The 57671-nt window shown below is 67.3% G+C and carries 49 protein-coding genes and 5 pseudogenes (1 of these 54 running past the window's edge); 15 read left to right on the forward strand and 39 right to left on the reverse strand.

The window, feature by feature from the left end; all coding sequences use genetic code 11:
* Positions 1 to 716, forward strand: a 716-nt coding sequence (locus tag AC3ETA_RS19765) for a DUF2889 domain-containing protein (RefSeq protein WP_432194226.1), incomplete at its 5' end; no start/stop codon positions are given.
* A gap of 74 nt (positions 717 to 790) precedes the next feature.
* On the opposite strand, the gene AC3ETA_RS19770 is transcribed toward AC3ETA_RS19765, so the two are convergent.
* The 9 genes and pseudogenes from AC3ETA_RS19770 to AC3ETA_RS19810 form a co-directional block, all read right to left on the reverse strand.
* Complete coding sequence (locus AC3ETA_RS19770) at positions 791 to 2245, reverse strand: MFS transporter (RefSeq protein ID WP_432194227.1); 1455 nt, start codon at positions 2243 to 2245, stop codon at positions 791 to 793.
* A gap of 45 nt (positions 2246 to 2290) precedes the next feature.
* On the reverse strand, positions 2291 to 3370 hold the full coding sequence (locus tag AC3ETA_RS19775; protein WP_432194228.1) for an acyl-CoA dehydrogenase family protein: 1080 nt from the start codon (positions 3368 to 3370) through the stop codon (positions 2291 to 2293).
* Complete coding sequence (locus AC3ETA_RS19780; protein WP_432194229.1) at positions 3367 to 4539, reverse strand: acyl-CoA dehydrogenase family protein; 1173 nt, start codon at positions 4537 to 4539, stop codon at positions 3367 to 3369. Before AC3ETA_RS19780 ends, AC3ETA_RS19775 begins: the two co-directional genes overlap by 4 nt.
* Positions 4539 to 5729 (reverse strand): thiolase family protein, encoded by a 1191-nt coding sequence (locus AC3ETA_RS19785; protein WP_432194230.1) that lies wholly within the window; start codon positions 5727 to 5729, stop codon positions 4539 to 4541. The genes AC3ETA_RS19780 and AC3ETA_RS19785 overlap by 1 nt, the downstream gene beginning before the upstream one ends.
* 13 nt (positions 5730 to 5742) lie before the next feature.
* The gene (locus tag AC3ETA_RS19790; protein WP_432194231.1) at positions 5743 to 7224 is read right to left on the reverse strand and encodes a class I adenylate-forming enzyme family protein; all 1482 of its coding nucleotides are present in this window, start codon (positions 7222 to 7224) and stop codon (positions 5743 to 5745) included.
* A gap of 64 nt (positions 7225 to 7288) precedes the next feature.
* Positions 7289 to 8071, reverse strand: coding sequence for an enoyl-CoA hydratase/isomerase family protein (locus tag AC3ETA_RS19795; protein ID WP_432194232.1), 783 nt, complete (start codon positions 8069 to 8071; stop codon positions 7289 to 7291).
* A gap of 53 nt (positions 8072 to 8124) precedes the next feature.
* Positions 8125 to 8427: an SDR family oxidoreductase gene (locus AC3ETA_RS19800; RefSeq protein ID WP_432194233.1), complete on the reverse strand. Its 303-nt coding sequence runs from the start codon at positions 8425 to 8427 to the stop codon at positions 8125 to 8127.
* 34 nt (positions 8428 to 8461) lie between these two features.
* A pseudogene (locus tag AC3ETA_RS19805) lies at positions 8462 to 8914 on the reverse strand (SDR family NAD(P)-dependent oxidoreductase); the annotation flags it as partial.
* Between the two features lie 10 nt (positions 8915 to 8924).
* Positions 8925 to 9923, reverse strand: a complete 999-nt coding sequence (locus AC3ETA_RS19810; RefSeq protein ID WP_432194234.1) for an LLM class flavin-dependent oxidoreductase — start codon at positions 9921 to 9923, stop codon at positions 8925 to 8927.
* Positions 9924 to 10049: 126 nt separating this feature from the next.
* Between AC3ETA_RS19810 and AC3ETA_RS19815 the strand changes: the two genes are divergently transcribed.
* Positions 10050 to 10970, forward strand: a complete 921-nt coding sequence (locus tag AC3ETA_RS19815; protein ID WP_432194235.1) for a VOC family protein — start codon at positions 10050 to 10052, stop codon at positions 10968 to 10970.
* Positions 10971 to 10982: 12 nt separating this feature from the next.
* Here the strand turns inward: AC3ETA_RS19815 and AC3ETA_RS19820 are convergent, their stop codons facing one another.
* Genes AC3ETA_RS19820 through AC3ETA_RS19840 form a run of 5 tightly spaced genes read right to left on the reverse strand, consistent with a single transcriptional unit; the run spans position 10983 to position 16424 of the window.
* Complete coding sequence (locus AC3ETA_RS19820) at positions 10983 to 12125, reverse strand: acyl-CoA dehydrogenase family protein (RefSeq protein ID WP_432194236.1); 1143 nt, start codon at positions 12123 to 12125, stop codon at positions 10983 to 10985.
* A gap of 10 nt (positions 12126 to 12135) precedes the next feature.
* A complete protein-coding gene (locus tag AC3ETA_RS19825) occupies positions 12136 to 12363 on the reverse strand; it encodes a hypothetical protein (RefSeq protein ID WP_432194237.1) in 228 nt (75 codons plus the stop codon).
* Positions 12363 to 13493: an amidohydrolase family protein gene (locus tag AC3ETA_RS19830; RefSeq protein ID WP_432194238.1), complete on the reverse strand. Its 1131-nt coding sequence runs from the start codon at positions 13491 to 13493 to the stop codon at positions 12363 to 12365. Before AC3ETA_RS19830 ends, AC3ETA_RS19825 begins: the two co-directional genes overlap by 1 nt.
* Before the next feature lie 34 nt (positions 13494 to 13527).
* Positions 13528 to 14553, reverse strand: coding sequence for a 2-oxoacid:ferredoxin oxidoreductase subunit beta (locus AC3ETA_RS19835; protein ID WP_432194239.1), 1026 nt, complete (start codon positions 14551 to 14553; stop codon positions 13528 to 13530).
* Positions 14550 to 16424, reverse strand: coding sequence for a 2-oxoacid:acceptor oxidoreductase subunit alpha (locus tag AC3ETA_RS19840; protein ID WP_432194240.1), 1875 nt, complete (start codon positions 16422 to 16424; stop codon positions 14550 to 14552). The genes AC3ETA_RS19835 and AC3ETA_RS19840 overlap by 4 nt, the downstream gene beginning before the upstream one ends.
* A gap of 146 nt (positions 16425 to 16570) precedes the next feature.
* On the opposite strand from AC3ETA_RS19840, the gene AC3ETA_RS19845 reads away from it, so the two are divergent.
* Complete coding sequence (locus AC3ETA_RS19845; protein WP_432194241.1) at positions 16571 to 17173, forward strand: TetR/AcrR family transcriptional regulator; 603 nt, start codon at positions 16571 to 16573, stop codon at positions 17171 to 17173.
* Between the two features lie 172 nt (positions 17174 to 17345).
* On the opposite strand, the gene AC3ETA_RS19850 is transcribed toward AC3ETA_RS19845, so the two are convergent.
* The 4 genes from AC3ETA_RS19850 to AC3ETA_RS19865 form a co-directional block, all read right to left on the reverse strand.
* Positions 17346 to 18116, reverse strand: coding sequence for a dienelactone hydrolase family protein (locus AC3ETA_RS19850; protein WP_432194356.1), 771 nt, complete (start codon positions 18114 to 18116; stop codon positions 17346 to 17348).
* 367 nt (positions 18117 to 18483) lie between these two features.
* Entirely contained in the window at positions 18484 to 19080 is a 597-nt protein-coding gene (locus tag AC3ETA_RS19855) for a TetR/AcrR family transcriptional regulator (protein ID WP_432194242.1), read from the reverse strand.
* A gap of 38 nt (positions 19081 to 19118) precedes the next feature.
* The gene (locus AC3ETA_RS19860) at positions 19119 to 20084 is read right to left on the reverse strand and encodes an amidohydrolase family protein (RefSeq protein ID WP_432194243.1); all 966 of its coding nucleotides are present in this window, start codon (positions 20082 to 20084) and stop codon (positions 19119 to 19121) included.
* Positions 20085 to 20086: 2 nt separating this feature from the next.
* On the reverse strand, positions 20087 to 20923 hold the full coding sequence (locus AC3ETA_RS19865) for a fumarylacetoacetate hydrolase family protein (protein ID WP_432194244.1): 837 nt from the start codon (positions 20921 to 20923) through the stop codon (positions 20087 to 20089).
* Positions 20924 to 21551: 628 nt separating this feature from the next.
* Here AC3ETA_RS19865 and AC3ETA_RS19870 point away from each other — a divergent pair.
* From AC3ETA_RS19870 to AC3ETA_RS19885, 4 genes are all read left to right on the forward strand, one after another.
* Positions 21552 to 23831, forward strand: coding sequence for a sensor histidine kinase (locus AC3ETA_RS19870; RefSeq protein ID WP_432194245.1), 2280 nt, complete (start codon positions 21552 to 21554; stop codon positions 23829 to 23831).
* Positions 23832 to 23833: 2 nt separating this feature from the next.
* On the forward strand, positions 23834 to 24268 hold the full coding sequence (locus tag AC3ETA_RS19875) for a roadblock/LC7 domain-containing protein (RefSeq protein ID WP_432194246.1): 435 nt from the start codon (positions 23834 to 23836) through the stop codon (positions 24266 to 24268).
* Positions 24269 to 24354: 86 nt separating this feature from the next.
* A complete protein-coding gene (locus AC3ETA_RS19880) occupies positions 24355 to 24654 on the forward strand; it encodes a DUF742 domain-containing protein (protein WP_432194247.1) in 300 nt (99 codons plus the stop codon).
* Positions 24635 to 25276 carry a GTP-binding protein gene (locus AC3ETA_RS19885; protein WP_432194248.1) on the forward strand — a complete coding sequence of 214 codons (642 nt, stop codon included), beginning with the start codon at positions 24635 to 24637 and terminating at the stop codon, positions 25274 to 25276. The genes AC3ETA_RS19880 and AC3ETA_RS19885 overlap by 20 nt, the downstream gene beginning before the upstream one ends.
* Positions 25277 to 25297: 21 nt before the next feature.
* On the opposite strand, the gene AC3ETA_RS19890 is transcribed toward AC3ETA_RS19885, so the two are convergent.
* Complete coding sequence (locus tag AC3ETA_RS19890; protein ID WP_432194249.1) at positions 25298 to 25954, reverse strand: transposase; 657 nt, start codon at positions 25952 to 25954, stop codon at positions 25298 to 25300.
* A 424-nt stretch (positions 25955 to 26378) separates the two neighbouring features.
* Here AC3ETA_RS19890 and AC3ETA_RS19895 point away from each other — a divergent pair, with 424 nt between their 5' ends.
* The gene (locus AC3ETA_RS19895; RefSeq protein ID WP_432194250.1) at positions 26379 to 26852 is read left to right on the forward strand and encodes a hypothetical protein; all 474 of its coding nucleotides are present in this window, start codon (positions 26379 to 26381) and stop codon (positions 26850 to 26852) included.
* Between the two features lie 171 nt (positions 26853 to 27023).
* Here AC3ETA_RS19895 and AC3ETA_RS19900 read toward each other — a convergent pair.
* From AC3ETA_RS19900 to AC3ETA_RS19915, 4 genes and pseudogenes are all read right to left on the reverse strand, one after another.
* Positions 27024 to 28568 (reverse strand): annotated as a pseudogene (locus tag AC3ETA_RS19900) (ISL3 family transposase).
* 122 nt (positions 28569 to 28690) lie between these two features.
* Complete coding sequence (locus tag AC3ETA_RS19905; protein WP_432194251.1) at positions 28691 to 29077, reverse strand: nuclear transport factor 2 family protein; 387 nt, start codon at positions 29075 to 29077, stop codon at positions 28691 to 28693.
* Between the two features lie 51 nt (positions 29078 to 29128).
* On the reverse strand, positions 29129 to 30160 hold the full coding sequence (locus tag AC3ETA_RS19910; protein ID WP_432194252.1) for an aldo/keto reductase: 1032 nt from the start codon (positions 30158 to 30160) through the stop codon (positions 29129 to 29131).
* 32 nt (positions 30161 to 30192) lie between these two features.
* Entirely contained in the window at positions 30193 to 31164 is a 972-nt protein-coding gene (locus AC3ETA_RS19915; RefSeq protein WP_432194253.1) for an aldo/keto reductase, read from the reverse strand.
* A gap of 224 nt (positions 31165 to 31388) precedes the next feature.
* Between AC3ETA_RS19915 and AC3ETA_RS19920 the strand changes: the two genes are divergently transcribed.
* The gene (locus tag AC3ETA_RS19920) at positions 31389 to 31925 is read left to right on the forward strand and encodes a TetR/AcrR family transcriptional regulator (protein WP_432194254.1); all 537 of its coding nucleotides are present in this window, start codon (positions 31389 to 31391) and stop codon (positions 31923 to 31925) included.
* A gap of 519 nt (positions 31926 to 32444) precedes the next feature.
* Here AC3ETA_RS19920 and AC3ETA_RS19925 read toward each other — a convergent pair.
* Positions 32445 to 33338 (reverse strand): helix-turn-helix transcriptional regulator, encoded by an 894-nt coding sequence (locus AC3ETA_RS19925; protein WP_432194255.1) that lies wholly within the window; start codon positions 33336 to 33338, stop codon positions 32445 to 32447.
* A gap of 164 nt (positions 33339 to 33502) precedes the next feature.
* On the opposite strand from AC3ETA_RS19925, the gene AC3ETA_RS19930 reads away from it, so the two are divergent.
* The 3 genes from AC3ETA_RS19930 (at position 33503) to AC3ETA_RS19940 (ending at position 36952) form a co-directional block, all read left to right on the forward strand.
* Positions 33503 to 34525 carry a zinc-dependent alcohol dehydrogenase family protein gene (locus tag AC3ETA_RS19930; RefSeq protein WP_432194256.1) on the forward strand — a complete coding sequence of 341 codons (1023 nt, stop codon included), beginning with the start codon at positions 33503 to 33505 and terminating at the stop codon, positions 34523 to 34525.
* 144 nt (positions 34526 to 34669) lie between these two features.
* The gene (locus tag AC3ETA_RS19935; RefSeq protein ID WP_432194257.1) at positions 34670 to 35539 is read left to right on the forward strand and encodes an aldo/keto reductase; all 870 of its coding nucleotides are present in this window, start codon (positions 34670 to 34672) and stop codon (positions 35537 to 35539) included.
* A 171-nt stretch (positions 35540 to 35710) separates the two neighbouring features.
* Positions 35711 to 36952, forward strand: coding sequence for an MFS transporter (locus tag AC3ETA_RS19940; RefSeq protein ID WP_432194258.1), 1242 nt, complete (start codon positions 35711 to 35713; stop codon positions 36950 to 36952).
* Between the two features lie 372 nt (positions 36953 to 37324).
* Here AC3ETA_RS19940 and AC3ETA_RS19945 read toward each other — a convergent pair whose 3' ends face one another.
* The 3 genes and pseudogenes from AC3ETA_RS19945 to AC3ETA_RS19955 form a co-directional block, all read right to left on the reverse strand.
* Positions 37325 to 37726, reverse strand: coding sequence for an ATP-binding cassette domain-containing protein (locus AC3ETA_RS19945; RefSeq protein ID WP_432194259.1), 402 nt, complete (start codon positions 37724 to 37726; stop codon positions 37325 to 37327).
* Positions 37727 to 37779: 53 nt separating this feature from the next.
* Positions 37780 to 37908, reverse strand: a pseudogene (locus tag AC3ETA_RS19950) (hypothetical protein); the annotation flags it as partial.
* 195 nt (positions 37909 to 38103) lie between these two features.
* The gene (locus AC3ETA_RS19955) at positions 38104 to 39411 is read right to left on the reverse strand and encodes an MFS transporter (protein WP_432194260.1); all 1308 of its coding nucleotides are present in this window, start codon (positions 39409 to 39411) and stop codon (positions 38104 to 38106) included.
* A 135-nt stretch (positions 39412 to 39546) separates the two neighbouring features.
* Here AC3ETA_RS19955 and AC3ETA_RS19960 point away from each other — a divergent pair, with 135 nt between their 5' ends.
* The gene (locus AC3ETA_RS19960) at positions 39547 to 40461 is read left to right on the forward strand and encodes a helix-turn-helix transcriptional regulator (protein ID WP_432194261.1); all 915 of its coding nucleotides are present in this window, start codon (positions 39547 to 39549) and stop codon (positions 40459 to 40461) included.
* 326 nt (positions 40462 to 40787) lie between these two features.
* Here AC3ETA_RS19960 and AC3ETA_RS19965 read toward each other — a convergent pair whose 3' ends face one another.
* From AC3ETA_RS19965 to AC3ETA_RS20020, 12 genes and pseudogenes are all read right to left on the reverse strand, one after another.
* On the reverse strand, positions 40788 to 42908 hold the full coding sequence (locus tag AC3ETA_RS19965) for a PQQ-dependent sugar dehydrogenase (protein ID WP_432194262.1): 2121 nt from the start codon (positions 42906 to 42908) through the stop codon (positions 40788 to 40790).
* A gap of 204 nt (positions 42909 to 43112) precedes the next feature.
* Positions 43113 to 44276, reverse strand: coding sequence for a sugar phosphate isomerase/epimerase family protein (locus AC3ETA_RS19970; RefSeq protein WP_432194263.1), 1164 nt, complete (start codon positions 44274 to 44276; stop codon positions 43113 to 43115).
* Positions 44277 to 44332: 56 nt separating this feature from the next.
* Positions 44333 to 44999, reverse strand: a pseudogene (locus tag AC3ETA_RS19975) (alkaline phosphatase family protein); the annotation flags it as partial.
* Positions 44959 to 45552, reverse strand: a pseudogene (locus tag AC3ETA_RS19980) (inositol-3-phosphate synthase); the annotation flags it as partial. The pseudogenes AC3ETA_RS19975 and AC3ETA_RS19980, both read right to left, overlap by 41 nt.
* 484 nt (positions 45553 to 46036) lie before the next feature.
* Positions 46037 to 47044 (reverse strand): sugar phosphate isomerase/epimerase family protein, encoded by a 1008-nt coding sequence (locus tag AC3ETA_RS19985; protein WP_432194264.1) that lies wholly within the window; start codon positions 47042 to 47044, stop codon positions 46037 to 46039.
* 31 nt (positions 47045 to 47075) lie between these two features.
* The gene (locus AC3ETA_RS19990; protein ID WP_432194265.1) at positions 47076 to 48293 is read right to left on the reverse strand and encodes a Gfo/Idh/MocA family protein; all 1218 of its coding nucleotides are present in this window, start codon (positions 48291 to 48293) and stop codon (positions 47076 to 47078) included.
* 89 nt (positions 48294 to 48382) lie between these two features.
* On the reverse strand, positions 48383 to 49432 hold the full coding sequence (locus tag AC3ETA_RS19995; protein WP_432194266.1) for a substrate-binding domain-containing protein: 1050 nt from the start codon (positions 49430 to 49432) through the stop codon (positions 48383 to 48385).
* A gap of 102 nt (positions 49433 to 49534) precedes the next feature.
* On the reverse strand, positions 49535 to 50566 hold the full coding sequence (locus AC3ETA_RS20000) for an ABC transporter permease (protein WP_432194267.1): 1032 nt from the start codon (positions 50564 to 50566) through the stop codon (positions 49535 to 49537).
* Positions 50563 to 52086 (reverse strand): sugar ABC transporter ATP-binding protein, encoded by a 1524-nt coding sequence (locus tag AC3ETA_RS20005; protein WP_432194268.1) that lies wholly within the window; start codon positions 52084 to 52086, stop codon positions 50563 to 50565. The genes AC3ETA_RS20000 and AC3ETA_RS20005 overlap by 4 nt, the downstream gene beginning before the upstream one ends.
* A 290-nt stretch (positions 52087 to 52376) precedes the next feature.
* Complete coding sequence (locus AC3ETA_RS20010) at positions 52377 to 53558, reverse strand: ROK family transcriptional regulator (RefSeq protein ID WP_432194269.1); 1182 nt, start codon at positions 53556 to 53558, stop codon at positions 52377 to 52379.
* An 820-nt stretch (positions 53559 to 54378) separates the two neighbouring features.
* Positions 54379 to 55692, reverse strand: coding sequence for a nucleotide-binding domain-containing protein (locus tag AC3ETA_RS20015; RefSeq protein ID WP_432194271.1), 1314 nt, complete (start codon positions 55690 to 55692; stop codon positions 54379 to 54381).
* Between the two features lie 2 nt (positions 55693 to 55694).
* Complete coding sequence (locus AC3ETA_RS20020) at positions 55695 to 56237, reverse strand: SLATT domain-containing protein (protein ID WP_432194272.1); 543 nt, start codon at positions 56235 to 56237, stop codon at positions 55695 to 55697.
* Positions 56238 to 56838: 601 nt separating this feature from the next.
* Here AC3ETA_RS20020 and AC3ETA_RS20025 point away from each other — a divergent pair.
* Together AC3ETA_RS20025 and AC3ETA_RS20030 are read left to right on the forward strand one after the other, a co-directional pair.
* Positions 56839 to 57171, forward strand: a complete 333-nt coding sequence (locus AC3ETA_RS20025; RefSeq protein ID WP_432194273.1) for a hypothetical protein — start codon at positions 56839 to 56841, stop codon at positions 57169 to 57171.
* 132 nt (positions 57172 to 57303) lie between these two features.
* A protein-coding gene (locus AC3ETA_RS20030; RefSeq protein WP_432194274.1) for a hypothetical protein crosses the window boundary here: on the forward strand, positions 57304 to 57671 show its beginning. 433 nt of this gene lie beyond the right edge of the window; the window shows 368 of its 801 coding nt (coding positions 1-368); its start codon is at positions 57304 to 57306; the stop codon falls past the right edge of the window.

Genomic DNA, 57671 nt, shown 5'->3' on the forward strand with positions numbered 1-57671 from the left:
TACACCAGAGTCGGACCGCCGGGCTGGTCGGCACCCATCTGACACGAGGCTTCCGCAGGCTGGCAGCGGAACTGCTGCCCGATGAGGGCCGGTCCGCCTCGCCCCTGTGGACCCTGCTCGACGACCTGCCTCCCGTGATGCTCGTGCGCAACTACGCCCGACTACGGGGTGGTTACCAGCCTCCATGGGTGGCCGAAGGGGCCGCCCCGAAGGCCGATGTGTGCGCAGGATGGCGCAGCGACGGCACACTCGTCCAGGGATCGCTGCGCGCCGGGCGCCAGTTGGTGACGATCGGCCCGCCCGCCCCTCACTTGGCCGATGTGGACGTCTCGTCGCTACCGCCAGGCGGTGTGCGACGGCATCGCAGGCTTGACGTCGCTCCGGGCCCCGAACTACTGGTCCTCAACGCCTTCTTCCGCGACACGCACACGGAGGCCGACGGCCGTGAGACCGTGATCCACGAGTACGCCGCCCGCGCCCACGTCGACGCGCGAACGCTGAGAGTCCTGGACGCCACGGCCGACCCACACGTCCTGCCCTACGTGGAGTGCCCGACGGCCGCCGCTAGCGCCGGACGCATCGCGGGCCGTCACCTGACCGCACTCCGTGACGAGGTCCGCGCCGAGTTCACCGGCATCGGCACCTGCACCCACCTCAACGATCTGTTGCGCAGCTTCGCCGACGCAATAGGACTCCTGGGTCGTCGTCATCCCTGAATCGCAGATCCACGAAACCGCGGCGGGACATCCGCCCCTACTCCGCAGTCGGATGTCCCGCGAACTCGGCCGCCTCAAGCCCGCTGGGCTGTTTCCCCCTTTGGGATCAGCATCGTCGACAGTCCTCCGATGAGGACCAGACCGGCACAAGTGAACACCGCCGCCTCGAAGGCCCCCTCGGTCGCCGCGCCACCGTGCGCGGTCGCACTCGCGGTCAGGATCGCCGCGAGTACCTGGGTGAGGACCGATCCGCCGATGAGTCGCAGGGTGTAGTTCGCGGACATGGCGACAGCGGTCAAGGACGGCTCAACGCCTCGTATCACGAGGTTGGCCACGGACGCGCTGCACATCCCGAACCCCACCCCACCGAGGAACAGCGCCATCGGTACGACCGCGTGCGTTCCGTGGAACAGGGCGATCGCCAGATACTCCACCAGGAAGAGGCCGAAGCTGGCCGCGAGGAGGGTCCGAGGGTCGGCCACGTTCTTGAGCAAGGTGGTCAACGGCCCCCCGATCAGGATGCCTATGCTGCACGCGAGCAGCAGACGTCCGGCGTCGGTGGCCGTCTCTCCCCAGTTCCAGGAGGTCTTCACAGCACCGAGGACCACGAGCTGGGGAATCAGGAAGTTGGCCCCGAGACTGCCCACGCTGTCGGCAAGCGCGGGAATGTTCAGTGACCACACGGACCGCCGGGACAGCGCCCGCAGGTCCACCATCGGATCCCGCACGGTCAGCTCCGCCTTTGCGAAGGCAGCCGCCGCGACCACGCTCAGCGCCATGCACAGGAGCCCTTTCGTCGAGAACCAGCCCCATTCGGAACCCTTGCTGATGTAAAGCAGCAGCGGCACCAGAGCTGTGGCGAGCAGGAGCGCGCCCAGGAGGTCGATTCTCTTGCGGTCCACCGTGGTCGTCGGCCGCAGGCCGAGGACGGTCACGGAGAGCAGGACGATGGCGGTTCCCGCGACCACGGCCACGGACCATGCCAGCCAGTCCAGTCCGAGGTGGTCGACGATCGGTCCCGAGAACAGGAAGCCGAACCCCGCTCCCACCCCGAAGACCGCACTCAGCAGGCCGACGCCGAGGCCGACCCGTTCCGGCCGCAGCGCGTCCCGGGCCACGCTCAGGGACAATGGAACAGCGGCGACCGTGGCGCCCTGCAGAACACGGCCGGCGATCAGCACGGGGAGATTGGACGCCAGGCCCGCGATGACGGCCCCCACACCGGTAACCCCGAGCACCACGACGAGCAGTCGGCCCCGACCGTACACGTCTGCCATCCGGCCGGCGATCGGCGTCAGCACCGCCGCGAACAGGAGATGTCCGGTGAGCAGCCAGCTCACGTCGGCCAGTGGCTTCCCGTACTCCGCCGCAACGGCGGGCAGGGCGGGCGAGTAGAGCGTCTCGGCCAGCAGGAAGGGCATCGCGGCGAACATAAGGGCCGCGATGACGGCGAACTCACGGAAACCGGAGGCACCTTGGGCCTCAGGGGAACGCTCACTGACATCAACAGGCGGTTCCTGCAAGTCCATGCGTGCGGCTCCTCGTGCGTGGGCGGTGGTGCGTCGGTGGGTGTGTCAATCCGCTTCGGTGATGAGCTCCCAGATGCCCGGTGTGCCCGCGGCCAGCGCCCTCCCACCGATCCCGGTGGCCCATTGCGCTTCATCACCGGCTTCGTCACGCCAGGCCCACAGGCGGGTGGTGGCCAGCCGCAGTGGATGCTCGTCGGTGAATCCGATCGCTCCATGGACCTGGTGAGCGATGCGGGCAACCAGTCCCGCACCTCGCCCTGCCTGGACCTTGGCGGCCGCGACGGCGAACCCGGCCCGCTCGTTCGCGACACCCACGGCTTCGCACAGGGCGACGGCGGCGTCGGCCGCCACACGGATCGCCGCGGCCTCGGCTGCCAGCTCGGCGACCTGCTGCTGCACGGCCTGGAAGCTGCCCAGTGCTCTGCCGAACTGCTCGCGTTCGGCCGTGTACCGCAGGGTGAGGACCAAGGCACGCTCGGCAGCCCCGGCGATCAATACCGTACGCAGGAGAGCTTGGCGCAGACGTAGCTGGTCGGCGGTGCCGGAGGGCACGGCTGCCACGTGATCCGGTTCCGGCCGGGTGTCGACGCTCAGGTCGTCACGCGGCTCTCCGGCCGAGTTGAGGCCCGGTCGGAAGACGAAGTCCTGTGGGTTGAGCAACGCCACGGCCTCTTCACCATCCTCCGACAGGACCGCGACGGCCAACCCGGCCGCTTGCCGGCCCCATGCCACCCGGGACAACCGTCCGCGCAGCTCCCATCGATCGCCGCTACGCCGGGCGGTGAGCGCGCCGGTCCCGTCCGCCGCTGTCAACGGGCCCGCAGGCAGTGGCAGTCCGGCCTCGGCCAGGAGCCAGGCACCGAGCAGCGCCGTCTCACCCAGAGGTGCGCAGACGGCATGCTCGCCGGCCGCGCCGATGACCGCGGCCGCCTCATGGAGAGTTCCACCGCTGCCGCCGGCCTTCTCCGACACGGATACCAGCGTGAGCCCGGATTCCTCCAGCGTCTTCCACAGCTCCGGGTCCCATGCGCCCGCCGGGGGCCGCCCGTCCTCGTGTGCGTCGAAGATCTCGGCGCAGGTCGCGGCCAGCAGTCTCAGTTCGTCTTCGGACACCGTGCTCGTCACTGCATCCCCATCGCCCGCGCGACGACGCCACGCAGAATCTCGTTGGTGCCACCGCGCAGTGTGAAGCCCGGGGCGTGCAGCACGGCGTCGGCGAGCAGCCGGGGCAGGCCGGTGACCGCGGACGGATCGGGTTCGGTACGGGTCAGCAGCCGCGCGGTGTCGGTGATCTCGTTCTCCAGCCGGGTCCCCAGGTCCTTCACCAGCGCGGCGGCGACGTCCGGCACCTCTCCCCGATCGAGGGCAGCCGCGACGGACAGCGACAGCCGACGCAGCGTCCACACTCTGGAGACGAGCCGGCCGAGTTCGCGCTGACCCGTGCCGCCCTCGCCGCCCTCGACGAGCTCGTCGACGAGGGCGGCGAGCAGCGGGAAGGTGGACAGAAAGCGCTCGGAGCCGCTGCGTTCGAAGGCGAGTTCGGAGGTGACCTGGCGCCAGCCCTCGCCGATGGTGCCCAGCACCATGTCGTCCGGGACGAAGACGCCGTCCAACACGACTTCGTTGAAGTGATGCTCACCGGAGATCAGCCGGATCGGTCTGATCGTGACACCGGGGGCGGACAGTTCGACGACGAACTGGGACAGCCCGGCGTGCCGGTTGCGTCCCTCCGGCGGTGAGCTGCGGGCCAGGACGAAGAAGGCGTGGGCGTGATGGGCGCCGCTCGTCCATACCTTTGTCCCGGTGATCTTCCAGCCACCATCGACCGGTTCGGCCCGGGTTCGTACGGCCGCGAGGTCCGAACCGGCGTCCGGCTCGCTCAGACCGATGGCGAAGTAGCACTCGCCACGGGCGATGCCGGGCAGGTACCGCTCACACAGTTCGAGGGTTCCATAACGGAGCAGGGCGGGTGCAGTCTGTCGGTCGGCGACCCAGTGGGCCGCTACGGGAGCGCCCGCGGCGAGCAGTTCCTCGGTGACGACGTAGCGTTCCAGGGCGGTACGGCCGTGGCCGCCGTACTCCTGGGGAATCGTCATGCCGAGCCAGCCACGCGCGCCGAGGCGGCGGCTGAAGTCCTCGTCCCAGCCGGAGAGCCAACTGTCACAACGCGGCTCAAAGGTCCTGGCGGCCAGCTCGCTGGTGACGAACTCCCGTACCTTCCTGCGCAGTTCTGCGGCCCGAGCGCCGAGCCGGGCGGGGGCCGGGACGAGGGCCGGACTGGTGACGGCGGCCATCAGGCTCCTCCCAGCCGTTCGATCACCGTGGCGTTGGCCATGCCGCCGGCCTCGCACATGGTCTGCAGGCCATAGCGCCCGCCGGTGGCTTCCAGCGCGTGCACCATGGTGGTCATCAGCCGAGCCCCCGACGCGCCGAGCGGGTGGCCGAGGGCGATGGCGCCACCCCGCGGGTTGAGCCGCTCGGGATCGGCCTTGGTCTCCGCCAACCAGGCGAGCGGTACCGGGGCGAACGCCTCGTTGACCTCGAAGTGGTCGATGTCCTGCATGGTCAGACCGGCTCGCGCGAGAACCTTCTCGGTGGCGGGGATCGGTCCGGTGAGCATGGTGATCGGATCGTCTGAGACGACAGCGAAGGCGTGAAAGCGGGCAAGCGGACGCAGACCCAGCTGCTCGGCCCGCCGCTCGCTCATGACGAGGAGGGCGCTGGCCCCGTCGGCCAGCGAAGAGGAGTTCCCCGCCGTTACGGACCAGTCGATCTCCGGGAAACGTGCCTCCATGTCCTCGCTGCGGAACGACGGTGCGAGCCGGGAGAGGGCCTCAGCGGATGTGCCGGGCCGGATCGTCTCGTCGGCGACGACCACGGTCCCGTCAGGGGTGGTGATCGGGACGATCTCGGCGTCGTAGGCTCCGGACTCCGCGGCCTGCGCGGCGCGCTGCTGGGACCCGAGCGCGTACGCGTCGACCTGATCCCGCGTCAGCTTCCACCTGGCGGCCACGAGTTCGGCCGATATGCCCTGCGGAACCGGACCGGGCGCGTACCGGGCGCTCGCCGTCGGGCCGAAGGGGTCACCCCCCATCCGGGCGGACCCCATGGGTACCCGGCTCATCGACTCGATGCCGCCGACCACGGCGATGTCGTAGGCGCCGGCCATGACGCCCTGCGCGGCGAAGTGCGCGGCCTGCTGGCTCGAGCCGCACCGGCGGTCGATCGTGACGGCAGGGACGTGTTCGGGCAGACCGGCGGCCAGCCAGGCCCAGCGGCCCGGCGTTCCTGACTGGTCCGCCGCCTGACTGACGCAGCCGACTAGCACGTCATCGACCTCGGCCGGATCGACGTCGTTGCGGGCGATCAAGGCTTTGAAGACCTGGGCCAGCAAATCGACGGCGTGCAGCGACGAGAGCGCGCCGCCGGTCTTGCCGCGGCCGCTCGGTGAGCGCACGGCGTCCACGATCACAGCGGTTTGCATGATGTGCCTTCCGTCAGGCGTGAGAGATCCTCAGGGCCGTGCGTATCGTGTCGGCGAGCTGCCGACGGGCGAGTTTGCCGAGGTCGCTGTACGGCAGGTCGGGGACCAGGACGACGATGTCGGGAGTCTTGGAGCTACGCAGTACGTCTCGTACGTGGTCCCGCAGCTCATCAGGAGTGGGGCGGGCCGCCTCCGCCCTGGGCACGATCGCGGCAGCGATGCGCTCGCCCCACTCCTCGTCGGGCATGCCGGTCACGGCGGCATCGGCGACTGCCGGGTGAGCGCGCAGCACCTCTTCGATCTCGGCGGGGGCGATGTTCTCGCCTCCGCGGATGATCGTGTCGTCCGCGCGCCCCAGGACGAACAGATAACCGTCCGCGTCCAGGTACGCGCGGTCCCGGGTATGGAACCATCCTCCGGGATCCCGGTCTCCCGAGAAACCGAGGTATTCGCCGGAGACCTGGTCTCCGCGCACCCAGAGGGTGCCGGGTTCACCGGGGGGCAGTGGTTCGCCGTTCTCGTCGCGGACCTGGGCCTCGACGCCGGGTACGATCCGCCCCGCCGATCCGAGCCGGGCCGGGTCCCGGTGGTCCTCGGGGCCGAGCAGGGCGATCGTCGAACTGGTCTCGGTGAGTCCGTACGCGTTGACGAAACCGGTGTCGGGAAAGAGCCGTAGCGCACGCTCGATCACGGGGGCGGGCATCGGTGCACCCCCGTACGCGAGCGACGTGAGCGCCGGCACGCCCGCAGGATCGTCGCCGAGGTGCTCGACGATCCGGGCGAGCATGGTCGGCACGACGAGCGCGTGGGTAATGCCCTCGTCACGGGCGACGGACAGCCAGCGGCCGGGGTCGAAGGAGGGCAGGTGGACCACCCGACGGCCCGCGTAGAGGTTGCTGACCGTATTGGAGACTCCCGCCACGTGGTAGGGCGGCACGCTGACGAGCGCGGCCTCGGCCTCGTGCGCCCCCGCAAACTCCACGGTGGACAGGACGTACGAGGACACATGACTGTGCCTGAGGACAGCCGCCTTGGGGGCCGCCGTGGTGCCGCTGGTGTAGAGCAGCAGCGCGATGGGGTCGTTCTCGGTCACAGGCGCCGTCTCGGGCGCCTCCTCGGCCGTACGGTCCATCCAATCCTCGGGCGTCAATCGAGCCGACAGGTCATTCAGCCGAGCGGCGCTCTCGTCGTCGGCGATGATCAGCGCCGGCTCGTGCGCGGCGACCAGTTCGCGCAGGCGGTCCGTACCGAGCCGGTAGTTGAGTGGGACCACCGGCACGCCTGCGGCGGCTCCGGAGAAGAGAGCCACGGCGAAGACCGCCCCGTTCCCAGCGAGGTACACCACGGACCGGGCTCCGGATCGCCTGATCAGTGCGGCGCCGGACAGCGCGCGCGTATGCAGATCCGCAGCTGTGACGCCGTCACGCGGACTTCCCAGCACGACACGGTCACCGAAGCCCGAGGCCGCCATCTCCAACAGCAGGAGCAGGTTCATGTGAACAGAATAATCAGTTTCTGTTATTTACGTCTAGCGCTACTTGGCGCTGGACGCTCGTCACTCAGCGGCCCTCGAAGATCGGATCGCGCTTCTCCCGGAACGCTGTGTACGCCTCCCGAGAATCGCGCGTGGACTGAACGATGGCCTGGTGAGAGGAGATCAGGTCCAGAGCGGAGCGCAGATCCGACCCCTGCCCCTGGCGGACCGCCCGCTTGATGAGCCGGATGGCCACCGGCGGGCCGGCCGCCAGCCTGCGGGCGAAGGCATAAACCTCACTCAGGAGATCCGCATCCGCATGTACGTGACTGACGATGCCGATCCGCAGCGCTTCTTCGGCATCCACGAAGTCACCGGTCCACAGCAGTTCCAGCGCCTTGGCCGTACCCACGAGCCGTGGAAGGTAGTAGCATCCGCCGTCTCCGGGTACGAGTCCAACGCGTACATAACCCTCAGAAAATCGCGCCGACCGCGCGGCGAACCGGATGTCGCACATGAGTGCCATATCCATCCCGGCTCCGACCGCCACCCCGTTCACGGCCGCCAGGACCGGCTTGTCCAAGTCCTCCAGAACCAGCGCGACCCGGTGCACCCGATCTGTGAGCACCTCCTTGTCTGCCAGCACAGACGTCCGAGCACCGTTGAAGTCATCCAGATCCACACCGGCGCAGAAGGCGTCGCCTGCCCCGGTCAGTACCACGACCCGTACGTCGGTGTCCGAACGGGCTTCGGCAAGCGCCCCTGCCCAGGCATCCACCATGTCCAAAGTGAACGCGTTCTTTCGCTTGGGTCGGTTCAGCCGGATCGTCGCGATGCCGTCAGTCACCTGGTATTCCAAATCGGCCATGGCACAACTCCTAGTGAAATTCGCGGACAGCAGACAGCGGCCAGCATCTGCCGTCAGCGGCCTCGGGGACGACTCTGGTAACGCGGCAGATGCTGGCCCCCGTCGACGTGGATGGTCTCTCCTGTCACCCAGCGCGAGTCCTCCGTGGCGAGGAACACCGCGACGGGCGCGACATCCGTCTCCGGGTCACCGACCCGGCCGAGCGGATTGATGGAGGCGGCCGTCTCCGCGAAACCCGGATCCGCCGCGACGAGGTCCTCGAAGACGCTGCCGGCGGCGGTGGGCGCGATCAGGTTGACCAGGATCCCGTAGCGGCCCCACTCGGCCGCAGCTGTCCTGGTTCCTGGTAAGGCCACGCACGGCATCTTTGGTCGCGTTGTAGTCGGCATGCAGCCAGGCGCCCGCTTCGGCATCGATCGAGTAGAGATTGATGACACGCCCGCCGCCCTGGTCCCGCATCACAGGGAAAGCCGCCTGCATGGCCCACCATGTGCCCCACAGGCCAGTGCGCAGCACGCCGTCGAGCATGTCGTCAGTCTTCTGCTCCAACAGGACGTTCGGGGACAGGGCTATCGCGTTGTTGACCAACACGTCCAGGCGGCCGAACCGCTCGATCGTCCAACGGATCGCGGAGAGGACGTCCGCCTTGCGCCCGACATCGGCGCGAACAAGGGCCGCCGCGCCGAAAGCCTGTATCTCCTGAAGCGTCCGGGCGCCCGCCTCCTCGTCGACCTCGACGATCACGACGGCCGCGCCCTCGCGCGCGTATGCCCGAGCGATCCCTCGCCCGATCCCCTTGCCACCGCCCGTGATCAGGGCCGCCTTGCCGTCAAGTCTTCCCACCGGACGCTACTCAGTCCCGCAGAGCCGCGCTGACACGGGCGAGCATGCCCTCGGGATCGACGTTGCCGGGCATCGGGGCGAGGAGGCAGGAAACGCCCAGCTTGGCCAGCTCATCGGTGTAGGCACGCACCTCCTGCGGGTTCCCCGTCACTCCCCGCAGGCCCACGAGGAAGTCAGTGAGCCCCAGCTCCTCCACCATGCGCGCCTGAGCACTGCCGACCACCACGTGCTTGGTGGGGTCGTACCGTCGCTCCAGCTCCATCACCGCGCCCAGAAGCTCGGGCGGAATGATCGCCCGCATATGCGGGGCCTTCAGGCCCATGCCGCCGACCGACGCGAGGAAGGCACTGATGTCGTGGTCGGCTTCGGCGCGGCTTTCACGTACGGACGCGAAGCCCATGCCCCAGAAGTCGATCGCGTCCGGATCCCGCCCCGCGTCACGCGCCGCTGCCCGGACCACGTCGATCTTCTGGGCCACGAGATCGAGCGACAGTCCGACGCCGATGACGACTCCGTCGGCGAGCTCACCGGCCAGCCGTAGCGTACGGGGGCCGTCCGCCGCGAGATAGAGCGGCAGGGCGCGGGCACGCCTCAACGGCGCCGTCGTGAAGCCATCGACCTCCGCTCGACCCCCGTTCAGCAGTTCACGGAGGGCACCCATGTAATCGCCCACCTCTGCAACCTTTGCCTTCGATCGCCCCAAGGAGGCCAGAGCGCTGCCGCCCACTCCCATCGTCAACAGGAACCGCCCGCCCGTGAGTTCATGAAGCGCAGAGGCGGCACCTGCGGTGACAGCGGGATGCCGCAGGAAGGGCGTGGTGACCATGGTGGCGAGCGTGGCGGTCCTGGTCTCCTGCGCCGCCACCGTCAGCGACACATACATGTCATGCCAGGCCGCAGGCGAGTCCCCGACGCCGATGACCTCGTAACCCAAATCCTCCGCCAGGCGTACTTGGCGACGAAAATCCGCGATGTCGTCGCCCCACAGCACGACCGTCCCGAGCCGCATACCGGTTCCTCCCAGGTGTCCCGTCTCCCGCGTCGACTTGACGCAGGCCGCGAGCGGGACGCACTATACTGAAACTGTATCATCCGTTCAATCGGTGGATCCGACTGTGAGAGGAAGAGAAGCGCGATGGACATCTTGGGTATCGGCTATGTCGGGGTGGAGTCACCCAACTACCGTGACTGGCGCACTTTCGGCCCTGAGGTCCTCGGGTTCGGACTCGCGGCCCCTCCGGAGGGGGATGAGACCGTGTACCTGAGGATGGACGACCGCCGCTACCGCATCGCGGTCCATCCGGGAGAATCGGAGCAGGTGGCCTACATCGGCTGGGAGATTCCCAACCGGCCCGCGTACGACGCGGCGGTCGCCAAGCTCCGCAAGGCCGGTGTCGAGGTCACCGTCGGTGACGCGGAACTGGCCGAGCGGCGTGGGGTGACGGAGCTCGTCCGGTTCAACGACCCGGTCGGCTACCAGCACGAGCTGTTCTACGGCCAGAAGTTCGACCAGCGCTCCTTCGTCCCTGGCCGACGGCACGCCGGTTTCGTCGCCGACGAGCTGGGAGTCGGGCACATGGTGCTGATCGTCCCCGAGTACCCGCCGGAGCTCGACGACTTCCTGGCGAACGTCATGGGCTTCCGCTGGTTCGGCCACGGCGCGAACGGCCATCGAGGACAGATCGGCTTCTGGGCCACCAACCTCACCACGCTCAGCCACAACATCGCCTACGGCATGATCCCCGGCCACCGGGGTCTGCACCACATCGGCATCGGCGTCAACGACCTGGACGACGTCGGCATCGCCCACGACCTGGTCCAGGAGCGCGGCACCGGCATGGTGTACTCACTGGGCAAGCACACCCAGGACCCGGTGATCTCCTTCTACCCGATCACCCCGAGCGGCTTTGCCTTCGAGTACCTCAACGGCGGCATGACCAGCCCTGACTGGGGGCTGATCAGCGAGCGCAACCCGGAGACGCTGAGCGTCTGGGGTCACAAGCCGGTCTCGCCCGGCCTGCCCAAGAGCGTCACGCAGGTCGCCAAGACCGACTGACCCAGTCATGCCTCACAGCCCGAGCGACCGCGAGATGATCACTTTCATGACCTCGCTGGACCCGGCCAGAATCCGGGAGACCCTCGCATCCGCGTACGCCCGGGCGATCGGGTACTCCCACATGTAGCCGTAACCGCCGTGCAGCTGCAGACAACGGTCCACCACACGCCCCTGCATCTCGGTGCAGAAGAGCTTCACCACGGCCGCGTCTTCCGGGCTCAACTCATCCTTCTCATGGGCGAGCAGCGCGCTGTCCACCAGCGCCTGGCCGGCCGCTATGTCGGTCGCGCAGGCCGCCAGCTCGAAGCGGGTGTTCTGGAACGAGCCGACAGCAACCCCGGAAACCCTGCGGCCCCCGACGTATTCCACGGTGTGCCCGAGTGCGGCACCGGCCGCGGCCTGCGAGGCGACCGCGATGGACAGTCGCTCCTGAGCGAGGTTGGCGATGAGGTACTCGAAGCCCCGGTTCTCCTCGCCCAGCAGATGGTCCACCGGCACACGCACATCGGCGAAGGACAGTTCCGCCAGCTCCTGTGCTTTCAGGCCCACCTTCTTGAAGTTCCGGCCACTCTCGAACCCCGGCATCCCTCGCTCCACCACCAGCAGGCTGATACCGCGGCGTCCGGCCTCCGGGTCGGTCTTCACGGCGACGATCACCAGGTCGGCACTGATCGCGTTGGAGATGAAGGTCTTGGTTCCGTTGACGACATAGTGATCGCCGTCCCGGACCGCCGTGGTGGCGATCGCCTTCAGGTCCGATCCGGCACCCGGCTCGGACATGGCGATCGCGGCGACCGCCTCGCCCGATACCAACCGCGGCAGCCACCGTGCACGCTGCTCGGACGTGCAGTACCGCAGGTAGTAGGGCATGCAGATGTCCGTATGCACCCGGAGCCCCCCGAGCCCTACCCCCGCCGCCTGCGCCTCCTCCGTGATCACGGCGTTGAACAGGTAACTGTCCGCCCCTCCGCCACCGTAGTCCTCGGGAACCTGCACGCCCAGCAGCCCGAGCTCGCCGGCCCGGGTCCAGAAACTCCGGGGCGGCCCGCCCGCCTCCTCCCAGGCCTCGTACTCAGGAGCCACCTCGGATTCGAAGAAGGCCCTGACGACTTTGCGGAACTCCTCGTGGTCGTCGCCGTACACCGTGCGCAGCACCGGTTCCTCCTCACACCCGGCCGAGGCCGAGCCGTTCCGCCGCCTCCATCAGATGGTCGAGGCGGCCACGTACGGCCTCCAGCTCGATGGAGCCTGCTCCGCCGTGCTGGAGTGTCTCCAGTTCCTGCCTCAGGTCGCGGATGCGCTCGGCGACACGGGCCTGCGCCTCACGGATCGTCAGCAGATCCGCTTCTTCCGAAAGCTGATCATGCTCGACCGGCTGCTGATCGGTCGTCATCAGCCATCCAGCTTGAAGAGCTTGCGGGCGTTGAGCTCCACCATGGCGTGAACCTCCTCGTCCGGGACGTCCGTCACGGCATCGTGCAGGACCTTGCGGCTGTTGGGCCACATGGAGTCGGAGTGCGGGAAGTCGCACTCCCACATGATGCGGTCGAGGCCGATGTCGTGGCGCAGACCGATGCCGGTGTGATCCGTGATGAAGCAGCCCCAGATGTGCTTGCTGAACAAGTCCGAGGGACGGACCTCCTGGTTGATGTCCTGCCAGAACCGCTGCCGCTCCCAGGTGGTGTCCGCCCGCTCCAGCACGTACGGGATCCAGCCGATGCCGCCCTCAGCGAGGGAGATCTTCAGGTTCGGGTGTCGGTGGAAGACCGGCGAGAAGCACAGGTCGACCAGAGCCTTCATGGAGTTCAGGCCCATCAGCGCGATGAACGTTGCCTCCGGTGCGTCCGGCGCGGTGAAGGGACGGGTACCTGAAGTGCCGAAGTGCATGCTCAGCGGCACGTCCACCTCCTCGACCGCGCTGAACAGCGGATCCCAGTGGTCGGTATGGAAGGACGGCAGGTCGAGCGGGGACGGGCTCTCGATGAAGGAGACGGCCTTGGCACCCTTGGCCACCGTGCGCCGCAGTTCGGCGATGCTGGCCTGGACGTCCCACATCGGAAGGATCACCACGGACAGCAGCCGGTTCGGGTCGGTGGCCGACCACTCGTCCAGCACGAAGTCGTTGTACGCCCGGACGCACCGCAGCGCGAGATCCTTGTCATCGGCCCGGAGGAAGACGGTGCCGGCGAATCCCGGGAACGAGGGGAACGCCATGCCGGCGTATACGCCGTCGACGTCCATGTCCTTCAGGCGTTCGACCGGGTTGTAGCACCCCGGCAGCATGTCGTCGTAGCGGACCGGGTCCCAGCCCCATTCGCTCGGGTCCTTGCCGACGACAGCGTTGAGGCCGATGTTCGGGTAGATCCGGCCCTCGTAGGTCCATACCTGACGGCCGTCGCCGTTCTCGATGATGCGCGGGCCCGTCTCCCGGTCCTTCGCCGAAAGGCGGTCGAACCAGACCTTCGGATGCTCGATGAGGTGGTCGTCAACAGAGATGAGCTTCATGTGGTCGCGAAGCGGCATCGAGATCTCCCAGATCGAATGCTTGATGGTTGATTCACACGGACCAGGTGTCGGCACCGTGCAGCAGGTCCCGCAGCGGCGTGCGCGGGCCGGCCAGCTTGAGCTGGTCTCGTACGAGGTCGTCATATGCGGGCCGGGTCACCGAGCGGAACACACCGGTGACTGTGCATCCGATGCCCTCGTCGCGCTTCCCGTCGAGCCGGGACAGAGCGAATGCCTGCGCCGGATCGGAAGCGGCGGAGTCGTGGACCAAGACGTCCCGCTCATTGTGTGGACCGACCTCTTCGACTCGCAGCGCGCCTCCCGGGGCACGTACCACCCCGTACGCGCCACCTGGACCGAAGCGCAGTGGTTCACCGTGCCGAAGTCGGAGGATGCGTCGGTCCTGCGCGCCAGGTTCCTTGAGCGCGTCGAAGGCACCGTCATTGAAAATGGGACAGTTCTGGTAGATCTCGACCAGAGCGGTGCCCTGATGCTCGGCGGCCGCTCGCAAAACCTCCGTGAGCTGCTTGCGGTCGGAATCGAGTGCCCGGGCGACGAACGTCGCCTCAGCACCCAGCGCGAGCGAGACCGGGTTGAAGGGATGGTCCAGCGAACCCATTGGCGTCGACTTGGTGACCTTGCCGACTTCGGATGTGGGACTGTACTGGCCCTTCGTCAGACCGTAGATCCTGTTGTTGAACAGCAGGATCTTCAGATTCACATTCCGCCGTAGGGCGTGGATCAAGTGATTGCCGCCGATCGACAGCGCGTCGCCGTCGCCGGTGACGACCCACACCGACAGGTCGGAGCGGCTTACAACCAGCCCGGTGGCGATCGCAGGGGCCCGTCCGTGAATGGAGTGCATCCCGTACGTGTTCATGTAGTACGGGAAGCGGGACGAGCACCCGATACCGGACAGGAAGACGACGTCCTCCCGGGCCAGTCCGAGTTCGGGCATGAATCCCTGTACGGCAGCGAGGATCGCGTAGTCGCCGCACCCCGGGCACCAGCGCACTTCCTGGTCGGTCTTGAAGTCCTTGGCGGTCAGAACGGGCAGACCCAGATCGACAGTGGTCATTCGGGTTCCTTCTCGAGGTCCTCGATCGCGGCGAGGAAGAGCTCCTGTAGTTCCTCGGCTTTGAAGGGAAGCCCGGAAACCCTGTTGATACCGGCCACATCGACCAGAAATCGGGCACGCAACAGTAGGGCCAGCTGCCCAAGGTTCAGCTCGGGCACCACAACCTTGCTGTAGCGGGCAAGAATCTCGCCCAGGTTGGCGGGCAGGGGATTGAGATGACACAGATGCACGTGAGCGATCTCCTCTCCCCGGTGCCGCACGCGGCGGCACGCGGCACCGATCGGTCCGTAGGACGAGCCCCAACCGACCACCAGCACCCGCGCCGCGCCCGACGGGTCGTCGACCTCGATGTCGGGAACAGCGATGCCGTCGATCTTCGCGGCCCGAAGCCCAACCATGCGGTCGTGGTTGTCCGGGTCGTACGAGATCTCACCGGTGCCGTCGGCCTTCTCCAGACCGCCGATGCGGTGCTGCAGCCCCGTAGTACCGGGGACCGCCCAGGGCCGCGCCAGCGTCTCGGGGTCACGCAGGTACGGCCAGAAGGCATCACTTCCGTCGGGCGCGTTGAATTCGGTCGCGAAGTCGACACGAAGGTCAGGCAGGTCTTCCGGTTCGGGGATCCGCCAGGGCTCGGAGCCGTTGGCCAATGAGCCGTCGGACAGCAGCAGAACGGGGGTGCGGTAGGCGAGTGCGATCCGGGTCGCCTCCAGAACGCTGTCGAAGCAGTCGGCGGGCGAGCGCGGGGCTATCACCGGAAGCGGGGACTCGCCGTTGCGTCCGAACATCGCCATCAGCAGGTCGGCCTGCTCCGTCTTGGTCGGCAGCCCGGTCGACGGGCCGCCGCGCTGGACATCGAGGATCACCAGAGGCAATTCGAGGGAGACCGCGAGTCCGACCGTCTCCGCCTTCAGCGCCACGCCTGGCCCAGAGGTCGAGGTCACGGCGAGCGCACCGCCGAACGCCGCGCCCAGGGCCGCGCCGACCCCAGCGATCTCGTCCTCTGCCTGGAATGTCGTCACGCCGAGGTTCTTGTGCCGCGCCAACTCGTGCAGGATGTCGGAGGCCGGGGTGATGGGATAGGAACCGAGGAAGACCGGCAGTCCCGAGCGTTCCCCGGCGGCCACGATCCCGTACGCGAGTGCGGTGTTGCCGGTTATCTGACGGTAGGTGCCGCGTGGAAGACTCGCGGCTGCGACCTCGTATCTGAAGGCGAAGGACTCGGTGGTCTCGCCGTAGTTCCAGCCGGCTCGGAATGCCAGCACGTTCGCCTCGGCCACCTCCGGACGACCGGCGAACTTGGTGCGAAGGAAGTGCTCGGTGCCGGCCGTCGGACGCTGATACATCCAGGACAACAGCCCCAGAGAGAACATGTTCTTGGCACGTTCCGCATCCTTCTTCGCCAGTCCGGTGCCGGACAGCGCCTCGCGGGTCAGCGCGGCCATGGGAACCGAGTGCACCTGGTAGTCATCCAGCGATCCATCTGCCAACGGATCGGCCGGGTACCCCGCCTTGGCCAGCGCCCGCTTACCGAACTCGTCGGTGTTGACGATGACGATGCCGCCGCGCGCCAGATCCTTGAGGTTTGCCCGTAGAGCCGCGGGATTCATCGCCACAAGAACGTCCGGCCGGTCGCCGGGGGTCAGGATGTCGTGGTCCGCGAAGTGCAACTGGAAGCTTGACACTCCCGGCAGCGTGCCGGCAGGAGCCCGGATCTCCGCAGGGAAGTCCGGCAGCGTCGCCAGATCATTCCCGAAGGCGGCCGCCTGCGCGGTGAACCGGTCACCGGTCAGCTGCATGCCGTCGCCGGAGTCTCCGGCGAACCGGATGACCACCCTGTCCAGCTGGCGCGCCTGCCTCGCCAGATCGTTCACGCACGCCTCCATTCATCAGCCACTCAACCACATCCCTGAACAGAGTATACAAATTTCGTGCTTACTGTCACCCCTGTGGAGGTCTCGGATCCTCTCAGCTGGCCCTATCGAACAGGAGGTGACTTATCTGGTGGTATCGTCAACAGGTGGCTCCGACCTCCAAGACCATTGAGAAAATCGTCGAGGGCGCTATCCGCGCCGTCGGCCGCTACGGCGTGCGCAAGTTCTCGATGAGCGACGTCTATACGGAGGCAGGGGTCTCGCGCGGGACGCTGTATCGGTACTTCAAGAGCAAGGACCAGGTCCTGGAGGCGATCGGCGAGTACGTCGAGCGCACTCTGCACACGACCCTCGAAAATGCAGTTTCAGCTCACCCCGAGCCCGAGGAGCGCCTTGAAGTCGTCCTCCAGGCTCTGCTCGACTACCGCACGACGCATCCGGAGATCATGCGGATCGTGGAGTCGGAGACTGGATTCGTACTTGACCTGCTGTCCCGTGAGTTCACCCGGCTACTAGCGGTCGTATCCGACGCCTTGGACCCAGTACTCCGCGACGCCCCGCCAGTACGCGACGGCACGCTGACCAAGCGGCAGTTGGCGGAGATGTTCATTCGACTGGCACTGTCCGTTTACCTCATCCCCTCTGCGGGCTCCGACGCGACGGCTGAACGTGCAGCCGCTCTATGGAAGTCCATGACAGCCGCACCTGCGAGCGGCACTGGCCGCTCCAGGCCCCGGGCGGCCGGCTGAAGTCGGTTTCAGTACCTTTCCACGCATGAAACTTCCCACGCATGAACTTCGCCAGTTGACGGTCGGGGGTCCAGACGCGAGCGGACCACTAGACGCACGGTGATGCGGCCGGCTGCGCTCCGACCTTTGCATCACAGCCCTCAGGCTGCTTGCCATCGGGCGGCGGGCCCCGCTACCGGTGGGACGGTGTGAGACGATCGACAGCGAAGGTCACCGCCTCGCTCCAGGCCCGGTCATATGCGGCAGGATCATGGCGGCCGGGGATAGGGGCTCCGAAGGAGTGACCGCAGCCAGGCGCGATATGCATGGCGTGCTCGATCCCCCATCGCTCGAAACGCTCCCGCACCACCGACAGCCGCTCCGGCGGCATCAACGGATCCTTCTCTCCATAGACGAGCAGCACAGGGCAGTTGAGGTTCCACAGCAGATCGATGGGATGCGCGGGACGGGCGGCGGTCAGCTCCGTGAACACAGGCTGACTCGGATAGAACAGCACAGCCGCAGCGACGTCCCGGCGCAAACAGGCGGTGAGCCAGGCCAGCGTTCCGCCCGTGCAGTAGCCCCACACACCGATCCTCTGCGGATCGACCGCCGGGTCGGCCTTGAGGTGGTCGAGTGTGGCCATGAGGTCATGCGTGGCGCGGCGGAAGTCGAGCTCATCGACGTGCCGCATGATCGTGTCGATGTCGTCATAGTCCTCGGGGTTGCGAGGACCCTTACCTCGGTAGTAGTCGGGGATCGCAACAACGAAGCCGATCGCGGCAAGCGCTGCGGCAGTCTCGTGGACGAATCGGTTCACGCCTGTTGCCTCGGCACCCATGACCAGCCCCGGCATCGGCCCGTCGGTCGGAGACTCGGAGCGATAGAGCCAGCTGTGAACCACCTCGCCACCCACTGGCAGGGACACATTTGCTACTCGCACTCCCCCCACGTCCGCATTCATCACGCAGCCTCTCCTTCGAAAGGTCTAGACCACTATCCAAGCCCGGCGATACATTCTAGACAGATTAAGTACACAATGACTAATTCATCAAAATCGCTGGAGAAATAGTCATGGCCGTGCTGCTCTCTCGACCGCCTTGGGTGCCAAGGCGGGAGGGAGACCAGAGGTTGAACGTCTCGGCCTCCAGCTCTCCGTCCCGAAAGGCCTCGGTGACGACGACGGCCCGGGCACCAACTCTGCGGCGCCGGCTTTCCAAGCGCACTGTGACCAGCTTCCAGGTCGGCATCGACCAGGCAGTACGACTTGAGTCGACATCGGCCGGTGTCGACATCGCACGAGGGCAGGCGCTCCAGACGCTGCCGCGGACTCAGGAGCTGAGGCCGAGAGCAGGCAGCACCATCGCGTCCACAAACTGCGCCAGATAGGCCGCGTCGGCAGGTCGGTCCTCCAGCAGCGGACGGGCGATGACAGCGCCGAGCATCACCTGTGGCAGAAAAGCCGTCGCCGGTCGGTCCTCGTCGAGTTCTCCGCGAGCCAAGGCACGGGCGAGCATCAGGCGCAGAGCTCCGACCTCAGGCTCGATCAGTGATTCGCGCAGCGCACTGCCGAGCGCGGGATCGCGCTGGGCGGCCAGACCAAGACCGCGCAGGACGGAAGCATCCTGAGCACTGTGGTCACTGATCCTTCGGACGATCTCGTGCAGATCTCCCGAAAGGGAGCCGGTATCCACCTCACCTACCCGCACCGCCTTGTTCTCCCGCAAGGCCGACGCCACCAATTCAGGCTTGCCGCTCCATAGGCGGTAGATGGTGGCCTTGCTGAGCTGTGCACGGGCCGCCACAGCGTCCATCGTCAGCGCGTCGTAGCCCACCTCGCGCACCAGGCCCATGACTGTCTCGTACAGCTCCCGTTTCCGCTCGAGCGTCATGCGCAAGCGGCGTACCGGACGGGAAAGGTCGGACATTGAGCGCATCTCCTCTGCAAGAAACGATTCGTGCACAATCACCGGTCAGCCATGGACGAGGGGCCATGGCCGCTCGCGAAGAGAATTGACGCATTCGTCTTCAGGATGGCCTCGCGCTCGGCTGTGACGAGATCTGCGCTCGTGATGTCGTTTACGCAACGCGTCACCGGTCCACGGAACGGATAGTCAGATCCGAGGAGGAGCCGTTCGGCCCCAACCGTGTCGAGGGCGCACCGTAGTGCAGGCTCGTGGAACGAGCAGGTGTCCAGGTACACGCGATGCCGCAAGTAATGCAAGACATCGTGATCGCCGTCGCCAGCCCCACTCAGATCCACCAGACGCTGGGTGAGATAGGGCAGGACGCCCCCCAGGTGTGGAATGATCAAATTCAGCAACGGTACACGATCGAGCACACCCGACAGCATCATCCTTGCCGCCTGCAGACTCGTGGAGACGGGTGGAGCGAGACTGTCGCCCAGGCGCCAGCCCTCGAACTGCGGAAGGGGGTCGGCTTCGGGATGAAGGAAGAGCGGAAGGCCGAGCTCGGCCACAGCCGCCCAAACCGGTTTGAAGCAAGGATCATCCAGCGGTGGGCGTGCCGGTGTCGTGTAGACCATGACTCCGCTGACAGCCGGATGGGAGCCGATGCGGCCCAGTTCCGTCAATGCCTGTTCGACGTCGGGTAGAGGCAAAGCCACCATCGCCGAAACAAGTGAAGCGCCGCTGCCGACAGCATCGATCAACTCGTCATTGCAGGACCGGAGAAGGGCTCCCGCGTCTGGGCGACCGTCGACGGCGGGACCGATCGGTGGCAGCGACAGCACCGCCCCACCCTGTGCCGCGGTGAGTTCGTCCTGCTGCGCCGCCAGGTCCGTGAGGGACGGGAAGGCCCGGGACGCGGCCCGCACGACAGCCACCGCTCGCCCGTCCGTGTCGGACCTCGCAGCGAGGGCGCGCTCCAAACTGGGTGGGATCCAGTGATGATGGACATCCGTCCAGAACATCGTCACCCCCGTGGCCCGACGACGTTCGTGAGCGAGCCGATTCCCTCCACGCTGGCGACCACCGTTTGGCCAGGCTGAAGATAGCGGCCGTCTTCGTGGCCCACTCCCGCAGGTGTGCCGGTAAAGAGAATGTCGCCAGGGCCCAGGCTGGTGCGGGCGTCGGCATAGTCCAGCAGTTCAGCCACATCCCGCGCCATAGAACTGGTGCGATCACGCTGACGCACCTCGCCGTCGACGGTCAAGGTCAGTTCTAGATCAGGCTGCCTGTCGCCGAACTCATCGCGGGTGACGATCCAGGGACCGAGACCGGTGGCATGGTCGAGGACCTTGGCAGAGAACATGTCCACTCCCAGAACTCCGCCGCGGGCCAGATCGCGGGCAGTGACGTCATTGCCGACCGTGTAACCCAGGATGCGCTCCCAGGCGGATGTGTTCGGCCCTGACGGACTGGGACGGGCCGCGCCGATCACGGCCACCAGTTCGACTTCGTAGTCCAGCTGCTCGGTCAGAGCGGAGAATGCGATCTCCTGATCAGTGCCGATGATCGCGTTGCGTGGTTTGAGCAGCATGGCTGGGCGATCGGAGAGCGCGGAACCCAGCGCGGCAAGATGCGAACCGTAGTTGGCGCCGGCAACGACTACGGTGCTGCCATGTTCGAGCGGTGGGAGAAGGGTCAGGTCGGACAACCGGTGGGTGGACACGGTGGTCGGGACCGCTCCGCCCAGCACCGTAGGCGCCCAGGAGGTCACGGGGCCTGACAGCGACGTCGCAGAGTCTGCCTCCGGATCGATGACGGCCCAGAACACCGCATCACCGTCCGCACAGCGTCCGATTTTCACTACTTCGACTCCTCTTTCATGGTCATCCGTAACCGTCACCACAAGCGAAGACCGTGGGAGGAACGGGGTCGTCCGAACGCGAGCGCACCTCGCCGGGGACACCCTCTCCGCAGCAACGATGGCTTCCGTCGGGCCGGCTCTTAACCCCTTCACCGTTGAGAACAGATTAGACAGCATCGAAACTATTCGTCTACCTCGAGGGGTGCAGTGGAGTAGGAACCACCTCCGAGGTCAGCAGAGGCACTCAGCCGTCGAGCGTGCCTGCCGTGACGCTTCCACCAGCTGAATCTCTCACTGGTGGCTCGTCGCTGAACACTGATCGAGGGCACTGTGCATACAACCGCGACCGCTGCACCCTCCCGTCGGGGATACGCAGGCGCGGTCGCCCTGCGTAGACTGCGATACGCAATCAACAGACTGTGCCCATTCCCGCCCTCGACGAGTAGGCTCCCCCCGACATGGCGCGGGCCCCGTACGGAGCAGTCCGCCACCGCCAACATGCCCGGGGAACCAAGTGGCAGTGCACGCACGTCCGACAAAACGGCAGGACAGCAGTGCAGCAAGTCCGAAGCGGCAACTATCCCTTCGGAGAGTCCTGCTTGTCCTGGCTCTTGTACCCAGCGTCGCCGTGGTCGCCCTGTGGGCGACCAACTCATCCCAGCTTTACAGTAATTGGCACAGCGTCAACAACCGTCAGAACGCGGCAACACGGGTCGCAGTGCCGGTAGTCGCAATCTTCTACAACTTGCAGGCGGAGCGGCAGCTGAGCGCGGCCGCCCTGGCCGATCCCGACTCAGACCGGACGAAGCTCGCGAGTCAGCGGTTGATCACCGATGCATCCATCAAGGGCTTGAAAGGTCCACCCGACTCGGCCCCCACCGATATCGTCACGCACTACCGGCAGGTGAGTCGGGAGCTCACACGGCTGCCCGGATACAGGGAAGCGGTGGACCGGGGGACCATCACCCAGCTACAGATGAACAAGGCCTACAGCACTGCCATCGCCTCGGACCTGCAGATGTTCAAGGACTTCATAGATGTGGGCATCGCCGAACTGAATGTCCTGGGGCAGTCGGCGCTCGACGCACTGTGGGGGCAGGAGTCACTCGCACGCGAGGACGCGATATTCACGGCCGCCGTGGTGAGCGGGCATTTCTCGAGCTCGCAGCGGGCGCAGATCGCCGAATTGATCGGTGCTCAGCAACACATCTACAACAACGAGGTCATACCGCTTCTGCCACGAGAGCACGCTCAAGCCTACCGAGCCATAGTGTCTGGCACCGCCTGGAAGCAGAAGACCGAGGCCGAGCAGACCGTTCTGAGCGGACGGGGCACCGGGGACAGCGGCCAGGAGGTCTCTGCCCAGGTCGCCAGTCAGTGGCGGCAGAGCGTCGGTGAGATCACGCGCCAGCTCCAGCAGGCAAACAAGTCGTACTTCGGCCAGATCATCAGGACCACCGACCATGAACTCCATGGCCTTATGGTCATCTTGATCGTCAACAGCTCTGTCGGCGCGCTGGCCGTGCTGCTGGTGGTGCTGATCTCGCTGTGGTTCACCGGACTCCTACGTCGCCGGATCTTCGCCCTCCGTTCCTCGGCCCTTGAGCTGCAAACCCGGTTGCCTGATGTGATCGAGAGGCTGCGGCGCGGCGAGGTGATCGACCCTGACACCGAACTGCCGTCGATCCCCTACGGCCGTGACGAACTCGGGATGCTCGGCCGCGCTCTCAACTTGGCTCGAAGTACTTCCCTGGAGACCGCGGTACAACAGGTCGAGCAGCATCGCGGCTTCGAACGGCTGCTGCAACGCATTGCCAGGCGCACCCAGTTGTTGATCGGCATGCAAATGAACCGGCTCATTGAGATGGAGCGACAACACGAGGACCCCGAAGTCCTAGAAGGTCTTTTCGACCTCGACCATTTGACGGCCCGCCTGCGCCGCTACGAGGAGAACCTGGTGATCCTCGGCGGCGGACAGCCGCAGCGGCGTTGGCGCAAGCCGGTGCTCATGCTGGACGTCATCCGTTCCGCGCAGAGCGAGGTGCAGGACTACCGGCGTATCCGGATCGAGGCCTCTGGTCAGATCTGGCTGTCCGAGCGCGCCGTCGGGTCCATGGTGCACGTACTGGCCGAGCTGATGGAGAACGCTGTGACGTTCTCCAAACCTCCTAGTCCCGTGGAGGTGTCCGCCGCGCGCGTGGGGCGTGGTCTCGCCATCGAAATCGAGGACCGCGGTTTGGGCATGGACCCGGGGCAGTACGCCGAGGCGAACGAGATGATGGCTAACCCGCCCAAGATGGACGTGATGTCCCGCGCCGATGATGCACGACTGGGCCTGTACGTGGTCGCCAGGCTGGCTGCCGGCCTGGGTCTGAAGGTGGAGCTCCGACCGTCATCCTTCGGGGGCACCCGAGTGGTCGTCCTGGTGCCGGGAGAGCTGGTGTCCGAGGAGCAGCAACCGTCCTCGGAGTCGTCTTCGAGGTCCGCCCCGCCCCAGCTATCGGTCGTCGGCACCTCCTGGCCCGAGGAAGAAGACCGCTTCCCCGACTTCGAGACTCACGGCTCCGACGGACAGGATCTCTTCACCCGCCCACTCATCGGCCGCTGGAGCCAACCGCCGGCTTCCGCCCCTGCCCGCGAGTCGCCAGTGGCCCCGCTGCCAAAACGCGTGCGGCAGGCCAGCCTCGCCACCGAGCTTCGCCGGCCTCCCCCTAACCACGACGACGAGGGGCGCACCGCGCCATCCGAGCCGCAGCCACTACTCAGGCAGGAAACTGAGCCGCGTCGCTCCGCTGCCACCGTTGGCGCGTTCCAACGCCAGTCCCGGATGGCCCGGAACACCCCCGACTCCGACCACCAATCCACCCGCACTTCACCGGGCCGAGCCTGGGCTCGGAAGGAAGATTGACGATGACACTGCACACCACCGGCACCAATCAGGATCTGGACTGGTTGCTCGACGGACTGGTCGACCAGATCCCGGGCACCAGGGCCGCCATCGTACTGTCCGATGACGGCCTGGTCGTCAGCCAGTCCCGCAGCATCACCAGGGTCGACGCCGAGCGGCTGGCCGCTATCGCCACCGGTCAGCAGAGCCTGGCGCGCGGCGTCGGCGAGGTCTTCGACGGTGGCATGGTCCACCAGGTGATCGTCGAACTCACGGATCTTTGGGTCTTCATCAGCTCCGCCGGCCAAGGCACTCACTTGGCGGTCGTTGCGGAGCAGGAGGTGGACGCGGAACTGATGGCGGTGGCAATGCACACCCTGGTGCAGCAGGTCGGCCAGCAGCTGGGTACCGAGGTACGGGTCGCGCGAAACCCCGCGGAGGGCGGTGGACTTGGGTGAAACATTGGACGGATACGTCGGACGACGGGGATGCGGAGCAGGGCTTTGTCAGGCCGTACACGATCACTCAGGGCCGAACGGCCTCCGTGCGCGACGACCTCACCCTCATCACCGTGATCACCACTGTCGCCCAGCCCCCAGATCAGCTCATCACCCGTAGTCTCCAGCCCGAGCACAGGGTGATCCTTCGGCGGTGCCACAGGCCAGCGGCCCTCGCCGAGGTCGCTGCCGAGCTCAATCTGCCAGTCGTGGTTACGAAGATCCTCATCGCCGACCTGATCACACTCGGTGGGGTAACGGTGCGACCGCCTCTGGCAGTCGCAGTCGGACAAGGACCGGATATGACACTTCTTCAGGCGGTGAGAGATGGCCTTCTCAGACTCTGACGAACACGTCGGGGCCCAAGCAGGTGCGGCACTCGCAGCTGTGAAAATCCTGATCGCGGGCGGGTTCGGCGTAGGCAAGACCACCATGGTCGGCTCAGTGAGCGAGGTGGCACCTCTGCACACCGAAGAGCAGCTGAGCATGGCCGGCGTGGACGTGGACGACGTCGGCGGGGTGGAGCATAAGACCACTACGACGGTGGCCCTTGACTTCGGACGCATCACCGTGAGTTCCCAATTCGTGGTGTATCTGTTCGGTACGCCGGGACAAGACCGTTTCTGGTTCATGTGGAATGACCTGGTGCATGGGGCTCTCGGGGCCGTGGTCATCGTGGACACCCGGCGGTTGGAGAGCAGTTTTGCAGCCATCGACTTCTTCGAGAACCGGGGCATCCCCTTCGTCGTCGGCGTCAACTGCTTCGGCGGGCGTCAGGAGCGCACCCTTGCCGAGATTCGCGAGGCGCTGGATCTCGACCCTCACGTACCCATGGCAATGGGCGACCTTCGGCAGCGCTCGGCAAGCCGCGATCTGCTGCTGACCTTGGTGGACCATCTGATGTCCGAACGCAGGGTTGTTCCAGTTCGACGACCGGTTGACACCCGGCCTGTCAGGGGCCGGTCCTGACAGCATCTGGTCATGGTGGGCTCACGCATAGCCACGTTGATGCCGTCCGCCGGGGACGGACCCCTTCGCCCTAACCGGGCCCTTGTACGGATGAGGGCGTCGAAGCGGAGTTGGGAGCTGGGCTGGGAGTCGGCAGACCTGGCCGTCGTCTGCGACTGGAACGCCCGATGGGCCCTGGAACTCACCCGGAATCGAGGCGGTCCGGGTAGAAACCTCACGGCGCTGACGCGTCAAACTGCGGCAGCGAGTCCGGTGGAAGGCGGTCTGTTGACCGGACAGTTCGCGCTCTTGAACGCAGGGGTAGAGCTGGCCGGTCATGCGGTTTGAAGAGGTTGCGCTGGGCGGCTGCGCGCCAGTCTCCGTATTCGTAGCGGCAGCGCCGGTAGTGGGCCTTCGCTCCAGGTGAGTCGGTGATCGCAGAGAACGTCCAGAGGTAGTCGGCGTAGGTGAGGCTGTCGTTCTTGATCCAGAGGCGGGTGATGCTCGACTTCTCGCCAATGCCCTGGTGATGGGCGAGGAGCCTGTGTATGCCTTCAGGCTGCGGGCGTTGGCGAAACGTGTGTGATCGTCCTCGATCTCGGCGCGGCCCCCCGGCGCCCGTTGGACACCCAGTCCGGGGAAGCTCAGGAGCACCTCCGCTTCCGGGTGCTGCGGGAACGTCTCCTTCACCGCCTTCACGAGATCATCGACGGCGGTGCATGCGGCCTCTGACGGGAGCCTGTGGATACGGCTCTGATCAACATTTCGGGATGACCGAGCCTATCTGCCAGCCAACTCCCTTAATTCTCGGTCGTGTTGGGAGATCGATAGTTGACATGCTGCCGCACTTGGCGGGCGTCGCGATAGAGGACATACGAGCCGAGGGCGAAGCGTCCGCGTCATCGCCTCGGCCGTTCACGGCGCAGGCCGGTGCCCCAGCAACGGCGCGAACTCACAGCGCGTCCATGATCGTTGCTGTCGCCGGCTTGCCGACGTCGCGATCGGCGACCGGACCACCGCCGACCACAGCCCCGCCCACCGCGCGCCTGTCCCGTTGACCCCGCACCGGCCGGAGACTGGACCCCCTCATCCCGGCCAGCGGCACGAGAGAGCACCCCTTTTCGTGACGCCACCCGCCATCGACGCGCACGTCCGCCTCGACGTCCACCCCACCCACGCCATCGCCGTGACCGCCACCCTCACCGGCACCCGGCAGGACCTGGCCCACCCGCTACTGACCTCGCGATGCTTTGAGGCCCTCGACGATCACACCCTGGTCATGGCCCGCATCGACCGCGAGGAATCCTACTGGACCGACACGGCCGCCCAGGCCCTGACCGCCCAGGGCATCACCACGCAGATCATCGACCGGCTCCAGAAGGCCATGGACGAGGAATGGGTTTGGGCCAGCCACTCCATGCCCTGGCGCACCCCGCAGCGTCCGCGAGGTCTCCACCTCAGGCGCAGAAGATCCACGACGACATCCGCCCAAGACCGCCGACCAGATCCTCGACCGGATCTGCCGCTACTGCTCACGCATCCCCGAACCAGCTCACTAGCTCGGCCGCAACGCCGAGTCCGTCTACCTCCGCAGTGAGGACCACCTGCGCCAGGTCGCCGACACCTTCGGCTCACCCGCTGGGGCCATGCTCGCCTTCGAGAAGATCCACGCCGCAGAGATGCGCCCCGGCCCGGCGCCCCTGAGCGACACCGAACGGGCCGCCGCCTAACGGCCCTGTCTCACATCCGGTGGTGACGGAGAGTGCTGCTATTCGAGGAGGATGCGGTGCCGCAGCAGGGCGAAGCCTGCTCGTCCGTGCATCTGGCGCGCGACCCGCTTGGTCTTGGTGTTGACACCCTCGGTGGGGCCGTTGCTGTACGGAAGCGTGAGGGCGGCGTTCACGGGCGTCGTGGTCTCGTTCCAGACCTCGGGCGAAGGCATGCAGGTGGGGCAGGTCGGCGCCACGGACCTGGACGATCCAGCGCGAGAGTGCGTCGGCATTGTCGGCGTGAGGCGCAATGCAACTGGGCGAAGTCGCTGCTATCTGCGGCCAGTTGGGTCATCTCGGGGCAGGCGTCGGTGAGCTTGGACAGGAACTCGTGTTGTTCCGCCTTGAGGTTGCCGGGCATGGTCAGCATGCATCCGGGCGAGCCGCCGCGGGGAGATATGGCTGCGGTCGGCGTCCGCGCGGCATTGGTTGATGTACTTGTGCATGAGGTTCAGGTAGCCCGTGAAGCCCAGGGCTTTGATCTCGTCGAAGAGGTGCTTGACGGGGACTACGGGGTCCTCGGCCCGGCAGTTGCGCAGGTGTTCGCGGTAGGTGTCGACGAGGCTGGCGCGGCACTTGGGGACGTGGAGCATGCGCTCGGGCCGGTCGGCGCGGGCGTAGCGTTTGACGGTGTTCAGGGCCAGTTGCACGGGGCGCGCGCATTCGAGCAGGTCCACACCCTGGTCGAGCAGGCCGTGGACCTGGTGCCAGCGTTCCAGGGTGGTCTGGGCGCGGGGTCCGTCGTAGATAGGCACGTCCAGCACGGCAGCCCGGCAGGTGCTGTGCGCCTTCACCTCGTTCAAGACGGCTTCGCACAGGCTGTGCCACAGATGCCACCGATCACCGACCTGCGTCGCACGGGGCAGGGCGCGGCGGATGGCCTCGGCACAGGTCGCGGAGCCGTCACGGCACACGACCTCGACGCCCGGATGCTTGCGCAGCCACGTCTCCATGGTGTCGGCCGTGCGGTCGGGCAGCACGTCGATCCGCTCATGCGTCTCGGCATCGATGATCACGGTGGCGTAGCCGTGCCGCCAGTGCAGAGCGAAGTCGTCGACGCCGATCACGCGGGGCGACCGCCCTGCGGGCAGCGGGATGCGCAACAGGGCACGCAGAGCCTTGTGACGCGAGACGCCCGCCGCGAGTATCGCCAGCAAACGTACCCCCGCCCGGCCCGCTAACTCCTTGACCACCGCCTTGACTTGCCTGGTCAGGCGGGTGGTGCGTCGCTGGTATCGGTCCAGTACTCCGGACACCTGCTCGCGGAAGGTATGTCGGCGGCCGCGGGTGGGGCACACCAGACGCCGCGCCCGCACACGGACCACCACCCGCCGCCCGTCTACCGGCACGTCAGCCACAGTCCGCCAGTGATAGCCGTGCACCCGCCCTGACGACACCCCGCACACCGGACAGATCGCGGTGCCCTGCGGCGTCCGTGCCCGCACCACGATCCGCTCACCCTCATCGACCACGTCGTCTATGACCAGCGGGAACAGGCCCGAAAACACCATCTGCACAAGCTCGTTGACATCCTCCACACGCATGCCAACGACAAGTCACGACCCTCCGTCACCACCGAAAGGGAGGCAGAGCCAATTTAACGGCTGACCTTGGTTGTTGAGTGGTCAGTGGGGCCCCGTCACACGGGCCATAGCCGAGGCTCTGCTCAGTTGAGGTACGAATTGATGGGGCCGTTGTCGACGTAGATGCGCTGGTCGGTGAACTTCCCGTCGGCGATGGTGAAGATCGAGCAGGCCCTGATCGTCGCCTCGACACCATCGCGGAAGCGCCAGGCGCTGTCGACTTCGAACACGACGACGCCGTCCTCCTCCTGCCAGACGTTGATCAGCGGGTGGGCGAGGGACTCGACTTTGCCGCCGATCTCAGCCATCTGCGCCAGCACGACGTCCTTGCCCGTGACGGTTGGGGCATTGGCGAACGTCAGGGTGATGTCGTCGGCGTAGTAGTCGCCGAGACGCTTGTAGTCCTTCGCTTCCATGATGGCGAAGTACTCGGTCAGGAAGTCGACGGTGCTCTGGTCCGCACGGGACATGATGGGTTCCTTACCGCGTTGTGGTTATGAATGGTCCGAGTGAATGTGGGCTCAGACGGTCGGATCTGCGGCGGGCGGCCTGAGCGGCCCATCGCCGGCACGATGGTGAAAAGCAGGTGGTTCGACAGCCATCCCCGTCAAAATGTCGAGCTGGTCCGACTCAAGCAGGATGTCCGCGGCGGTGGCGTTCGCGCGAAGCTCATGGACGGTCTCCGGGCCGATGATTACCGAGGTGACGGCGGGGCGGGACAGCAGCCAGGCCAGGGCGAGCTGGTACGGGCTCAAGCCCCATTCGCGGCTGAGCCGATCCACCTCGCGGGCCAGAGAGATCTCCGCTGCGCTGAACCCCGGTGCGCCGAATCGTTCGTCGCCGGAGACGTCACGTTCGAGGACCGCGAGGTCTGCGAGAAGGCCGCCATGCAGCGGGGCGTAGGGAATGATCGAGAGGCCGAACTGCTCGCACGCCGGGGCGAGCTCTCGCTCGGCGGAGCGGTCGATGAGGTTGTACTTTACCTGTGCGGCCACAGGAGCCTGCAGACGGCGGTCATCAGCGATCCACAGCGCGCGGGTGACCTGCCAGGCCGGGTGGTTGGAGACCCCGACGTAACGGATCTTGCCCTGCCGAATCAGATCGTCGTAGACAGCGAACGTCTGTTCCGGCCGAGTGTGCGGGTCGATGTCGTGGGCGTAGTAGAGATCGATGTAGTCGGTCTGCAAGCGCCGCAGGCTCACCTCGACCTGATCGATGATGTGCCGGCGTGACAGCCCCCAGTCATTGACGCCGAGCCCGACGATGCCATGGGACTTGGTGGCGATCACCATCTCGTCACGGCGTCCACGCAGGGCACGCCCCAGGATCTGCTCGGCAGGTTCCCGGTCGACGGCGGGGATCGCCCCAGGACGGTCGAAAACGGGCATGTTGCCGTACACGTCAGCGGTGTCGATGAAGTTGATGCCAAGATCGAGCGCAGTGCCGACGATCCGGTCTGCGTCTTCCGCAGTCGGTGCTACCCCGAAGGTGGCGGTGCCCAGCGCGATCTGCGAGACCCTGACACCGGTCTGGCCAAGGGGGGAGTACTTCATCAGCGTTCCTCGGCGTTCCTGATCTCTTCCGGTCAGGGCCTGGACTCGGAAGTCAGCGCCGAAACCGCATCCAGCTGTTCCTGGGTGAGTTCGACATCAGCGGCCGAGGCGTTGGCACGGAGTTCCTCGACCGTTTCGGCTCCGATGATCACCGACGCCACGGCAGGGCGGGACAACAGCCAGGCCAGCGAAACCTGCTGCATCCCCAGCCCCCACTCACGAGCCAGGCGGCCGAGCTTGCGGGCGATCGCGATCTCGGACTCCGAGTATCCGGGACCGCCGTAGCGCTTGTCCCCGGAGATCGGGCGGTCCAGCACGGACAGGTCGGCCAACAGGCCGCCGCGCAACGGCGCGTAGGGGATGATCGACAGTCCGAACCTCACGCACGCGCCGGCCAGCTCCTGTTCGACGCCTCGGTCCAGCAGGCTGTACTGCACCTGCGCGGCCACGGGAGCGGACACCAACCGGCGGTCATCGGCGATCCACAGAGCCTCGGTCATCTGCCAGGCCGGGTGATTGGACAGGGCGACGTACCGCAGCTTCCCCTGCCGGATCAGGTCGTCGTACACGGCGAGAGTCTGCTCCAGCGGCGTGTCCGGATCCGGAAAATGCGCGTAGTAGAGGTCAATGCGGTCGGTGCGCATCCGGCGCAGACTCTGCTCGACCTGCTGGATGATGTACCGGCGCGACAAACCGGCATCCGGGTCGAACCGGCGCTCCCCCGACTTTGTCGCCAGCACCACTTCATCCCGACGACCGACGAGGGCACGGCCGAGGATTTCCTCAGCAGACTCGCGCTCCGAAGCCGGAGGGACACCGGGACGGTCGAACGTCGAGGTCGAGCCATAGACGTCGGCGGTGTCGAAGAAGTTGATCCCCAGATCCAACGCCGCTCCCACGACACCATCGGCGTCCTGGGAACTCGGTGCCACCCCGAAAGTCGCCGTGCCCAGACAGATGCGAGACACGCGCACACCGGTCGGACCAAGGATCGAGTACTCCATCTGGTGCCCCCTTCCGCGGGCTTCAGAGCCGGGTTGAAACGTGCATGCGATCAGAGGGGCCGCCCCAGGCCGCTGCAAACCGTACCGGCCTGAACGCTAACCGATGGGTTATATTTCGGCAACGGTCGTGAGAGATTAGTGGCATGCCAGACAGAGCCCAGGCCAGAACGCGAGGCCCCTATCGCACCGGGGTCCGCCGACGCGAGCAGCTCATCTGCATCGCCATGGACGTCTTCGGCGAACACGGCTTCGCCGGCGGGTCCCTCCGTACGATTGCCAGGCAGGCCGGCGTCAGCCACGCCACCTTGATCCAGCACTTCGGGAGCAAGGAAGGCCTACTCACGGCCGTACTGGAGGAATGGGACCGCCGAACCGTAGAGAACAGCCTCACCGACGTCAGCGGCCTGGACTACTTCCGGCGGCTGCCCGAGGTCATGGCCACCCACCAGGAGAACCGAGGCCTGCTCGAGTTGTTCACGACCATCGCGGCCGAGGCCTCGAGCCCGACCCATCCGGCCCACGCGTTCATCGCGCAGCGATACACCACCAACCTGGCGGCCCTCGCCGCGCACTTGCGCGAAGCGGCCGAAGTCGGCGACATCGCTCCCCTCTCCCCCGCGCAGATCGAGATCGAAGTGCGGTTGGTCACCGCCGTGCTGGACGGCATCGGTCTGCAATGGCTCCTCGACCCTGAAACCGACATGCGCGCCGGCGTCTCGGCCTACGTCGACCGAGCCATCATTGCCTGGGGAGGCCGGTGAGATCCGGAATGGAAATCAGTCATTTCACTCCCGGATGGTCAAAAAGCCAGACAGGATGTCGAAAGCACCTCTGACATGTACAGGTTCCTGCTCCTCGCCGCCTTCGAGGTTCCGCTGATCTACGCTGCCGCAGTGTTCACAGCGACCGCCGTGCGACGGTAGGCCGGGCAAGCATCGTGACCGGGGCAGGCGGCCGCCACGGCCTCATCGCGGCACAGGGCGCACGGTGATGCGCAACCTCTTGAGACTGCCCCTCACCGGAGCTCGTGGCCGTCGATCCAATCGCGACCCAGCGCAACGGGAGCTGAGTCCATCGTCTCGAGGCCGCTCCCCCTGACCAGCAGACCGGAGCGGCCCAGGTGCGCGTCTCCCATCCCGTCGCTCATGTGCGTGCTTTCATGTGGCCAACCACATCGGTGCCACTGATCGATCGAGTCTGATCCGGACGCATAGCCGCTCGGGATGCCGCCTACGGCGGCCCGCCCTGACCGGCAGGAGTGCTGCCCACGTGCGGGGGCGCTACCGGCGTGCGTCCTCGGTGGCGGTGGATGGGCTTGCGCTGTCCTGGGTAGCCGACCAGGAGGCGAGCAGGCGCAGGCTCTCTTCGGACGGTGAGCCGGGTTCGGCGGTGTAGATGAGGAGGGTGAGGCCGGGTTCGTCGTCCACGGCGTAGCCGTGCCAAGCCAGGGTGAGATCGCCGACGACCGGGTGATTGAAGCGTTTACTGCCGGTGCCATGGCGTGTGACGTTGTGCGCACCCCAGCGGGTGCGGAAGGCGTCGCTACGGGTGGACAGCTCGCCCACCAGGTCGTGCAGGCCCTTGTCATGGGGGTTGCGGCCGGCCTCGATGCGCAGCACGTCCACGGTCATGTCGGCGATGAGATCCCAATCGGGGTAGAAGCGGCGGGCCACGGGATTCAGGAACTGGAAACGCGCCATGTTGGGCAGCTGTGCGCCCCCGTCGTAGAACTCGCTGAAGAAGGCGCGGGCGAGCTGGTTCGTGGCGAGAATGTCCAGGCGGCCGTTGACTACAAACGCGGGCCCGGCGGTGACCGCGTCCAGGGTCCACTGCAGGGTCTTGGGCGGGATCCACCTGCCGGTGCGCGTGCGTGGACGGGCCAGGGCGTCGGAGCCTTCCTGGGCCTGGGCAAGGTGCAGTAGATGGGCCCGTTCAACGTCGTCGAGCTGGAGCGCGCGGGCGACCGCATCGAGAACTGCCGGGGAGGCGCCCGCGAGGCTGCCGCGCTCCAGCTTGCCGTAGTAATCGACGCTGACGTCTGCCAGCGCCGCGACCTCACTCCTACGGAGACCAGGCACACGGCGCCGGGAGCCGGCCGGCAGCCCCGCCTGCTCCGGGGTGATCTTGGCGCGCCGCGAGGTCAGGAACTCGCGGACTTCGTCACGGTTGTCCACACTCCGACCGTACGCCGCCCGCTCCTGTTTAGGGATGTACTGCCAGTACCTGGTTCATCAGTCACTCGCTACGGGCGTGGAATGCAGGTTCCCTGGATGGCGTGGCACCCAGCCCACCCGGCCGTCCGACGCGGCTGGTCCCCCTACTGCAAGGAGCAATCCCCATGCGCGGTGTCGTGATGCACGCCCCCGGTGACTTCCGGGTGGAGGAACGCGAGGACCCCAAGATCCTCAAGCCCACGGACGCGATCATTCGCGTGGCGGCGGCCTGCGTGTGCGGCTCCGACCTTTGGCCCTACCGCGGAGCCGAGCCCTTCGAGGCACGCTCCCCCATCGGCCATGAGTACGTGGGCGTGGTGGAGGAGGTCGGCAGCGACGTCACGAGCGTCAAGCCCGGCCAGTTCGTCGTCGGCGGCTTCTCCACCTCGGACAACACCTGCGACAACTGCCGCGCCGGCTACCAGACCTCCTGCGTCCAGCGCCAGTGGATGAACGAGATGGGCGCCCAGGCACAGTACCTGCGCGTCCCGCTCGCCGACGGCACCCTGGTCGCGACCCCGGGCACCCCGGACGCCGACCTGATCCCGAGCCTGCTCACCGCCTCCGACGTGCTCGGCACCGGCTGGTTCGCGGCCGTCGCCGCCCAGGCCGGCCCCGGCAAGACGGTCGCCGTCGTCGGCGACGGCGCGGTCGGCCTGCTCGGCGTGCTGGCCGCCAGGCAACTCGGCGCGGAGCGGATCATCGCCATGAGCCGCCACGAGCCCCGGCAAAAACTCGCCCTCGACTTCGGCGCCACCGACATCGTCACCGAACGCGGAGACGCCGGCGTCGAGAAGATCAAGGAACTGACCGGCGGCTACGGCGCCCGCTCCGTCATCGAGGCCGTCGGCACCCAGGAATCAATGCTCCAGGCCATCCGCTCCACCCGCCCCGGCGGCCACATCGGCTACGTCGGCGTCTCCCACGACGTCACGCTCGACGGCCAGGACCTGTTCTTCTCCCACACTCACCTGCACGGCGGCCCCGCCCCCGTGCGCCAGTACCTGCCCCGGCTGATCGACCTCATCTGGAACCGGCACATCGACCCCGGCAAGGTCTTCGACCTCACCCTGCCACTCGACCAGGCCGCAGACGCCTACAAGGCCATGGACGAACGCCGCGCCATCAAGGTCCTACTCCAGCCCTGACCTACCTCAAACGCAGCTGCCGCCTGGCTGGCCCCCTACGACAGGCAGCTTGTCACCAGCTGTCCCGCCCAGTCCCCGGGCGCACACAAAGGATCCGAATAAAGATTCGGACACGTTTCGATGCGAACAATGAACGAGGAAAACATGAGCAATCCGTCTGACCGTCCGGCCGTGGCGAGCGGCACCTTCGCTCTCGGAGGTGACCTGCCGCTACACAGGCTCGGCTACGGCGCCATGCAGCTCACAGGCCCGAACGTGTGGGGCGAGCCTGCCGATCGCGACGAGGCGATCAGGGTCCTGCGCCGGGCTGTCGAGCTTGGTGTCACGCTGATCGACACCGCCGACGCCTACGGGCCGCACGTCAACGAGAGCCTGATCGCCGAGGCACTCCACCCGTACGCCGACGAGCTGGTGATCGCGACCAAGGGCGCGAACACCCGGCCGTCAGCCGAGGAGTGGATCCCGAACGGGCGCCCGGAGTACCTGCGCCAGTGCGTGGAGGGGAGCCTGGAGCGTCTGAAGCAGGAGCGGATCGACCTCTACCAGCTGCACCGGGTCGACCCGACCGTGCCGTTCGCCGAGCAGGTGGGCGCCCTCGCACAGCTGCGGGAGGAAGGCAAGATCCGGCACGTCGGGCTCTCGGAGGTGACGGTCGAGCAGTTGGTGGAGGCGCAGCGGCACGTCCCGATCGTGTCGGTGCAGAACCACTACAACCTCGCCGAGCGGGGGCACGAGGACGTGCTCGAGCACTGCGAGCGCGAGGGCATCGCGTTCATCCCGTGGTTCCCACTGGCCACCGGCCAGCTGGCGCAGCCGGGCAGCATCCTCACCGAGGCCGCCGCCCGCCGCGAGGTCTCTCCGGCGCAGCTGGCCGTCGCCTGGCTGCTGCACCGCTCCCCGGTGATCCTTCCGATCCCCGGCACCTCCAAGGTCGCCCACCTGGAGGACAACGTCGCCGCGGCGACCATTTCGCTGACCGACGACGAGGTCGCACAGCTGAGCGCCCTCAGCTGACCCGGCGTTGGGGCCCCCTGCCGCCCCCGTCGGCAGGGGCCCGGAGGCCTGAGAGCAAACAGGTGCGTCAACTGCTCGCACCTCCCATGCACACGTCCTTCCACACGTCCGACGACGCACGTCCCATGGGAGCGACAGCTTGATCACCACCGCTTTCAGGAGCACAAGGGAATGAGCACGCGAGGAGGAATCCTCCACGCTTCCGAGGACATGCGGGCACAGGACGCCGAGCGTACGACCCCCCGGCTGCCCTCCGTCATCTACGTGCTGGCACTGGGCACGTTCCTGATGGGCACCAGCGAGTTCATAGTGGCTGGTCTGCTGCCCGAGATGGCGGCGGACCTGCAGGTGAGCACGGCCAGGGCGGGACTGTTGATCACGGTCTTCGCCCTCGGCATGATCGTCGGCGCGCCGCTGCTAACAATGCTGATGCTGCGGCTCCCGCGGCGGCTGACGCTGGTACTCGCCCTCGGTGTCTTCACCGTCGGACATGTCGTCGTCGCGATCAGCTCCGACTTCACGGTGCTCATGGCGGCGCGATTCCTGACTGCGATGGCGACCGGGGCGTTCTGGGCGGTTGCCACTGTGGTCGCCGCACACGCCGCTGGGCCCGACACGAGTTCCCGGGCCATGGGTATCGTCGGCTCCGGCGCCATGCTCGCCAACGTCATCGGCGTTCCGCTGGGCGCCTTCGCCGGGCAACTCGCCGGCTGGCGGGGACCGTTCTGGGCACTTGCGGCCCTCTCAGCCGCAGCCATGCTGCTCCTGGACAGGCACGTCCCGCGCGACCATCCGGACCGGCAGTCGGTATCGATCCGCGCCGAGCTAATGGCGCTGCGCTCCCGCCGGCTCTGGCTGACGCTGGCGGCCTGCGCAGCCACCCACGGCGGCGTGCTGTCGACGTACTCCTACATCGTCCCGCTACTGACCGACCGGACCCATCTCGCCGCCGGCCTCGTGCCGCTGGTGCTCCTCGGTTTCGGTGGCGGCGCCTTGACGGGATTCCTCATAGGTGGCCGCCTGGGAGACGTCCGCCCCTTCGCGACGACCGTCACGGCGGCCACGGCGGCCACCATCATTCTGCTGGCGATCTGCCTGCTGTCAGGCTTCGCCGTGCCCACGGTCCTCCTGCTCGTCCTGCTGGGACTCTTCGGACTCGGCGCCAACCCGGTGCTGATGTCCCTCGTGGTCCGTTTCGCAGGCAAGGCACCCACCCTGGGATCGGCCCTGACCGTCTCGGCCTTCAATCTCGGCACTGCGGCCAGCTCCTGGATCGCCGGGCTCGCCCTCGACTCGGCCTTGGGGCCCACCGGTCCCGCCCTGATCGGCACGGCCTTCGCCGCGCTGAGCATCATGTCCACGGTCGCCCTCTCCATCGGCCAGCGTCATCGCTCCGCGACCGCCGCCGTCTAGGCACCGCGGCGGCCTGCCTGCCTGCCTGCCGACAAGCGTCCGCCCGCCGTACCTGAAGCAAGCGCCGCCTCATGGCGATCGGAGAGCACATCTCGCGCGCACCCCTCATGTGCATCGCCTGTGAAGTCCGGGACGTCTGGAGAGACGATGTACACACTCCCCACGCGAGGGCAACTGCCGTCGGCGGGCAGTCCGGGCACGATGACCAGGCTCTCTCGGTAGCCGTCAGGCAGGGGGGACTTGTCAGAGCCTCGCTGCGACGGGGGTCAGCGAGACTGCCCACCCTGCCACCTGGGCGGGCGCGCCGACCGCGGTGGCCTCCTCAGCAGCCCAGTCCTGCACGGCCAGCCGGTTCCAGGACCCGCTCGGCGATCACGAGTTCCTCCCTCTCCGCCTGGCTGCTGCCGCTGCGTGGACCACCTGGGCCAGTCGCCGCACCTGGCGCTGATCGCTCCGGTTCAGCCCACGGTAGTTGCTGACGTCGACGCCGCCGAGCCGGATCGTGCCCATGGTGGGTGTGGTCAGACCCAGGGCACAGCGGGCCATCGTGGTCTTGCCGGAGCCGCTCTCGCCGACCACGCCGAGGGATTCGCCCTCACGGACGTCGAGCGAGACGTCGTGCAGTGCCGTCGCCTTCTGTGTCCGGTCTCTCCGGTATGTCTTCGTGAGGCCGCTGACGAGGAGGAGGGGTCGCCGCCAGGGGCGGAGGATGGCGTACCCGGACTGGTCGGGCGGAGTCGGAGGCCGTCGCCGATCTCGGCGATCCGCGCGCACGCGGAGGCCCGGTCCGCCGTAAGGGAAAGCAGTTCGGGACGGCTCTTCATACAGGAGTCGTGTCGCCACTTGCACCGCTCCGCGAACGCGCACCTGTCGGTGACGCTGCCGGCGGTGGGCACCTGGCCGGGCGGGGAGACCAGCCGGTCCACGAAGTGGGAGACTGGAGGTTCGGCCAGCATCAGGCCAAGACTGTAGGGGGGCCGCGGCGAGCGCGCGCGGCGGCCGGGGCGTCCTCCAGCACGGACCCGGCGTACATGCGACGGCTGCAGGCCGAGTGGTTCGCATCTCGGACGGATAGCCGTACAGCACAGCGGGACAGGTGGCGAGATCCTCGTCCGAGGGGAACGGGAGGCACCGCATTCCCTTGGCGGCTTCTAACACCCTCCCCTCGGGCGGGAGGCCGACAAGGGGCGGCTGCTTCCTCCGAGGCCTGAGGCGACGGGCGGCTCTGAGCGACGCCGATTCCGGATGACGGTGATGGTGATGGTGATGGTGGAGATCAGAGTCAGTGCCGCGATGACCGCACCGACCACGGCAGGTCCGGTTACCCCGAGGGTCGAGTCGAGGGCGAGCCCGGCCATCCAGGAACCGGCGGCCGTACCGAAGTTGAACGCCGAGACCGTGAGTCCGGACCCCAGGGTCGGGGCCCGACCAGCGAAGCGTACGGCCAGGGAGATCAGTACCGGGTTGGCACCGAGGCCGAAGAGGCCCAGCAGTGCGACCAGCACGATCGTGGGTGCGGCGATGCCGGACAGCAGGCAGAGCCCCAGCAGCAGGACTGTGGTCGTTCCGGCCGCCACGATGGTGGTCGCATGCGGGCGGGTGTCGCCCAGGCGGCCTCCTAGGAGGGAGCCCGCCAGAGCACCGGCTCCGAAGCCGACGAGTACGAGCGGTACGAGGCCGGCGGCGAGGCCTGTCCGGTCGGTCAGCAGGGGCGAGATGTAGGAGTACGTCGACAGCACGCCGCCGGTCGTTGTCGCGCAGGCCGCCAGCGTCAGCCAGAGCGGGCCGGAGCGCAGCGCGGACAGCTCGGAGCGGATCGACACCGACTGCTGGTCCGGGCCGTCGTGCGGGACGTACCGGGCGATCAGCCCCATGGAAGCCACGGCGAGGACGGCGAGTGCCCAGAATGGTCCCCGCCAGCCCATGGCATGCCCGGCGAAAGCGCCGAGCGGTACACCGATGACGGTGGAGAGCATGGCGCCGGAGCCCACGACGCCCAGGGCGCGGGAACTCGCGGCGGGTCCTACGACGCATGCGGCCACCACGTTGGCCACGGCCCAGAAGGCCCCGGTCGCGAGCGCCGTCAGAAACCGAGCCGCGAGTAGCAGCTCGAAACTCGAGCCGAGCGCGACGATGACGTGTCCGAGGGCAAAGACGCCCAGGGCCAGCACCAACGTCATCCGCCGGGGCAGCCGCAGCGTCAGCATCGACATCAGCGGCGCGCCGACGATCATGCCGACGGCGAACACCGTGATCGACAGCCCTGCCCGGGCCACGCTCACCTGGAGATCGTCCGCCATCTCCGGCAGCAGACCCGCGATGACGAACTCGGTCGTGCCCATCAGGAACGTGCCCATCGCCAGCACGTAGACGACAGACGGAAGGCGGGCTGCCCCGGGCTCACGCTCCTCAGCAGGTGTGCCGTCGGAAGCGTGGAGGACTCCTCCTCGCGGTGCCATGATTCTCTCTCCAGAAAGGGGTGACCGAGCTGACGACTCCACGAAACCCGTCCTGGCCCCGTCGAGGAAGGCCGTGTTTATGGGGGGTATAAACTCAACCTCCCTCCGCGACGGTGCACGGCTACCGTGGAACACATGGACCACAGCCCCGACCGTGCCGGCATCCGCACCGACATCCGGGACTTCCTCGCCACCCGACGAGCCAAACTCACCCCCGAGCAGGTCAGGCTCCCCACCAGCGGCCGACGCCGGGTTCCGGGGCTGCGGCGCGAGGAGGTCGCTGTTCTCGCCGGCGTGAGCACCGAGTGGTACACGCGGATGGAGAGAGGGCATATCGGCAGCGTCTCCGACGACGTCATCCACGCGGTCGCGCAGGCACTGCACCTGGACGAGGACGAGCGCACTTACCTCTTCGACCTCGCCCGCGCCACCCGGCCGGCCACCCGTGCACCGCGCCGCCGCAAGGATGTGGAGGTGCCGCCGTCCGTCCAGTGGATGCTCGACTCCATGACGATGTCGTCGGCCTTCGTGCGAAACGGCCGCATGGACGTCACCGCCAGCAATCCACTGTTCCGGGCCCTGCATACGCCGATGTTCGAGAGCGCCACCACCGACCGGCGCGGTCGGCCCAACATCGCCCGCTACATCTTCCTCGACTCGAGCTCGGAGGACTTCTTCGTCGACTGGGAGGCCGCCGCCGTGCTCACCGTCGCGCTGTTGCGCGCCGAAGCCGGGCGCGAGCCCCACGACCGGGCCCTGCGCGACCTCGTGGGCGATCTGTCCACGCTGAGCCCCGAGTTTCGCAGCCAATGGGCCGCGCATGACGTTCGTATCCATCACAGTGGCACCAAGCGGCTGCAGCACCCCGACGTCGGACGCATGGAGTTGACCTACCGCTCCATGGACCTGCCGCTCTCCCACCGTGCGGTGCACGACCTGACCATTTATACCGCCGAGCCCGGCACGCCCTCCGAGGACCGGCTCAAGGTCCTCGCCAGCTGGGCGGCAACCCAGCCCCAGCCACAGAGCCCACCACAGGAGAGTCACTGAGACCGGCCTTACGGACTTGGCATCAGCGTTGTCACCAGCTCTGTCACCCTCATCGAACCAGGCGACCGGAAGGCCGACCAGGCCCGCTTCGACCACGCCGTCTCCCTTGTCACCACCAACCCGCCGACCGACTCAACCCGGTCGATGTCGTCGACCTCGTCGGCCGACGGCCGCTCATCGTCCAGCCGCCATCCTGTGCCACCGCGCTCCCACGCGGCGGCACAGCCACAGTGGCGACGAGTCCCGACCTGGACGAAAGGTCCCTGGAGCGGCGACGGGGCGCCACCCTGGTTGGGTAGACGCCCCGCATCTGTGACTCCGCCAGGTCAGTCGGTCGGCGTCAGCGCGACCTCAGCACTGCCCGAGAGAGCCGGCAGGCCGTCCAGGGGAGAGTCTGTGTAGGTGGCGTTGAAGACCGCCTTCAGGTTGTCGGCACCGGCGTGACCGCCGTCCACGAACGTCTGGAACGATCCGGAACAGCCGTTGCTCGACGACAGCGGGTGGCCGTGTGAGTCGTGGCCGAGGATGAACGAAACAGTGACCCTCGAGCAGTCCACCGGCTGGTCGTCTGTGACGGTGACCTGCCAGGTGACTGTGTCACCCCAGTGGAACGCGGTGCCGCCGTGCGGAGCGGGGTCGGTGGTGAGCGAGACGACCGGGGCCTTGTTGCCGACCACCACGGGAACGGACGCTGAGGCCGAGCGGCCGGTGCTGTCGGTAATCTTCAGCGTGGCGTCGTAGACGCCGTTCTCGTCGAAGGTGTGCTTCGGATTGGCCTCCCTGGAGTCGACGGTGCCGTCGGCGTCGAAGTCCCAGGCGTAGCGCAGGGAGTCACCGTCGGCGTCCTTGGTGCCCGCGCTGGAGAACTGGACCGTCAGCGGGCTGGTGCCGTTGACCACGTCCGCGGCGATCTTGGGCTCCGGGGTGCGGTTGCCCCGCGTGAAGTCGATGCGGGCGAGCTGGGCCTCGGGCAGCTCCGCGAAGTATCCGGTGCCGTACTCCAGGACGTACAGCGCGCCGTCCGGGCCGAACTCGGCGTCGATCGGCCCGTCCGTCGTGATCGCGGGGATCGCGTCCTCGATCTTCTGAACCTCGTTCTTCTTGCCGAGGGTGATGGATTTCACCTGGTCGCGGGTCCACTCGTAAAAAAGCGGCTTGCCGTCAAAGTATTGGGGCCAGCGGTTCTGGGCCGTGTTGCGCTTGTCGTAGCGGTACGCGGGGCCGCCCATAGGGCCGATGCCGCCAGTGCCGAGCTCCGGGAATTCCTCGGAGGCACCGTAGCCGTAGACAATCTCCGCGTCCGTGACCGAAGGCAGCTTGCTCAGGCCGGTGTTGTGCCGCGAGTCGTTGCCCGGCTCGGCGCAGTCGAACGCGCCGCTCGACTTCTGGGTGGCGAAGTCGTAGTCCTGGTATGGCATGTCCTGGGTCACGCAGAACGGCCAGCCATAGTTGGCGGGGCGATCGATGACCATCCAGCGCCCCTGGCCTGCGGGGCCGCGGTCGGGGTTGGCCTGGTTGGCATCGGGTGAGTAGTCGCCGACGTAGACCTCGCCGGTCTTGTCGTCGACCGCGAAGCGGAACGGGTTGCGCAGACCCATGGCGTAAATCTCAGGGCGGGTCTTCGAAGTGCCCGGCGCAAAGAGGTTGCCGTCAGGTATCGCGTAGCTGCCGTCACGCTTGACCTTGATGCGCAGGACCTTGCCGCGCAGGTCGTTCGTGTTGCCCGCGGTGCGCCGCGCGTCGTAAGCGGGGTTGCGGTCGGGGCGGTCGTCAAGCGGGGCGTAGCCGTCGGAGGAAAACGGGTTGGAGTCGTCGCCGGTCGACAGGAACAGGTTACCCTTGTGGTCGAAGTCGATCTTGCCGCCGACGTGGCAACAGATCCCTCGGTCGGCCGGGACGTCGAGGATCTTCTGCTCGGTGCCGTAGTCGAGCTTGTTGCCCACGAGCTTGAATCGCGACAGCCGGGTGACGCCCTTGTATTTGGCGAAGTCCGCGGCCGTGCCGAACTGCGGCGCGTCGCCTTCGTTGACGCCCGGGGTGGCGGGGTCGTCCATGGGGGTGTCGAGGCGGGGCGAGTAGTAGAGGTAGACCCAGCGGTTCTTGGCGAAGCCGGGGTCGACGGCGATGCCCTGGACGCCCTCTTCGTCGTGCTGGTAGAGCCCGGCGGGGCTCTTCTTCATGTCGGCGGCAAGGAAGTTGACGCCGCTCTTGGGGTCGTGGATGCGGACCTCTCCGGTGCGCGCGGTGTGCAGCACGCGTCGGTCTGGCAGGACGGCCAGGGCCATGGGCTCGCCCGGGCGGTCGTTGAGGGTGACCTTCTGAAAGTCCGACGGAGACGGCGGAACGGGGTCTGATTTGGCGGCCTGGGCTGCGGGGAGGGGCAGGAGCCCGATGGCTCCGGCCAACGCAGCCGCCCCCACGAGGGTGACGATCCGTCTGTTACGCACTCAGAACTCCTTTGCTCCGGCCAGCGGGCGAAAAGGCAGGCAAAATACGTGAGTTGGACGCTAGGGCGACCACTTTCAACTCGTCAAGGACAAAGTTTCAACTTCCTTGATGAACTTTTATCCGGGTGTTTCATGCCGTTTCGGGCATGCCCGGGACCCGCCCAACGCCGCCATGACATCGGGCGGGCACCTAGTGACGCTCCGTCAGTTACAGGCGCGCAGGGCCGCGAGGTTGTCGTAGCCGACCTTGGCGAATTCCAAGGACTGGCCGGGAACGCTCGCGCTCGGTGCGTTGTCCTGCTCGACCATCGGGTTGTGGTAGTTCTTCGCTCCCACGCGAGTGAAGAACTTCCGGTAGTCGATGTCGCCCGTGCCGAACGGCACCATGTCGTAGCCCAGTCCGCTCTGGAGGTTGACCACGCCGTCCTTCGCGTGGAAGAGGGGGAAGCGGGGCGTGTTGCGGACCACGAGTGCGGCCGGGTCGAAGACGTCCTTGCGCTGTGAGCCGTCGTGGGCGGTGTACGTGTGGAACTTGTACTGGGCCACGTGCGCCCAGAAGACGTCCAGCTCCAGATAGACGCTCTTGCGGTCCGTCGCCTTCAGGAAGTACTCCAGCTTCCGGATACCGGAGCTGCGGGTCGGCCGGCCCTGGGCGTCGAGCGGGCCGCCGTCCAGCAGGAAGTCGTAGGCGGCGTCGTGGTTGTGGGTGTAGAGCTTGATGCCCTCCTTGCGGGCGATGGTGCCCAAGGTGTTCCACTTCTCGGCGGCCACGTCCCAGTCGGCCCGGTAGGCGGTGTTGGTGGGGTCGGCGCCGGTCCCCATGTGCTCCATTCCGAGGATGTTGGAGATCTCCAGGAAGCGCTTGAAGGTGTCCAGGTCGGACGCGGTCAGCGGCCAGGAGGGCGGGATGAAGCCGTGGCTGCCCTGCGCCCGCAGGCCGTACTCGTCGAGCCACGAGCGCAGCAGCTTCGCGCCCTCGATGGTGCCCAGATTGGCGCCGCCGGGCGCGTTGGCGTGCTGGCCGTAGCCGGCGAACTCCACCTGGCGGTAGCCGAAGCGCGACAGTTGCCGGAACACCTCGCGGAAACCGGAGGGCAGGTCCGAGGCTAGCGGGTCGCGGCCCACGGCGTCCCGGACGGTGTAAAGGATAATGCCGCGCTTGTGCGGCGGGACCAGAGCGGAACGGCCCCGGTCTTCGCCGACAGCCTCCGCGCCGCCCTGCGCCAGCGCGGGCGTGGCGCCGAAGACCGGGGCGGCGATTGCCGCGGTGGCGGCGGCGGTGCAGGTGCTGAGGAAACGGCGGCGGCTGACGCCGAGCGTGCGGCGCAGCGCGTCGCCGGTGACGGCTTCGTCGTTGAACGCTGTCACAGAGGTTCTCGCTTTCGTTGTCAAGGTGCTGCGGGTGCCTACTGACGGCGGGCGGCTCAGGAGAGGCCGGCGAGCCGCAGTAGCAGGGGTTTCATTTCGGTGGCCGCAAGGCGGCCGGATACAGCGCGGGGGGTGGAGCACAGGACGAGTGGATCTTCTTCGTCACTCGTGGGGAGGCGGCCGTGGCTGCCGCGGATGGCTGACGGGTCAAGGGGCACGACGGCGAAGCGGTAGCGCATGCCGAGCCTCTTGCGGGACACCGCATTGGCCGCTTTGAGCCGCGCGTAAGGGTCTTCGCAGGTGAATTCCGGGTCCTGGGTCCTGCGAATGTAGACGTGGGCGATCTGATGGGTCGGCGACAGCGAAAGCGCGGGAGGCGTGGACCTCAAGCAGACCGGCCCTGCGCGACGCGCGGTTGATGTCGACGGAACGGCTCACTCGGGTGATGCCGTACTCGGACAGAGCGACAACCGTGCGCCCCTCAGCACGGGCGTCTTCGAGCAACGGGCCGCTGACAGAGTCGAGTTCGGCAGCGGCGCAATGTGAGCGGGGGTCGTCGGGGCCGTAGCGCTGCAGGTCGTAGTCAAGGTGCGGCAGGTAGCACAGGGTCAGATCGGGCCGGCGGGTGGCCATGACGTGGCGAGTCGCGTCGGCGATCCACTGGCTGGAGACGATGTCCGCGGGCCGGTGTGCGCAGCCCGGTGGACGCCGTGAAGTTGACGTAGGAGCAGCCGGTTCGCACGGCGGCGGCTGCGTAGAGGGGGCTGGGTGGCAGTCGAACGGCGTCGGGCGCGGGCAGTGGCTCCGTGGAGGAGAGGTTGACGACGACCACACGTGCCAGTGCGTTGCGTGCGCGGAAGGTGGTGAGGGCGGCGGCGAAGTCCGCGATGAGTTCCTCGTCGCTGCGAGTGTCACCGAGGAGCGGGCCGCCGAGCCGTATCTCCTCGTCCGCGGCCTGGAGTTCGGCGCGCACGGCGAGGACGAGCCAGTGCGGCAGGACACCTGCGTCGGTGAGGTGTTCGGCCCGCTTGGGCAGCGGGTAGTTGGCGGTGTCGTGACCGCCGAAGACCAGCGAGGGCAGGGACGGCAGGCCGGTGCCGTCGAACGGCGGAGTCTCGGTGACCATGCCAGTCGGCGGATGCAGCCCGGCGGTGATGGCCGCGCATCTGGCGACGGCGGTGGTGGCCACCAATCCTCGGGCTCCGACGAACCAGACACCGGTGCGTGCGGACTGCGCGCCGCCCCGGGGCTGCGATGTGCTCCCGTCGTTTTTCACGGGTGCCTCCCTGCCATGTCGATGTTCCGATGCGGTTGGAGGACGGTGGGCGGAGGCGCGGGGCTGTCCTCTCCACCCACCGTCGGCATTGGGGCGGGCTTTGGCCGCGGCCTAGGAGGGCGGCGCGGTTACGGCGAGCGGGTCGGCGTCGAGAAGGCCTCAGGTGAGAAGTGCGGGGACTTCAGCGGCGCTTGGCCGTGGGCTGTGCACGGATGTCCTCCGTCGTTCGGTCGCACGAGCGGTGAGCTGTGCAACCGGTGGGGTTTGCGCCGTCACGGTCGAACCACCGTGTGGCGCCTGTGCACGAGACGGGACCGTAGTCCCGTTCGTCCTCGACGGAAAGCCTGTGTGCAGAAAGAAGTCGAACTTTTTCCAGATCCAGGACAAAGGCGGGTCCCGGTAGCCCGGACCGGCCCGGCGGCCTTCCCGACGCCGGGCCTTCACCTGGTTGGGTCCAGGGAGCGAACGTTCCGTGTCAGGGTCCCTAGTTGTCGCCGCCTCCGAAGGCGGCGTCGAACGAGGCCGAGGGCGGGTCGAAGTCGAACCGCTTCAGATGGGCGAGTGCTTGCGGCGCGCCGGTGAGGCGGTCCATGCCGGCGTCCTCCCACTCCACGGAGATCGGCCCGTCGTAGCCAATGGAGCGCAGCATCCGGAACACGTCCTCCCAGGGGACGTCGCCGTGTCCGGCGGAGACGAAGTCCCAGCCGCGACGCGGGTCACCCCAGGGCAGGTGGGAGCCGAGCCGCCCGTTGCGCCCGTCCAGACGCTTGCGGGCCTCCTTGCAGTCGACGTGGTAGATGCGGTCGCGGAAGTCGTAGAGAAAGCCGACCGGGTCCAGGTCCTGCCAGACGAAGTGGCTGGGGTCGAAGTTGAGCCCGAAGGCCGGCCGGTTGTCCACCGCCTCCAGCGCGCGTTTGGTGGTCCAGTAGTCGTAGGCGATCTCGCTCGGATGGACCTCGTGGGCGAAGCGGACGCCCTCGGTGTCGAACACGTCCAGGATCGGGTTCCAGCGCTCCGCGAAGTCCTCGTAGCCGCGCTCGATCATGCGTTCTGGCACCGGCGGGAACATCGCCACCAGGTGCCAGATGGACGAACCGGTGAAGCCGACGACCGTGTCGACGCCGAAGGCGGCCGCGGCCCGCGCCGTGTCCTTGATCTCGGCCGCGGCCCGCCGGCGTACACCCTCCGGCTCCGCGTCGCCCCAGATGCGGGAGGGCAAGATGCCCTGGTGCCGTTCGTCGATGGGTTGGTCACAGACGGCCTGACCAACGAGATGGTTGGAGATCGCCCAGCACTTCAGACCGTACTTCTCCAGCAGGGCATGCCGATCGGCCAGGTACGACGAGTCCGCCAGGGCCTTGTCGACCTCGAAGTGGTCTCCCCAGCAGGCGAGTTCGAGGCCGTCGTAACCGAAGTCGCGGGCCAGGCGGCAGACCTCCTCCAGCGGCAGATCGGCCCACTGGCCGGTGAACAGGGTGAACGGGCGTGGCATGGTGCCTCCGAGCGTGGTTCCTGCCGGATTGCTACCGGACTTCGGCCTCGACGGCCTGGACGGGGGTGTAAACGGAGTTCTTCTGCGCGCTCTCCTCCACCGCGGCGAGCACCCGCTGCACCTGCAGACCGTCGGCGAACGACGGCAACGGGTCGGTGCCGGACGCGATGGCCTCGACCAGGTCGCGGGCCTGGTGGACGAAGGTGTGCTCGTAGCCGAGCCCGTGTCCCGGTGGCCACCAGCCCTCCAGGTACGGGTGCTCGGGCTCGGTGACGAGGATCCTGCGGAAGCCGGCCGTGGCGGCGGGCTCCCGGTGGTCGTGGAACGACAGCTCGTTGAGCCGCTCGAGGTCGAAGGCGAGCGAACCGAACTCGCCATTCACCTCCAGCCGCAGGCCGTTCTTACGCCCCGACGCCATCCGGGTCGCCTCGAACACGGCGAGCGCCCCCGAGGAGAACCGGCCGGTGAACACGGCCGCGTCGTCGACGGTCACCGGACCACGGCGGGTGCCGCCGGAACCGGTCAGACCGGCCGAGGCACCGTCGAGGCGGGGGCGCTCCTTGACAAAGGTCTCCATCTGGGCGGAGACGCCGACCAGCGCATCACCCGTCAGGTACTGAGCGATGTCCACGATGTGCGCGCCGAGGTCGCCGAGCGCCCCCGACCCCGCGTGCTCCCGCTGCAACCGCCACGTCAGCGGGAAATCCGGGTCGACCAGCCAGTCCTGAAGGTAGCTGACCCGCACGTGGCGCAATGTACCGAGCCTGCCGTCGCCGATGAGCCGACGGGCGAAGGTGAGGGCCGGCACACGGCGGTAGTTGAAACCCACCATGGCCAACTGCCCACGCGAACGGGCCGCTTCGGCGGCCGCGACCATGGCCTCCGCCTCGGCGACCGAATTGGCCAGCGGCTTCTCGCACAGCACGTGCTTGCCCGCCTCCAGCGCCGCGATCGCGATCTCCGCGTGGCTGTCGCCCGGTGTGCAGATGTCGACGAGTTGCACGTCGTCGCGAGCGATGAGGGCGCGCCAGTCGGTCTCCGCCGCGGCCCAGCCTTGCTTGTCGGCAGCCGCCCGCACGGCGTGCGCGTCGCGGCCGGCGATCGCGGCCAGCACCGGCCGCAGCGGCAGGTCGAACACGTGCCCTACGGTGCGCCACCCTTGGGAGTGCGCGGCGCCCATGAACGCGTAGCCGACCATGCCCACGCCGAGTGCCGGCGGTGCGGTCCCCCGACCGTCCCTCTGTTCCATACGGGTTCCTCCTTGTCGGAGTGTCACTGACTCATCGGTGTGCTCGTGGGACACCAGGGCCTGCGCCAGGCCCTGGTGTCCCGGACCGGTCAGATGAAGCCGGTCGGCAGGTACTGGTCGACGTTGTCCTTGGTGACCACGGCCGAGTAGAGGGTCAGCGAGGACGGGATCTCGAACTCGGCGAGCCCGCCGACGCCCTTGCCCTGGCCGAGCGCCCGGGCGAGATCGATGGCGGAGGCGGCCATCGTCGGCGGGTACAGGACCGTCGCCTTGAGCACGCCGTTGTCGGACTTGATGGCGTCCATCGCGGACTTGGCACCCGCGCCGCCGACCATCAGAAAGTCGTCGCGGCCGGCCTGGTCGATGGCGCGCAGCGCGCCGACGCCCTGGTCGTCGTCGTGGTTCCACAGCGCGTCGAACTGCGACTGGGCCTGCAGGAGCTGGGCCATCTTGGCCTGACCGGACTCGACCGTGAAGTCGGCCGCCTGGCGGGCGACCTTGCGGATGTTGGGGTAGTTCTTCAGGGCGTCGTCGAAGCCCTTGGTGCGCTGCTGGGTCAGTTCGAGGTTGTCGAGGCCGGCGAGTTCGACGACCTTGGCGTTCTTCTTGCCCTTGAGCTGTTCGCCGATGTAATGGCCGGCGTTGAGGCCCATGCCGTAGTTGTCGCCGCCGATCCAGCAGCGGTACGCCTGCGGGGAGGCGAAGACGCGGTCCAGGTTGATGACGGGGATGCCCGCTCTCATGGCCTGCAGGCCGACTTGGGTGAGTGCCTTGCCGTCGGCCGGCAGGATCACCAGGACGTCGACCTTCTTGTTGATCAGTGTCTGGATCTGGCCGATCTGCTGGGCGGTGTCGTTCGAGCCCTCGGTTATCTCCAGCGTGACGTCGGAGTACTTCTTCGCCCGGTTCTTGGCGTTGTCGTTGATGGCGTTGAGCCAGCCGTGGTCGGCCTGGGGGCCGGCGAAGCCGATGGTGACGGCTTTGCCGGGCTTGTCGTCCGCGACCGGGGCGGCGTTGTCCGCGGCCTGGTCCTGGTTCTTGGGTTCATTGCTGGTGCAGGCCGTCAGCAGTGCGCCGGCGGAAACGGCTGCGGTGCCGAACAGCAGTGCTCTGCGGCTGGTGGCGGGGGTTCTTGCCATGGCGGATCGACCCTTCGACTGGGCGGTGTGCGTCAGATGGAGGAGGTGGGGGTGCCGGACGGCGGTGTCAGGGGCCGCCGTCCGGCGGTGCGCTGCACGGCGTCAGGCGTCGCCGCCGTGCGGTGAGCGGCGCTGGACCAGGACGGCGGCGACGATGATGGCGCCCTTCGCGATCTGCTGGACAGCGGTCTCGAGGTTGTTCAGAGCGAAGATGTTGGTGATCGTGGTGAAGACCAGCACGCCGAGAACGGAGCCGACGATGGTGCCGCGGCCGCCGCTGAGCAGGGTGCCGCCGATGATCGCCGCGGCGATGGCGTCCAGCTCGTAGAGGTTGCCGTTGGTGTTCTGACCCGAGCCGGCAAGCACGATCAGCATGAACGCGGCGATTCCGCAGCACAGTCCGGACAGCAGGTACAGGTACAGGCGCTGGCGGCGGACGTCGATGCCGGCGAGGCGTGCCGCCTCCGCGTTGCCGCCGACCGCGACGGTGCGGCGGCCGAAGGTGGTGCGGTTGAGCAGCAGCCAGCCGATGACGGTGACGCCGGCGAAGATCAGAACCAGGGGCGGGATGCCGAGGATGTAGGAGTCCCGGGAGCCGAGATCGAGCACCGACTTGACCGTCACGACCTGGGTGCTGCCGTCGGTGATCTGCAGCGCAAGGCCCCGCGCGGAGGCGAGCATGGCCAGCGTTGCGATGAACGGCACCATCCTGCCGTAGGCGATCAGCAGCCCGTTCACGAGACCGCAGCCCACGCCGACGATCACGGCGGTGAAGAGGATGCCCGCGAAGCCGAACTCCTGTGTGGCCACGGTCGTCGCCCATACCGAGGCGAGCGCCACCATCGCGCCGACGGACAGGTCGATCCCGCCGCTGGTGATGACGAACGTCATGCCGACGGTGACGACGCCGATCACGGACGCCTGGGTGAGGACGAGCTGCAGATTGCTGATCGCCAGGAACTCGTTCGGTGCGGTGACCCCACCGACGGCGATGAGGGCCGCGAGGACGCCGAGCAGGGACAGTGTGCGCATGTCCCACCGCAGCCACGATTGGCGCGAACTCTCCTGCTCGCCCGCGGACTTGGCTGCGGACGTCGGCGCTTGTTTCTGCGCCCGAGTGGCCGGCTGCGTCATGGCGTCAGGTTCCCTTCCATCACAAGATCGAGTACACGGTGCTCGTCGAGCTCCCGGGCGTCCGCCGTGTGCACGACGCTGCCATCACGGAGCACCAGCACCCGGTCAGCAAGACCCAGGACTTCGGGCACCTCACTGGACACGAGAAGTACGGCCAGGCCCTCATCGGCCAGCCGGCGAATCACTGCGTAAAGCTCCGCCCGAGCACCGATGTCGACGCCCCTGGTCGGCTCGTCCAGCAGCAGCACCTTGCAGCCGCGCAACAGCCAGCGCGCGAGCACCGCCTTCTGCTGGTTGCCGCCTGACAGCGTCCTGATCGCGGCATCGGGATTGTCCGGGCGAAGGGACAGTTCCTGAACCGCCTGGTGCGCCGCGGCTCGCTCGGCACGCCGGTCGATCCAGCCCGCGCGGGCGAACCGGGACAGCGTGGAGACCGACACGTTGCTGCTGACGGACTCCAACATCAGCAAGCCCTGCGCCTTGCGTTCCTCGGGCGCGAGGCCGATGCCGGCACGGACGGCGGCGCGCACGCTCCCGGGTCGCAGAGGGCTGCCGTCAACGAGGACACGACCGCTGTCGGGCTTGCGAGCCCCGTAGATCGTCTCCAAGATCTCGCTGCGCCCGGATCCGACGAGCCCTGCGAGACCGACGATCTCACCGGGCCGCAGCTCCAGATCGACCGGCGCGAACTCCCCTCGCCTGCTCATCCCTTCGACCTTCAGCACCGGCTCCCTCTCCGCGGCGAACCCGGCCTCGGGCCGCTCGGGGAAGACGTACTCCACATTCCGCCCGGTCATCAGGGCCACGACCTCATGGGTCGGCGTCGACTTGGCAGGCAGACCACCCGCGACCGACCGACCCTCCTTCAGAACCGTGACTCGGTCGCCGATGCGGCGGATCTCCTCAAGCCGGTGAGAGATGTAGATGACGGCGACCCCCTCAGCCGTCAGGTCGCCCACGACCCTGAAAAGGTTGTCCACCTCTTCGGGGTCGAGCGCCGCCGACGGCTCGTCCATCACGATCAGCCGTACCTCGTGGGACAGCGCGCGTGCCATCGAGACGATCTGCTGCTGCGCCGCGGACAGGTCACCGACGAGCCGCGAGGGATCGATCTCCGAGTGCCCGAGACGTTTCAGTAGCTCCGCCGTCGCCGTACGGGCGGCGGAACCGCGCACGACGAACCCCGCGGAGGTGAGTTCGTGCCCCAGGAAGACGTTCTCGGCGACGGACAGCCCCTCGATCAGGTCAAGTTCCTGGTAGATGGTGGCGATACCCAGACGCATAGCGGCGATCGGCGACCCCAGGGTCACGGGCTCGCCCCGCCAGGTGATTTCACCACCGTCGGGCTGGTGGGCTCCGGCGATCACTTTGATCAAGGTGGATTTACCGGCGCCGTTCTGGCCGAGGAGGCAATGGACTTCACCGGCCTGGACCTCTAGGTCCACACCGTCCAGGGCGCGGACGCCCGGGAACGACTTGGTGATGCCGGACATGGTGAGCAGGGGTGGTTGTGGTGCCATGAAGGATCCCCTCGGCGGGTGTGGTCCGTGAGCGGGCAGGCTGGACAGGGTGGTTCGGGTGCGTGGGCAGCTCTGGGGAGCCCCTGGCGTAGTGTGCGCCGGGGCGTACTGCTTGAGCGGGGGATGGCCTGACGGCCATGCGACCAGTGCGGTGGCCGGAGCCGGTCACTGCAGCGTCGTGCGGTGGTACGGCTGGCTATGGGGTTGCGGCGATGCCATGGGGTTATGGCGATGCCATCGGGTTGCGGTGGCACTCGTGGTGATCCGTGTCCGACAGACCCTCGTAACGGTCAGGCTGGTGAGAAGACGTGATCGCTGATCAGTCGGGCCGCGCCGATGACTCCGGCGGTCGGCCCCAACTCGCCCAGCACGATCGGTAGGTTTCGTGTGGCCAGCGGCAAGGACTGCCGGTACACCTGGGTCCGGACACTGGCGAGCAACGTATGGCCGAGCCCCGTCATACCACCGCCAATCACGACCAGCCCCGGATTGAAGAAACTGACAAGCCCGGCAATGACTTGGCCCAGCCGCCTCCCGCCCTCCCTGATCAGCTCCAGAGCCACCGCGTCCCCCGCCGCCGCGGCAGCCGACACATCCGCGGCTGTCAGGCGCCCGGCCGTCTGCAGCCGAGCGGCGAGCTCCACCGACCGACCCGCACGCGCGGCCTCCTCCGCATCACCGGCCAACGCGGCACCGCTGAAGTGCGCCTCCAAGCAGCCTCGGTTGCCACACGCACACGCACGGCCTCCGGGTTCCACCGGGATATGACCGATGTCGCCGGCGCTGCCCGTCGTTCCTCTGTAGACCTCGCCACCGACCACGATCCCGCAGCCGATGCCGGTGCCGATCTTGATGCACAGGAAGTCACGCACGGAACGTGCCACGCCCGCGTGCTGCTCTCCCACAGCCATCAGGTTCACGTCGTTGTCGACCATGACCGGACAGCCCAGTTCCTGACTGAGCGCCTCCCGCACCGGGAAGCCGTCCCAGCCCGGCATGATCGGAGGTGCGACCGGAACACCCTCCGGAAATCGGACTGGGCCCGGGACCCCGATGCCGGCGCCGTCGAAGGCCTCCGCGATACCGGAGGCCTTGAGCTTGGCAGCCATCGACAGCACCTGCTCGAAGACCGCCACCGGCCCCTCCCGGACATCCATCGGATGGTTCAGATGCCCCAGGACCTCCAGCTCCGCGTTCGTCACAGCAACATCGATCGACGTGGCACCGATGTCGACACCGAGGAAGCGCAGCGTCGGCGCGAGCCGAATGTTGTGCGACCGCCGGCCACCCCGTGAAGGGGCGAGCCCGTCCGCGACAACCAGCCCCGTCTCCAGCAGCCGGTCCACCTCGACAGCGAGCTTCGAACGCGACAGGTCCACCAGATCACCCAGCTGGGCGCGGGAGTTGGGACCGCTGTTACGAAGTAGACGAAGCAGCCGCGCCTGATGCGTGTTCTCAGGTCGAGCAGTCATACGTCTCACGAACCCCTCCCCTCGCCCCAGGCCGGTACCCAGGTGTCTGTCTCCGTCGGCGAAGTCGTCTGGCTTCCGGAATGGAACGTAGCAGTGATTTGTCGAAACGAGAAGGACTTAGAACCAAGAACGACCTAACTTCTTCCACTCCAAGGACAAAGTCTACGTGGATCTCCACTCGAAGCCGTGCACGTGGTCGACGGACCGAGCGGGTGTGGACTCAGGCCCGTCCAGCAGTGGCGAGGTCGGCGCCAGGCCGGTACAGGACGTGCCGTACATCGCGGGTGCTCCGACGCTGTGCAGCATCTGGCCGCCGGCGGCCGGCAAAGACATCGGCATCCCGGAGGTGGTGCAGGAATCCGGACCGCCGTGCTCCGACGGCCGTCCCCGCATGATGGGCGGTCAGGATTCCTTTCGCGGCTTCCAATCTGTTCGCAGCCTCGGGAGCATGCCCCGCCCAGGCGTCGGCCCCGATGGCTTCCCGACATCGATCCGAGCAGACCCTCGTCGTAGTTCAGGTAGCGGGCGACGTCGACGCCTGGCGGGCAGACCTCGTCGAGCGCGACGTCGCCGACGAAGTTACTTCGTCGCGGAGCAGGTCGACGACCTGCTCCGCGGACCTGCTGGGACCGCGGAACGCAGCTCAGTCGCGCGGCCGACAGAGTCCCGCTCCCGCGAAGGCCATCTCCGCGTTGAGCAGAGGTCCGGACATAGCAGCGAGAGAACTGCTCGTGCGTCAGTCCTACGGGCGAAAATGGGTCTGATGCGACGAGACCCCAGTAGGTTCGTCGGGCCCTCGTCGCGCTCCGAGGATCGGTTCCTACAAGATATTCGCCGACTTGACGCTCGTGTTACTGACCGGCACGTCGATCCGGTCCCGAGCGACGACGACGCCGTCCTTGACGACGTAGCACTCGACGACGTGCTCGCCCTTGAAGTCCGAGCGCTCGATGCGGACTCCCCGCTTGCTCGAGTCGACGATCTGGCCGCGGATCTTGTCCCGCCGCTCGGCTTCCGGACCACGATTGAGCACCTTCCACTTCAACGTGTAGGGCTCCTCGACCGAGCAGTTGGTGACCACGAACCTCAAGCTCTTGTCGGCCTTGAGCAGAATCCCGCCGCGACGCATCGCGCGAAGCCAGGTCGGACGCCACCCGGCCTGCGTGACCTCGCAGTCGATGGACACAGTCTCGGACACGTCGACCGAGAACTCATCCTCGATGAACTCCTCGGTGTCTCTGAACGACCGGGACGGCTCGCTCGCGCTCTTCGCCAGCGGCACCGACGTGCCGAAGACCTCGCGCCACTTCTTGTTGGCGGACGTCTTGCCTTCGTCCGCGATCGCCTTGAGGCATCGGGTGTACGCCTTCTTCGCCTTCGACTGGAACTTCGCCTTGACGTAGACCCGCTGCCGGCTGCCCAGCGCCAGGTAGTACTCCTGCTCTGACTGATCCTTGAGGAACTCGAAGAAGTCGCGGGCCATGAGGTCGAAGGAGCCTGTGCCCGCTGCATCGTAGTCGTCGGTCTGGTCGAAGAAGTTGTAGACGAGGGTGTCGATGAGCAGGCCGCCCATGTTTACGCCGTTCGCGTTCTTCCAGGCCCGTGCCATCCGGGCGAGGTGGCGCATGTTCGTCGATGTGCGGTCGTTGCATTCCTTGGTCGCGGCGATCTCCTCGCGCGGCTTGGTGACCTTCCAGCCCTCAGCCTTCGTGTCCGGGTAGTCGAAGCTGCCGTCGGCGATCTCGAATGCTGGCTGGACCTCGAACTTGAAGGCGTTGGACGTGAACCGCACTCGGACGACACACTGGTCGACGCGGATCTCAGTGTTCTTGTACCGCGCCTTGAGGTCGTCGCGGACCCTCTCGAGAATTCTCCGCGGGCCGGTGTCCCCGTCGTAGCTTGACCGGATCCCGGGCGGGAGGATGAAGATCATGTCGAGGTCGGACACTCCCTTGATCGCGGTGTGCCGACCGAACGATCCGACCATCAGCTTGTAGTCGGTGCAGCCGTCCTTGTCGCGGAAGTCCTTGTTGAGCGCCTTCGTGATCTCGTCCCGCCGTGAGGCGACCGTCGTGGCCGTCTCCCCGACCTTCAGGTTCTTGAGCAGTGTTTCGAAGATCTCTGAGGTCTTCATCGTCATGCCTCGCCTTCGCCGAGCCGGAGCGCCTCCGGGAGGAAGAGGTCGATCTCGCGCGAGGTGAACGTCATCTCCTCGTTGTTCTGCAGCCCGCCCTGGGCGCGCGCGAACGCCCTGCTGCTCGTCCTGGGTGCGTCGGCGTAGGCGTCGCGCGCGGCCTGCTGCAGCTCGTCCCGCCGCTCTCGGCCCTCCGCGTCGGAGACGGTGCCAGACATCAGGTCGGCGATGAGGGAGATGTAGGACTCCCGGACGTCCCACAGCCGAGAGGCGATGCCGCGGTGGGCCTCGGACTCCTCCTCGAACTTGAAGGTCTTCGTCCCAAGGCTCATCCAGCTGACCAGGAGCGCGATAGAAGAGGTCGCAAGGCTCGTCAGCACTGCGTTGCCGAGCAGGCCGACCACCGCGGCAAGGAAGGTGCCCGAGCTGATCGCGGTGAGAGCAATGAGGACGCCCTGCTGCCACCGGTGCTTGGTGAAGCAGATGTCCGCCTGCTTCTCATGGGTCTTGTGGCTGTAGACCACGCGCCCGAAAGCCTCTCGCATCTGCGCCAGAAGGTACGGGTCGCGGTCAGGCACCACGTCGCTCTCGGGTGTCAATTTGTTCCTACTCGGTCGAGGACTCCTGGACATGCGCCCGAAAGTCAGTTGCACATCTTCATGAGTATGGCGGCGACCACTGACACTCCGACCGACTCGAGCTACCTCCCGTTCAGGCCGCGCTCGATCCGGCCCGCCCCCCACCCTCTCCTGCTCCTTGCAGGCAGAGGAAAGCGGCGGACACGATCCCGCGGAACCGTCGCCCTCCTTCTCCGCGGCGGCCCCGCGAAGCTCCTGGCTCCAGGCCCGGGCGAGAGCGAGGCTCGGAGCAACTGGTGCTGATCCGGGGCGGACCGGGGCCAGACCTGACAGCTCGCCGACGCCCGTGCCGCGTGCACGGTCGCGATTCCGCAGGCAGCGACCACCCGGGAGCCCCCTGCGTCGTGCCACGGTACGGCCCGCGAGGCGTCGGCCGGTTGGCAGCCTGTGGGTTTCAGTACCAGTACCTGCGCACGCTCGAAGCGATGTTGACCGCATCGGATCAGGACGGATCCACGGCTGCCGGATCGAGGGGTTCGCGGACACGACGTCGACCGCAGCCATCGACGTGGGCGACTTCGACCTTGTCGACAACGACGGCGACTGTTTACTCGCCGCGCAGGTCAAGAGCGCTTCGCCGGGTCGACGGGTCAGCGCCCCGGACGCGTTCACGATCCTTGCCGAGCTGGTCAGCAAGGTCGAGGCCGAGCGGTACGAGCTGATCACGGCTGCGCTGCCTGACCGCATCTGCCGGGCCCTGGCCACGATCCTCAATGCTCCGCCCGCCGACCCCCGTCAGCACGGCTGGCGCAGCTGCTGCAGCGGTCCTCCTCGGCCACAGCCCGCCTGTCGGCCCTGTCCGAGCAGGACATGGAACGCCTTACCCGCGCCCGGGTCGTAGTGGACGCCCGCAAGGTGGAGGGCATCTCGCCAGGACCTGCACGAGCGGCTGCGAGAGCGGCGGGCCTGCCATCGTGCCGGTCTCGGCAGCCGCTCGGCGGGGCTGATCACGGGGCATCTGGTCGCTGAGATCATGCGCCGCGCGGCCGACCCGCACCAGGCGTACTGGGCCATCGCCGACTTCACCGACGCCGCACCGGTGGAGGACGACGTGTTGGTGCGCGCTCTGGGACGCCAGGACTGGGGCAGTGTGTTCGGAGATCGCCGAAACCCGTGCCCCGTCCGCCCCGCGCGACCGGTAGGTCAGCTCCTGTGTCCTGTCCGGGCTGTCGGGCATCGGGAAATCGAGCAGGTCCGCGAGCTGCTGGCGGCACTGCCCCGGCGCTGGCTGCTCGTCTTCGACGACGCCACGCCCGACGGCGCCATGCCCCGCGTCGCCGTGTCCCGGATGAGCCACGCCCAGGCGATCGAACTCCGCACCCGCCGCCTTCGCCTGGACGA

The sequence above is a fragment of the Streptomyces sp. bgisy027 genome (genome assembly GCF_057710365.1).

Excerpts from the sequence above, each read along its gene's own strand:
- AC3ETA_RS20005 (WP_432194268.1), bottom strand. The coding sequence starts at position 52,086 with ATGGCACCACAACCACCCCTGCTCACCATGTCCGGCATCACCAAGTCG.
- AC3ETA_RS19910 (WP_432194252.1), bottom strand. The coding sequence starts at position 30,160 with ATGAAGTACTCCCCCCTTGGCCAGACCGGTGTCAGGGTCTCGCAGATC.
- AC3ETA_RS19930 (WP_432194256.1), top strand. The coding sequence starts at position 33,503 with ATGCGCGGTGTCGTGATGCACGCCCCCGGTGACTTCCGGGTGGAGGAA.
- AC3ETA_RS19810 (WP_432194234.1), bottom strand. The coding sequence starts at position 9,923 with ATGCGGCTCGGGACGGTCGTGCTGTGGGGCGACGACATCGCGGATTTT.
- AC3ETA_RS20020 (WP_432194272.1), bottom strand. The coding sequence starts at position 56,237 with ATGCGAGAGGCTTTCGGGCGCGTGGTCTACAGCCACAAGACCCATGAG.
- AC3ETA_RS19985 (WP_432194264.1), bottom strand. The coding sequence starts at position 47,044 with ATGCCACGCCCGTTCACCCTGTTCACCGGCCAGTGGGCCGATCTGCCG.
- AC3ETA_RS19795 (WP_432194232.1), bottom strand. The coding sequence starts at position 8,071 with ATGGCCGATTTGGAATACCAGGTGACTGACGGCATCGCGACGATCCGG.
- AC3ETA_RS19955 (WP_432194260.1), bottom strand. The coding sequence starts at position 39,411 with ATGGCACCGCGAGGAGGAGTCCTCCACGCTTCCGACGGCACACCTGCT.
- AC3ETA_RS19940 (WP_432194258.1), top strand. The coding sequence starts at position 35,711 with ATGAGCACGCGAGGAGGAATCCTCCACGCTTCCGAGGACATGCGGGCA.
- AC3ETA_RS19825 (WP_432194237.1), bottom strand. The coding sequence starts at position 12,363 with ATGACGACCGATCAGCAGCCGGTCGAGCATGATCAGCTTTCGGAAGAA.
- AC3ETA_RS19850 (WP_432194356.1), bottom strand. The coding sequence starts at position 18,116 with ATGAATGCGGACGTGGGGGGAGTGCGAGTAGCAAATGTGTCCCTGCCA.
- AC3ETA_RS19905 (WP_432194251.1), bottom strand. The coding sequence starts at position 29,077 with ATGTCCCGTGCGGACCAGAGCACCGTCGACTTCCTGACCGAGTACTTC.
- AC3ETA_RS19915 (WP_432194253.1), bottom strand. The coding sequence starts at position 31,164 with ATGGAGTACTCGATCCTTGGTCCGACCGGTGTGCGCGTGTCTCGCATC.
- AC3ETA_RS19885 (WP_432194248.1), top strand. The coding sequence starts at position 24,635 with ATGGCCTTCTCAGACTCTGACGAACACGTCGGGGCCCAAGCAGGTGCG.
- AC3ETA_RS19780 (WP_432194229.1), bottom strand. The coding sequence starts at position 4,539 with ATGGCCGCCGTCACCAGTCCGGCCCTCGTCCCGGCCCCCGCCCGGCTC.
- AC3ETA_RS19830 (WP_432194238.1), bottom strand. The coding sequence starts at position 13,493 with ATGCCGCTTCGCGACCACATGAAGCTCATCTCTGTTGACGACCACCTC.
- AC3ETA_RS19995 (WP_432194266.1), bottom strand. The coding sequence starts at position 49,432 with ATGGCAAGAACCCCCGCCACCAGCCGCAGAGCACTGCTGTTCGGCACC.
- AC3ETA_RS20000 (WP_432194267.1), bottom strand. The coding sequence starts at position 50,566 with ATGACGCAGCCGGCCACTCGGGCGCAGAAACAAGCGCCGACGTCCGCA.
- AC3ETA_RS19920 (WP_432194254.1), top strand. The coding sequence starts at position 31,389 with ATGGACGTCTTCGGCGAACACGGCTTCGCCGGCGGGTCCCTCCGTACG.
- AC3ETA_RS19935 (WP_432194257.1), top strand. The coding sequence starts at position 34,670 with ATGAGCAATCCGTCTGACCGTCCGGCCGTGGCGAGCGGCACCTTCGCT.
- AC3ETA_RS19835 (WP_432194239.1), bottom strand. The coding sequence starts at position 14,553 with ATGACCACTGTCGATCTGGGTCTGCCCGTTCTGACCGCCAAGGACTTC.
- AC3ETA_RS19860 (WP_432194243.1), bottom strand. The coding sequence starts at position 20,084 with ATGTTCTGGACGGATGTCCATCATCACTGGATCCCACCCAGTTTGGAG.
- AC3ETA_RS19785 (WP_432194230.1), bottom strand. The coding sequence starts at position 5,729 with ATGCAAACCGCTGTGATCGTGGACGCCGTGCGCTCACCGAGCGGCCGC.
- AC3ETA_RS19990 (WP_432194265.1), bottom strand. The coding sequence starts at position 48,293 with ATGGAACAGAGGGACGGTCGGGGGACCGCACCGCCGGCACTCGGCGTG.
- AC3ETA_RS19770 (WP_432194227.1), bottom strand. The coding sequence starts at position 2,245 with ATGGACTTGCAGGAACCGCCTGTTGATGTCAGTGAGCGTTCCCCTGAG.
- AC3ETA_RS19855 (WP_432194242.1), bottom strand. The coding sequence starts at position 19,080 with ATGTCCGACCTTTCCCGTCCGGTACGCCGCTTGCGCATGACGCTCGAG.
- AC3ETA_RS19875 (WP_432194246.1), top strand. The coding sequence starts at position 23,834 with ATGACACTGCACACCACCGGCACCAATCAGGATCTGGACTGGTTGCTC.
- AC3ETA_RS20010 (WP_432194269.1), bottom strand. The coding sequence starts at position 53,558 with ATGACTGCTCGACCTGAGAACACGCATCAGGCGCGGCTGCTTCGTCTA.
- AC3ETA_RS19790 (WP_432194231.1), bottom strand. The coding sequence starts at position 7,224 with ATGAACCTGCTCCTGCTGTTGGAGATGGCGGCCTCGGGCTTCGGTGAC.
- AC3ETA_RS19960 (WP_432194261.1), top strand. The coding sequence starts at position 39,547 with ATGGACCACAGCCCCGACCGTGCCGGCATCCGCACCGACATCCGGGAC.
- AC3ETA_RS20015 (WP_432194271.1), bottom strand. The coding sequence starts at position 55,692 with ATGAAGACCTCAGAGATCTTCGAAACACTGCTCAAGAACCTGAAGGTC.
- AC3ETA_RS19815 (WP_432194235.1), top strand. The coding sequence starts at position 10,050 with ATGGACATCTTGGGTATCGGCTATGTCGGGGTGGAGTCACCCAACTAC.